Genomic DNA, 45,730 nt, shown 5'->3' on the forward strand with positions numbered 1-45,730 from the left:
AACCGCCCGGTGCGGACCCGCATGCCGGGTGGTGTGGCAGGGGTACGGCCTCATGGCCGTCCCCTATGCCGATTCCGCGCGCCGGCGTCGCGCGTCAGCCTTCCTTCAGCGCGAGCGCACGCGCATACAGCGTGTTGCGCGATGCACCCGTGAGCGCGGCCGCGAGCTTGGCCGCGCTCTTCACCGGCACTTCTTCCAGCAGCAGCCTGAGCAGCGCGTCGTGCGCGGTGTCGTCGGCTTCGCCGCTTGCCGTCGGCGCGCCTTCGACGACCAGCACGAACTCGCCGCGCTGCCGGTTCGCATCGCCCGCGAGCCAGCTCTGTCCTTCGGCCAGGGTGCCCTGGAACAACTGCTCGTGTAGCTTGGTGAGCTCGCGCGCGATCAGCAGCCGGCGCGCGGGGCCGAACGCGTCGGCGAGCGCGGCGACGGTCTCGGCGATCCGGTGCGGCGCTTCGTAGAACACCAGCGCGTACGGGTGCGACGCCAGCGCTTGCAGTGCGGTCGCGCGCTGTTTCGCCTTCGGCGGCAGGAAGCCCGCGAACGTGAATGCGCCGGCCCAGTCGCCGGCCACGCTCAGCGCGGTCACGGCCGCGCTCGGGCCCGGCAGCGGAACCACCGTGAAGCCGGCGGCACGCACGGCGTCGACGAGTCGCGCGCCGGGGTCCGAAATGCCGGGCGTGCCGGCGTCCGACACGTAGGCCACGCGTTCGCCGCCACGCAGCAGTTCGATCACGCGCTGCGCGGCTTCGCGTTCGTTGTGCTCGTGCACGGCGACGAGCGGTTTCGAGATCCCGTAGCGGGCGAGCAGTTGGCCCGTGTTGCGGGTGTCTTCGGCAGCGATGCGGTCGGCGAGGCCGAGCACGTGCAGCGCGCGCAGCGTGATGTCGGCCGTATTGCCGATCGGCGTGGCGACCACGTAGAGCGCGGCGTCCGGGTAGTGCTGCGTAGGCGCGAGTTCGAGGAGGGCAGTCATGGCAGGCAAGGCACGCAATCGCGGCACGAGCGGAACAAGGACGGCATTGTGCCACGCGGCGCCGGCCCGGCCGGATGGCGCGCGCGGTCGGCCGCATTCGGGCGACAACTTTTCCGGCGCGGCGCGATCCAAACCGGTCGGCGCGGCGTTCGAGCAGCGCGCGCGGCAGTTTCTCGAGCGCCGCGGTCTCGGGTTCGTCGCCGCGAACGTGACGATGCGCGGCGGCGAGCTCGATCTCGTGATGCGCGAGCCCGACGGCATGCTCGTGTTCGTCGAAGTGCGTGCGCGGCGCAGCACCCGGCATGGCGGTGCGGCCGCGAGCGTCGGGTGGCGCAAGCGGCGGCGTCTGGTCGCGGCCGCGTTGCAGTTCTGGTCGCGGCACGGCGCCGGCGCCGCATGCCGTTTCGACGTCGTTGCGTTCGAGGCCGGGCGGCTTGCGTGGTTGCGCGACGCATTTCGTACCGACGACGCGTAGCCGCGAGCTGTGACGAGATGTAAAGAGTTCTTGCCGGACCCCCGGAGAGGGCGCCGGAGTACGGTAAACTCGCCGCACCCACGATGTCGCGCGAGTTGTGCCGCGCGCCCAGTTCACCAGGAATCGATGTCAGTCGAACGTATTCAGCAACAATTCCGCGACAGCGCCGCGCTTCATGCCGAAGCGGCCGACACGCTGTCGCTGCCGATCGCAGCCGCGGTCGATGCGATGTTCGCCGCACTGGCGAACGGCAACAAGATCGTCGCATGCGGCGACGGCCCGTCGGCCGCCGCCGCGCAATACCTCGCCGCGTCGCTCGTCGGCGGTTTCGAGCGCGAGCGTCCGGGCTTGCCCGCGATCGCGCTGGCCACCGACGCGTCGCAGGCCGGCCTCGCGGGCGCCGCGGCCGTCGAGCAGTTGTTCGCGCAGCAGGTGCGCGTGCTGGGCCAGACGGGCGACATCCTGCTGGTGCTCGACGCGGGCGGCGCATCGCCGCGCGTGCTCGCGGCGATCGACGAGGCGCACGAGCGCGAGATGACCGTCGTCGCATTGACGGGCGGCAACGACCACACGGTCGCGGCCGCGCTGTCCGACACCGATATTCCGATCAGCGTGCCCGCCGTTCGCGCGGCGCGCATCCACGAAGTCCATCTGCTGACCATCCACTGCCTGTGCGACGGCATCGACGCGATGCTGCTGGGTGAGGATTGAACGAAGGAGAGCCGTCGATGAATCAAAGCCGCGTCAAACAGACGCTCGTCAGAACCACGCTGCTCGCCGCGCTGACGGCGGGCCTCGCCGTGTCGCTGCAGGGTTGTGTGCTCGGAGTCGTGGGCGCTGCGGCGGGCGGCGGCGCGCTGATCGCGACCGATCGCCGTACGCTCGGCGCGCAGACGGAGGATCGCGAGATCCAGGTCAAGTCGCTCACGCAGATCAACAACGGGCTGCCGGACCAGTCGCACGTGAACGTGACGGTGTTCAACCGTCGCGTGCTGCTGACGGGCGAAGTGCCGAACGATGCGTCGAAGCAGCGCGCCGAGGAAATCGTGCGCGGCATCAACAACGTGAACGGCATCGTCAACGAGCTGTCGGTCGAGCCGGCGTCGTCGCTGTCGTCGCGCGCGAACGACTCGTACCTCGAAGGGCGCGTGAAGTCGGAGCTGATCGCGACGAAGGGCATCTCGGCGAACTACTACAAGGTCGTCGCCGAACGCGGCAATCTTTACCTGATGGGCCTCGTGACGGTGGATGAAGGCAATCGCGGTGCGGAAGCCGCGAGCCAGGTGCCGGGCGTCGAGAAGGTCGTGAAGGTGTTCCAGTACGTGAAGCCGCAGGACGCGCAGGCGCTGCAGGACGCGTCGCCGGCGAGCGGCGCATCCGGCGCGCAGGCGGCTGCCGCACCGGCGGACAGCGCGACGGTCGGCGCGGTGCCCGACGCATCGGTGCAGTCCGCGCCGCTGCAGCCGCCCGCGCCGATCTCGAATTCGTCGAGCGTGCATCCGGGCAATCCGAAGGCGAAGGCGCAATGACGGGCATGCGGATGAAGCAGATGAAACGATGGATGGTGCAGGGCGCGGCGGCTGCGGCGCTCGCGGCCGGCACGCTGGGCGTCGCGTATGCGGACGTCGGCGACGGCTTGAAGGTGGCCCGCAGCAACGCGTGCATGGGCTGCCACGCGGTGGACCGCAAGCTCGTCGGCCCGTCGTTCAAGGATATCGCCGCGCGCTACAAGTCCGATCCGCAGGCCGTGGCCAAGCTGTCGAAGAAGGTGAAGGACGGCGGCTCGGGTGTGTGGGGCGCGATTCCGATGCCGGCGCATCCGCGCATGAGCGACGCAGACGCCCGGTCGGTGGTCGAATGGGTGTTGGCTGGAGCACCGTCGAAGTAACGCGTCGGGGTGACGTAACCCCTATTGCCAAGCGCGGAAATGCGTGTGTATGATGATCGACTGTTGGGGCGGTAGCTCAGCTGGGAGAGCGTCGCGTTCGCAATGCGAAGGTCGGGAGTTCGATCCTCCTCCGCTCCACCAACGGAATTCGAAGGGCTCGATCGCAAGATCGAGCCCTTTTTGTTTTTGCGGAACCGCTGATCGACCCGCCAGGTCGCCAACTCGCGGATCGCCCTGAACGCCAACACCGACAACACAGCGAATCCCGCCGTAATAACCGCGAGCACCACGGTTCTTTTCCGCAGCACCACGCGGAAGGCGATCGACAGCCCGCAGAACGTGCAGGTCGAGATGACGATCCACCCCAGCGCCGCATAGCCCGCACCGCCTTCGAAATTCGATACGTTCCGCGTGATCCGGGGCGCGACATAGCCAGCGACGGTCATGCTCCCGGCCAGACACAGCACCGAATACAGCACGAAGACGATGATCTGCCGCAGTGTCGGACCGGATGCCGTCATGGAGAGCGTTCTGTTGCCGATGGATGGAAGCGCCCGACCGCCGACCGCGCGGGCCGATTCGGGCAGCCGGCCGAATGCGGCCGGCTGCCCGAATCGGCAGCCGCCCCCCGTCAGCCCACCCTAAACCCGCCCGAAACTCGGCCGCTTCGGATCGTACGTCCACCCCGGCACCAGATAACGCATCGCGACCGCATCGTCGCGCGCGGTGCCGCCCACCTCGTTGTACAGCGCATGCGCGGCCTCGACCTGCGCCATGTCCAGTTCGATGCCGAGCCCCGGCCGTTCCGGCACGGCCACTTTGCCGCCGACGATCGCGAGCGGCTCGCGGGTGAGCCGCGCGTCGCCTTCCTGCCAGATCCAGTGCGTATCGATCGCGGTGATCGTGCCGGGCGCGGCCGCTGCCGCATGCGTGAACATCGCGAGCGACACGTCGAAGTGGTTGTTCGAGTGCGATCCCCACGTGAGCCCCCAGTCGCGGCACAGTTGCGCGAGCCGCACCGAGCCCTGCATCGTCCAGAAATGCGGATCGGCGAGCGGAATGTCGACCGCCTGCAGCCGCACCGCATGATCCATCTGCCGCCAGTCGGTCGCGATCATGTTGGTGGCGGTTGGAATCCCCGTCGCGCGGCGGAATTCGGCCATCACCTCGCGGCCCGAATAGCCGCCTTCCGGCCCGCAAGGATCTTCCGCATACGCGAGCAGGTGGCCTTGCCCGCGGCACAGCGCGACGGCCTCGTCGAGCGACCACGCGCCGTTCGGGTCGAGCGTCGCGCGCGCGTCGGGAAAGCGTGCCTTGATCGCCGCGATCGCTTCCATCTCGTCGGCGCCGGCCATCACGCCGCCCTTCAGCTTGAAATCGGCGAAACCGTAGCGCTCGACCGCGGCTTCGGCCTGCCGCGCGATCGCGGCCGGCGTGAGCGCCGCTTCGTTGCGCAGCCGGAACCACGGGTCCGACGCCTGTGCTTCGTCGCGATACGGCAGATCGGTGCGGCGCCGGTCGCCAAGGTAGAACAAATACGCGAGCATCGGCACCGCGTCGCGCTGCTGGCCTTCACCGAGCAGCGCCGCGACCGGCACGTCGAGGTGCTGGCCGAGCAGGTCGAGCAGCGCGGCTTCGATCGCGGTGATCACGTTGTCGAGCCGCAGGTTGATCTCGTGCGGCTGACGCAGCACCGCCGCCTCGCCGGCCGACGTCACCTCGTGACGGATCGTGCGCCCGGCGCCGGCGCCCGCACCGGACAGCGCCGCGCGCACCGCGTTGAGCGTTGCCTGGTAGCGTCCGATCGACTGCCCGACCACGAGATCCGTCATGCGCTCGAGCGCGTGGCGGATGCCTTCGCCGCCCGGCACTTCGCCGACGCCCGTATGCCCGCTGCTGTCGTCGAGGATCACGAGGTTGCGCGTGAAGTACGGCGCGTGTGCGCCGCACAGATTGAGCAGCATGCTGTCGCGGCCGGCGACGGGAATCACCTGCATGCGGGTGACGCGCGGGGTGCCGGCACGGCTGGGTTCGGACATCGATTCGCTCCTGGTTCCGGTGGCGTTGCGGGCCGCCGGACGCGCCGGCGCGGCCCGCGCCGTTCATTGAAGCTCGACGCGGCGGATCTCGCCGACGACGAACAGGTAGCAGACCACGGCGACGAGCGCATGCGCGACGACATAGACGAGCGCGCCGTTGAACGAGCCGCTGCGGTCGACGATATAGCCGATCGCGATCGGCGTCGTGATGCTGGAAAGATTGCCGCACGTGTTGAGCAGCGCGCCGCTCAGGCCGGCGATCTGGCGCGGCGCGGTGTCGGCGTTGACGGCCCAGCCGAGCGCGCCAAGCCCCTTGCCGAAGAACGACAGCGCCATGAACACCACGACGAGCACGTGCGAATCGGTGTAATTGCAGACGATCATCGACATCGACAGCAGCATGCCGATCACGATCGGCACCTTGCGCGCGACCGACAGCGACCGGCCCTGCCTGAGCAGCGCATCGGACACGACGCCGCCGAGAATCCCGCCGAGGAACCCGCATACGGCGGGGATCGACGCGACGAGGCCGGCGTTGAGGATCGACATCCCGCGCGCCTGCACGAGATAGACGGGGAACCACGTGATGAAGAAGTAGGTGAGCGCGTTGATGCAGTACTGCGCGACGTACACGCCGACCAGCATCCGGTTTCTCAGCAGCGCCTTCACGTGGCGCATCGACGGGCCGCCGTCGCGCCCGCCCGTCGCCTGGTCGATGTTAACGAGCGCGCCGCCTTCGGCGAGGTAGTCGAGTTCCGCGCGGTTGATGTTCGGGTGATGCTTCGGGTCGTACATCGTGCGGTTCCACACCAGCACGAACACGAAGCCGAGCACGCCCATCACCGCGAACACCGACTGCCAGCCGAACGCATGCACGAGCCAGCCCATCAACGGCGCGAACACGACGGTCGCTGCGTACTGCGCGGCGTTGAAGATCGCCGACGCGGTGCCGCGCTCGGGCGCCGGGAACCACGCGGACACGATCCGGCTGTTGGCGGGGAACGACGGCGCCTCGGCCGCGCCGACCAGAAAACGCAGCCCGAACAGCAGCGCGAACGCGGCCGCCCCGCCGAAGAAGCCGATCCCGCCTTGCAGCAGCGTGAACAGCGACCAGAAGAAGATGCTGAATGCGTAGACGATGCGCGAGCCGTAGCGGTCGAGCAGCCAGCCGCCCGGCAATTGCGCGACCACGTACGACCAGCCGAACGCGGAAAAGATGAAGCCCATCTGCACGTGGCTCAGGTGCATCGAGCGGGCCAGCGCCGGGCCCGCGATCGCGATGGCGGCGCGATCCGCGTAGTTGATCGTCGTGATCGCGAACAGGACGGCCAGCACCAGCCAGCGCACGCGGGTGCGCCGGGCCGTTGCCGACGCGGACGCCGGCAGCGCGTGAAGCGGATTCATGACTCGTCTCCTCCGAAGGGCGGAAGGTGCCGTCGTGCGGCAGGCGCGTCGGGTGCGCGCGTGATGTGTGTGGATGCCGCCGACGGGAGGCCGGGCACCGGACGCCGATGCAGGCAAGGCGTCCCGGCCATTCTGTCATGTCGACATTTGCGCTTTCATGCCAATTGCTGACTTGATCGATTCAGCATTTGAATCGATCGAAGGCGGTGCGCGGTCACACGTGCGCGTCGTCCGGGCCACTGCGGTGGTGGTGCGCCACGTGCTGCGCGAGAAACTCGACGGCGGCGCGCACGCCGGGCAACTGGCCGCGCCGATGCGGCATCAGCAGCGTCGTCGTGACGGTGCCGGCACACCAGCCGGGCAGCACGCGCACGAGCGTACCGGACGCGAGCGCGGCCCCGGCGATCCAGTCGGGCAGGCATGCGAGGCCGAGGCCGGCCGTCGCCGCCTGTAGCAGCAGCGTCGATTCGTCGGCCTGCAGCCGCAAGCGCGGCGTCACGTCGACGGTGTCGCCGGCGTCGCCGCCGCGCTGCAGCCGCCACGGCTGCGGCCCCGGGTGGAGCCCGTCGTGCTGCGCGAGATCGGCCGGCGTGTCGGGCGTGCCGGCCCGTGCGAGATAGGCCGGCGCGGCGACGACGACGATCGGCGACGCCGCGAGCGGCCGTTGCACGAGCGCGGAATCGGGCAGCGGCGCGAAATGGCTGCGCACCGCGATGTCGAAGCCTTCCTGCGCGATGTCGACGAGGCGGTCGCTCGCATGAATCTGCAGCAGCAGCTTCGGGTGCGCGATCGCCAGCGCCGGCAGGCACGGCGCGAGGATGTGCTGCGCGACCGGCACCGAGCTCGTGATCCGCACGACGCCGGCCGGCTCGGCGGCCTGCCGCAGCACCGCGTCGCGCGCGCTTTCGGCCTCGATCACGGCGGCGCGCGCATGCTCGAAGAATTCGGCGCCGACCGGTGTGAGCCGGAAGCTGCGCGACGTGCGATGCACGAGCCGCGCGCCGAGCGTGCGCTCGAGCTCGGCCACGCGCTTGCTGACCGTCGATTTCGGCAGGTCGAGCCGGCGCGCGGCCGCCGACATGCTGCCAGCATCCACCGCCTGCACGAACAGGTAGAGATCGTTCAGATTCACTTCCAGCGTCCACATGGAGAAACGACGGGTTTCGATTTTAGCGGCTACTGCGCCATCGTCCGCCATGGGAGCATGACGGCTCGTTCAACTTTCGCGGAATTCTCCGATGTCTCCGATCCTTCTCTACGGTATTCCCGCCGGCTGCTCGTTCGGCTCGATCGTCGCGCTCGAATGGGTCGCCCGCCCGTACCGGCTGTCGCGCATCACGATGCCGGGCGCGGTGACGAGCGACGCGTTCGTCGCCCTGAACCCCGTCGCGGAAACGCCGGCGTTCGTCACCGCGAACGGCGACGTGCTGACCGAAAGCATCGCGATCCTCGGCCATATCGGCGCGCAGGCGCTCGACAGCGGCCTCGCGTTTCGCCAGGGCAGCGCGGATTTCGACCGGCTGAACCGGATGCTGGCGTGGCTGAACACGACGTTCTTCAACGCGTTCGGTGCGCTCTGGTACGTGTACGAACACGACACCGAAGGCGCCGAGAAAGAGGCGCTGCAGGCATACGGTCGCGGCAAGGTGCTGAAGGCGCACCGGCAACTCGAAGCGCTGCTCGAACGCGGGGAAGGCCCGTGGCTGCTGGGCGCGCGGCGCACGCTGGCCGATGCGTACTTCGCCGGGATCGCGCGCTGGGCCGACTATCACGCGGTGTTCGAGCGCGATGCGTTCCCGCGTGTCGCCGCGCTGCGCGCGCGGCTCGCCGACGATGCCGGCGTGCAGTTCGCGCACGCGATCGAGGAAAACCTGCCGCCGGCGTCGTCGGCGGCGTTCGAAGGGCATGTGTCGCTCGACGACGCGTTGGCCAGCGCGCGCGGCATCGCGGTGCCGGCGCGGGCGGCCTGATCGGCCACGTCTGCCATCCCGGCCACGCGGCGGGGTGGAATCCGCTGGCGTTTTTTTACCCGGATAATATTGACATCCAATTAATACCCGGATAAAAATAGCGTCATTCCGATTCCAGCCCGCAGGCGACCACCATGACGACTTCCACGCTCCTTCCTTCGTATACGGCCTTCGACGGGCACCGGCGGCTCGCGTCGGGCCCGCTCGCGACGGTCGCGCTCGCAGTCCGGCAGGCGGCCGGCGACGCGATGCCCGGTTCGATCCTGATCTTCGACGACGCGACGGGCCGCTCGATCGACCTCGACCTGCGCGGCACGGCGGACGACGTTCGCGCGCGCTATGCGGTGCCGTCGGGCGATGCATCCGGCGGCGCCGGCGAGCCGGCCGGCGCGGGCGAGCAGCGCGGCCGCGGCCGGCCGAAGCTCGGCGTCGTGTCGCGCGAGGTCACGCTGCTGCCGCGTCACTGGGAATGGCTCGGCGCGCAGCCGGGCGGCGCGTCGGTCGCGCTGCGCAAGCTCGTCGAGGACGCGCGGCGCACGCATGCGGCGGCCGACCGGCAGCGCGACGCGCAGGCCCGTGCCTACCACTTCATGTCGGCGATGGCGGGCGACCTGCCCGGTTTCGAGGAAGCCGCGCGGGCGCTGTATGCGAACGATCCGGCGCGGCTGGCCGAGTGCGTCGCCGGCTGGCCCGACGACGTACGCGACCATGCGCTCGCGCTGGCGCGCGGCGACCTGCCGCCGTCCACCGAAGACCACTGACGGAGCGCCGACGCAATGACCGTATTCGACCTGAACCGCGGCGCGATTGCGCCGGTCGCCGACGAAGTCGACCTCGTCGATCTGCGTGTGACGGGCACCATTCCGCGCGAACTCGACGGCACGCTGCTGCGCAACGGCCCGAACCCGCCGGGCGGCCGTTTCGAAGGCAACGACGTGCTGTCGTGGTGGCCGGAGGCCGCGATGCTGCATGCGATCGCGTTCGACGGCGGCCGCGCGGCCAGCTACCGGAACCGCTGGGCGCGCACGCAGCGCTGGGCCGCCGTGCACGCACCCGGGCAAGTGCCGCATCTGCCCGACACCAATCCGAACGTGAGCGTGTTGCAGCATGCGGGCGAACTGCTCGCGCTGGCCGAGGGCGGCGCGCCGCTCGCGATCACCGCCGCGCTCGATTCGCCCGGCCTGCCGGCGCGGCATGCGGGTTTCGACGGCGGGATGACCGCGCATCCGAAGGTCGACCCGGTGACCGGCGAGCTGATCCTGTTTCGCGCGGACTGGCGTGCGCCGTGGCTGCGCTACGGCGTCGTGGATGCGCAGGGCGTGCCGCGCGTCGGTCTCGAGATCGAGCTGAGCGCGCCGTCGATGATGCACGACCTCGCGATCACCGAAACCCGCAGCCTGTTGCTCGACCTGAACGTCGGCTACGACTTCTCGCTGCTGAAGCAAGGCCACCGGATGCCGCTGCGCTGGCACGACGACCGGCCCGCGCGCATCGGCGTGATCCCGCGCCACGGCGGCGACGTGCGCTGGTTCGGCGTCGAGCCGTGCTTCATCCAGCACGTCGTGAACGCGTACGACTGCGACGCGTCGTGCATCGTGCTCGACGCGGTGCGCTATCCGTCGTTCCTGCGGCTCGACGCGCGCACGGGCCGCTTCGCCGACAACCCGGTCGGTGAGCTGTGGCGCTACGTGATCGATACGGCGAACGGATTGGTCGACGAAGGACCGCTCGCCGACGGCGGCATCGAGCTGCCGCGCATCGACGAAAGCCGGACCGGGCGCCGCTACCGCTATCTGTATGCGGCCGAGCAGCCGAACCCCACGGAAATGCGCGGCGTGATGCGTTTCGATCACGTGCGCGGCACGACGATGCATTACGCGGTGCCGCCCGGCGACCAGAACGGCGAACCGGTGTTCGTGCCGCGTCCGGGCCGTCGCGACGAAGACGGCGAGGACGACGGCTGGCTGCTGGTGATGGTCTACCGCGCGGCGACGGATACGAGCGACGTCGTGATCCTCGATGCGCGCGCGATCGACGCGGGGCCGGTGGCGACCGTGCATCTGCCGCGTCGCGTGCCGGCCGGGTTCCACGGCGCGTGGGTGCCGCGCGAACGTCGAACGTAAGCGGCGGCGCGCGTCACTGCGCGCGCAGTGCGTCGACGATCTTCAGCCGCGCGGCGCGCATCGCCGGCAGGAAGCCGCCGACGAGCCCCATCACGAGCGAGAACACGAGCGTCTTCACGACGATCGCCGGCGTCAGCACGAAGCGGAACGACAGGTCCGAGAAGGTCTGGAAGTTGGTCGTCGAGAACGACGCGAACTGCATCAGCGACGCGCACGCGAGCCCCATCACGCCGCCGACGAAGCCGAGCAGCAGCGCCTCCAGCAGGAACGCGACGAGCACGTTGGTGCGCTTGAAGCCGAGCGCGCGCAGCGTGCCGATCTCGGCCACGCGGTTCGCGACCGACGCATACATCGTGATCATCGCGCCGATCATCGCGGCGATCGAGAAGATCGTCGACAGCGTGATGCCGAGGATGTTGATGAACGTCGACAGCGCCTTCGACTGGTCGCCGTAGAAGGTCTGTTCGCGCTTCGCCTCGTCGGTCAGCCGCGGATCGACGTCGATGTCGGCCTTGAAGCGCGCGAAGCCGTCGGCGCTCGGGATGCGCAGCACCATCGACGAATAGCTGGTACGCCGGAACGACTGCATCAACTGGTCGACGTCGCCCCAGATCTCCGAGTCGAAGCCGCTGCCGCCCGCGTCGAACACGCCGACGACGGTCCAGTCGCGCTGCGCGAAATGCAGGCGGTCGCCGAGCTGCGTGCCGCTGAATCCTTTCGCGATCGCACTGCCGACGACGATTTCCGACGAGCCCGGCGCGAACGGGCGGCCGGCCGCGAGCTTCACGTGCGGCCGCAGCGCGAGGCCGGCCGGCGACACGCCGCGGATCACGACGTTCGACGGCTTGCCGGTCGACGTCTTGACGAGCGAGATCAGCACGACGGCTTCCTTCGATACGAGCGGCCGGCCGTCGGGGCCGAGCGCGACGGCCGGGTGCATCTCGAGCGCGTTGGCCTGCTGATGGTCGATCGAACTCTGGATCTCGGTCTCGGCGCCCTTGCGGATCACCACCGCGTTGTCCGCCTCGCCGGTCGACACGAGCGTTTTCGTGAGCCCCGCGTCGAGCATCTGCACCGTCGCGAACACGAAGATCACGAGCGCCATGCCCCCTGCGGTGAGCGCGGTGGTGAGCCGTCGGGTCCACAGATTGCGCGCGATGTAGGTGAGCGGGATCGCCATGCGCGCCTCTATCCGATCGCCCGCAGGCCTTCGACGACGCGCACGCGCGCGGCCTGCCATGCCGGCACGAGCGCGGCCGCGAGGCCGACCGCGACCGAGCACGCGGCCTGCAGCACGACCGTCTCGGTCGACACCTTGAACACCGGGAAGATGCCGCCGGCCGCCTGCTTGAACAGGCTCGCGGCGGGCGGCGTCGCGAGGATGCCGAGCCCGCCGCCGGCCACCGCGATCGCGACCGATTCGCCGAACACGATCAGCGCGAGGAACCCGGGGCCGAAGCCGAGCGCCTTCAGCGTCGCGTATTCGGCCGTGCGCTCGCGCGCGCTCATCGCCATCGCGTTGGCCATCACGGCCATGATGATCAGGATCACCACGTACGACACGAGGCGGATCGCCGCGATGATCTGGTTCGACATCGCGACGAAGCCGAGCTGGAACGCCTGTTCGGTCTCGGTCAGCGTTTCGGCGAGCGAGTTCTTGAACACCGCGTCGACGTTGCGCGCGATCGACGCGCCGTCGTCGGGGTTCGCGATGCCGAGCACGAACACGCCGACCTGGTCGGCCTGCTTCGGCGTGCGCTTGCGCACCGTCTCGTTCAGGTAATCCCAGTGGAACACCAACTGGCGCGTGATCGTCGAATCGTCGCGGCCGTCGAGAATCCCGCGCACGACGAAATCCCACGTGCCCGGATAGATCGTGCCCTTCAGCGGGATCACGTCGCCGATCTTGAAGCCGAATTGCGTCGCGAGCTGGCGGCCCACGAGGCAGCCGCGGCGGTCGCGGTCGTAGTCGGCGCGCTGCTGCGCCGGCAGGATGAATTCGGGATACAGGTCGAGATAGTTGTCCGATACCGCGAAGCTCGCGAAGAAGTTCTTCGGGTCGCGGTAGATGCCGCCGAACCAGTTCGAGCGGACCACGGCCGTCACGCCGTCGACGCCGCGGATCCGGTTCTCGTCGCTCACCGGCAGCGGAAACACCAGCGAGATCGCGTTGCGGGTGACGAGCCGGCCGCTGGACGCGGCCGCCGCGCCCGCGTACCACGCGTCGACCACCGTATGCAGCAGCCCGAACGCGAGCACCGCGATGGTCAGCCCGAGTACGGTCAGGAGCGTGCGCAGCCGGTGCCGCAGCGCGTTGCGCGCGATCAGCTTCACGACCATCTTGCGCGCTCCCGCCGCCGGTCAGCCGGCGTGCCCATCGATCAGCTCCCCTTTTTCCAGATGCACGAGCGAACGCGCGGCGCCGGCCGCATGCGCGTCGTGCGTCACCATGATGATCGTCTTGCCGAGTTCGGCGTTCATCCGCTGCAGCATCGCGAGCACGTCGGTCGCCGACGCGCGGTCGAGGTCGCCGGTCGGCTCGTCGGCGACGATCAGCACGGGATCGGTGATCAGCGCGCGCGCGATCGCGACGCGCTGCTGCTGGCCGCCCGACAGCTCGGACGGGTAATGGCGCGTGCGATCGCCGAGATTCACCATGTCGAGCACGAGCTCGACGCGCTCGCGCCGCTCGCGGCGCGACAGGTGCGTGAGCATCAGCGGCAGCTCGACGTTCTCGAACGCGGTGAGCACGGGCATCAGGTTGTAGAACTGGAAGATGAAGCCGACGTTCGCGGCGCGCCATTCGGCCAGTTGCGCCTCGGCGAGTTGCGAGATGTCGAGGCCGCCGACGCGCAGCTCGCCGCTGTCGGGCCGGTCGATGCCGGCCACGAGGTTCAGCAGCGTGCTCTTGCCGGAGCCGGACGGCCCCATCAGCGCGACGAAGTCGCCTTCGCCGATGTCGAGCGAGATGTCGGTGAGCACGGGCACGATCTGGTTGCCGCGCCGGTACGACTTCGCGACGTGGCTGATCTCGACGAGGGGCGGCGGGGCGTCGTTCACGCGCGCTACTTCTTCGCGACGGTCACTTTCGCGCCGTCCTTCAGCTTCGCGCCCGGCGCGAGCACGACCGTGTCGCCGGGTTTCACGCCACGGATCGCCACCAGCTCGCCGATCCGCATGCCGCGCGTCACGGCCACCGCATGCACGGTGTCGTCCTTCACGACGAACACGACCGGCCGGCCGTCGCGCTCGACCACGGCGCTCGCCTGCACGGCGGTCACCGGCTGCCGGTCCTGCGGCGACGCCGGCTTCGACAGGAATGCGATCTTCGCGCTCATGTCGGGCAGCACGCGCTCGTCGCGGTCGACGAAGCGCACCTTCACGAGCACGGTGGCCTTCGAGCGGTCGACGGTCGGCACGATCCGCGACACGCGGCCGGCGAAGCGCATGTCGGGCAGCGCGTCGAGCTGGATCTCGCACGGCTGCTCGGCGCGGATCTTCGCGATGTTCGATTCGGCGACGTCGGCCTCGACCTCGAGCGTCTCCATGTCGGCGATTGTCACGACCGCGCCCTTGCTGTCCGACGCGGACGAGAACGGCGTGATGTTGTCGCCCACGTTCGCGTGCTTGGCGAGCACGATGCCGTCGAACGGCGCGCGGATCACCGTCTGGTCGACCGCGACCTGCGCGGCCTGCGCGTTCGCTTCGGCGGACGCGATCGCGGCCCGGTCGCTATTGAGCGTCGCGCGCGCCTTGTTCACGCGGGCCGTGTCGGTGTCGAGCTGCGCGGCCGGCACGGCGCCGCGCGGCGCGAGCGCGGCGGTGCGGCGCAGCGCGATCTCCGCATCCTTGAGTTCCGCCTGCGCGACGCCGAGGTTCGCGCGGGAGACCTGCACCTGCGCGCGCGCCTGGGCAAGCGACGCTTGCACGTCGCTGCTTTCGAGCCGCGCGATGATCTCGTCCTGCTTCACGTGCGTGCCTTCGAGCACGCCGAGCCATTCGACGCGCCCCTGGCCCTTCGACGCGACCGCGGCCTTGCGTTGCGGCACGACGTAGCCGGTCGCATTGAGCTGCGTGTCGTTCTGGTACGGGTAGGCGGACGTGACGGACGTAGTGTCGACGGTCGGCCGACCGGTGAGCGCGAGGCCGGCGACGATCGCGATGACGATCAGCACGGCGGCGGCCGCATAGCGGACCCACCGGCGCCGGCGCGGCACCGGTGCGATCGGACGCCGGTCGATTTTCAGTTTGTCCAGATTGTGATCGGGCAATTTGAGCGCCTCGAGACGGCGGCGGTCGTATGACCGGCGCGATCCGGTTTCCGGGGAAAGGGACGGATGGACGCCAGTATAAGCGCCGCCCCGGCGTCGCGCGAGCCGGTTTGCGGCGCCGCGCGGCGGCGGCCTGTCCGGCCTGCCGGCGCCGGCCGACGCGCCTGCCCCCGGGGAAACCCGAGGATGCAAGCAACGTGTCAACTTGCTGCGAACGCGGTGCGTTATGGAACGAGTGCGTCAGGTTTTGTCGCGACGGAAACGGCGAAAGCCGGCCTCGCGGCCTGGGGCTCCGGTGCGAATGCCTCGCATCTTTGATTACCGGTACGTTTGATTTTTTCTCCGCTAAAGGAAGAACAATGAAGAAGACGCTCGCTTCGATCATCGCCGCAGCATTCGCACTCGCATCGGTTTCGGCATTCGCACAGGCGTCCGCGCCGGCAGCCGACACGTCGGCCGCCGCTTCGGCACCGGCCAAGAAGGATCACAGCAAGCCGAAGCACCAGCTGAAGCACCACGGTTCGAAGAAGGGCCAGGCGAAGGCTGCAGCCGCATCGGCTGCCGGCACGAACGACGCAGGCACGCAGAACTAAGCGGTTCGCCGCCACGGCCGGCGTTGCCGGTCACCGGTCTGCCAACCCCGCATGCTCCGGCATGCGGGGTTTCGTTTTTTCAGGCGCCGGGTTCGGCGGGTTCGTCGAGCCGGGCGGGCGGCGGCATGCGCATCGCGTCGACCACCGCGCGCATGCGCCGCCAGTGCGAGCCTTCCCAGAACACGCGCCGGCACACGTCGCACGCGGCGAAGCGCCGGTGCCGCTGCCGGATGCCGGCCGGCACGCGCGGTGCCGCGGCCGCCGCATCGAGCGGATGCAGCGGCGCGTTGCAGCGCAGGCACAGCCGGAACGGCCGCATGTGCGGCGCGAGATCGAGCCGCTCGAACAGTTCGCGCAACTGGTCGGCCGGCTGCAGCGCATGGAGATAGCAGCCGCGCGCGACCGCGCGCCGCTTGAGCAGCTCGCGGTCGCGCGTCAGCACGATCCGGTTCTCCCGCTCGGCGAGCGCCGCGAGTTCATCGTCGCGGTAGTGGTTGTCGTAGCAGGTGTCGAAACCGGCGAGGCGCAGCAGTTGCGCGAGGCCGCCGAGATGCGCGTCGGCAACGAAGCGCCATGACGCCGGTTGCCGCGCGGTCGCGCCGTTGGCCGCCGGCCGTGCGCGCTCGGGAAAGACCTCGACGCGGTCGCCGTCGTCGAGCGGCCGGTCGAGCGCGGCCGGCGCGTCGTTCACGCACAGCCGGCCGATTTCGGTATGCGGGACGCCGAGCGCCTCGATCGCATGCTTCGCCGTCGCATCGCGGGCGTACGCGTGCGCGAACGCCCGGTCGCGCTGCGGGCGCGCGAGAAAGGCGTTCAGTTCGCCGTGAAAGCGGAAGGTCGCGGTCGTCATCCGTGCAGTATCGCACCGCGCCCGGCCGGCGGCAGGCGCTGCAAAGCGCCTGCATCTGTGTTTAACTCGCGGCTTCACGAAGCGAAGGAGCGGGACATGGATCTCGGGTTTATCGGGCTGGGCGAAATGGGGCAGGCGATCGCGACGAACCTGCTGAAGGCGGGCCACACGGTGCGGGTCTGGAACCGGTCGCGCGAGCGGGCCGAGCCGCTGGCGGCAGTCGGCGCGCGTGTCGTCGACACGCCGGCCGACGCGTTTCGCGGCGACGCCGTGTTCTCGATGCTCGGCGACGATACGGCCGCGCGCGCGGTATTCGACGACGCGCTGCTGGCCCAGGCGCCGCGCGGGCTGATCCACGTGAACATGGCGACGGTGTCGGTCGCGCTCGCCGAATCGCTCGCGCACGCGCATGCGTCGCGCGGCATCGATTACGTCGCCGCGCCGGTGATGGGGCGGCCCGACGTTGCGGCCGCCGCGCGCCTGACGATCATGGCGGGCGGCCCGGCCGAGGCGATCGACCGCGTGCAGCCGCTGTTCGACGCGATCGGCCAGAAGACCTGGCGCTTCGGTTCGTTGCCGCAGCACGCGAACGTCGCGAAGATCGCCGCGAATTTCACGCTCGCGTCGGCGATCGAGACGCTCGGCGAGGCGTCCGCGCTGCTGGGCGCGCACGGCGTCGCGATGCGCGATTTCCTCGACGTGATCACCAGCAGCGTGTTCCCGGGGCCCGTCTACGAAGGCTACGGCGCGATGATCGCGGAGCGGCGCTACGAGCCCGCGCGTTTCAAGGCGCGGCTCGGGCTGAAGGACGTGCGGCTCGCGCTGGAGGCCGGCGACGCGACGTCGGTGCCGCTGCCGGTGGCGAGCGTCGTGCGCGACAGCCTGCTCGACGTGCTCGCGCACGGCGGCGGCGACCAGGATTTCGCGGTGCTCGGCGAGGCCGCGCTGCGCCGCGCCGGCCGCTGACACGCGACAGAAGCGCCGTGCGCACGGCATAATCGGCAGTCCGTTTTCCCTTACATCATTCCAGGCAGAGGCAGTTCATGAACTTGCATACGTGGTGGCTTTTCGTGGCGACGGTGTTCGTCGTGTCGGCGATTCCGGGCCCGAACATGCTGCTCGTGATGACGCACGGCGCGCGGCACGGGCTGCGGCGCTCGTCCTCGACGATGGCCGGTTGCCTGAGCGCGCTGGTGCTGATGCTCGCGGTATCCGCGGCGGGGCTCGGCGCGGTGCTCGAGGCATGGCCGGCGATGTTCAACGCGCTGCGCTTCGCGGGCGCGGCCTATCTGATCTATCTCGGCGTGAAGGCGTGGCGCGCACGCGTGGACGACGCGCCGGCGGCCGACGCCGATGCCGTGTCGCAAGGGGCGTCGGCGTCGCGCGTGGCGCTGTTCCGCAATGGCTTCCTGGTCGCGGGCAGCAATCCGAAGGCGATCCTGTTCGCAGCCGCGCTGCTGCCGCAGTTCATCAACGCGGCCGAGCCTACGTTGCCGCAGTTCGGCATCCTCGTCGTCACGTTCGCGGCGATCGAAGTGAGCTGGTATCTCGTCTACGCGGCGTTCGGCACGCGCATCGGCGCCACGCTGAAGAGCCAGAGCGTCGCGAAGGTGTTCAACCGGCTGACGGGCGGGCTATTCGTCGGCTTCGGCGCGATGATGGCGCTGGTTCGTCACTGATTCCCGGCCCGCACCGGCGTACCGAACGCCCCGTCCCTCGCAAGAGGGCGGGGCGTTCAGTTTTCGGGCTCCGCGTCGCACCGCTGTCCGCTTACGCACGCGGGCGATCCAGCGCCACCGCGCCGGCGCCGCGTCCGGCCGTCAGCCCGAACACGGCCGCCGCGCCGGCGAACGCGAACCCGACACCGCACACTGCGCTCCATCCGCCCCATGCCCACGCGCTGCCCGCGAGCGCCGCGCCGAGCGCGCCGCCGACGAAGAACAGCCCGACGAACAGCCCGTTCAGGCGTCCGCGCGCGGCCGGGTTCAGCAGGTTGATCGCGCGACGGCCGATCGTCTGGTCGACGATCACGCCCGCATCGAGCAGCGCCGCGCCGCCGGCCAGCAGCGCGAGCGCGACGCCGCGATGCGCATGCGCGTCGAAGCCGAACCAGCCGGCGCCGGCGATCCCGAGCACGGTGAGCGCCGCGAGCATCGTGCCGTGCGCGAGCCGCTGCGCGGCCGGGCCGTGACCGCGGTCGCCCGCGCGGCCGGCGAGCGGCGTGACGATCGCGCCGCTGGCGCCGGCGAACGCGAACAGCGCGATCCCATGCAGATCGAGCGCGAACGGCGGCTGCGCGAGCCGCAGCCCGACGGCGGTCCAGAACGCGCTGAACGCGGCCATCGCGAGCGCGGCCGACAGCGCATGCCGGCGCAGCACCGGCTCGTCGGCGAGCAGGCGTCCCATCGATGCGAGCAACGCGCGGTAGCCGGCCGTGATCGACGGCGTGCGCGTCGGCAGGCGCAGCGCGAGCACGACGGCGATCGCCGCGTTCGCGAGCGCGGCCAGCAGATAGAACGCGCGCCAGCCGGCCGACCCCGCGATCAGGCTCGCGAGCGGCCGCGACAGCAGGATCCCGAGCATCAGCCCGCTCATCACGTTGCCGACCGCGCGGCCGCGCTGCGCTTCGGGCGCCATCGACGCGGCCATCGGCACGAGCATCTGGATCACGCTCGACGCGGCGCCGGCCGCGAGCGTCGCGAGCAGGAACACGGTGCCCGAGCGCGTGAAGGCGGGCAGCGCGAGCGCCGCCGCGCAGACGGCGAGCGTCGCGACGATCAGGCGGCGGTTCTCGAGCAGGTCGACCAGCGGCACGAGCAATGCGAGGCCGGCCGCGTAGCCGAGTTGCGGCAGCATCGCGACGAGCCCGGCGAGGCCGGGCGGCAGGTGCAGGTCCGCGCTGATCGGGCCGGTCAGCGGTTGCGCGGCGAACAGATCCATCACGATCACGCCGACCGTCGCGGCGAAGAACAGCGTCATGCCGGTGCTCAGCGCGGGCGGCGCGGCGACGGACGAGGAAACGGGGGCGGAGCAACGGTTGGCAGGGCAGTTCATCGGAAGCCTGACGGGAAGGTCGAAGGAATTCCCATCGTAGGTCCCCGGTGTTTATGCGACAATTGAAATATGTCTAACATGATTATGCGAGTTTGTTTTGAATACGCGTGATCTCCAGGCGTTCGTCGCGGTCGTCGACAGCGGGTCGATGGTTGCCGCGGCCGCGAAGCTTCATCTGACGCAGCCGGGCCTGACGCGGCGCGTGCAGAACCTCGAATCGCTGCTCGGCGTGCCGTTGCTCGAGCGGCAGAGCAAGCCGCTGAAGCCGACCGCGGCCGGGCGCGACGTCTACGCGCTCGCGCGCAACGTGCTCGGCGCGGTCGACGAGCTGATGGCGGCGGGCGCGCCGGACGGCGAACCATCGGGCGAGCTGCGCATCGGCGTGCCGCCGTTTCTGTCCGAGCTCGCGCTGGAGCGGCCGATCGATCGGCTGCGCGACGCGTTCCCGCGCCTCACGCTGCGCGTGACGGCCGGCTGGTCGCCTGCGCTGGTGCAGGGCATCGAGCGCGGTGCGCTCGACGTCGCCACCGTGATGGTGCCGGCGAGCGCGGCGCTACCGGACGCGTTGACGGCGACGCTGCTCGCCACGCAGCCGACGGTGCTCGTCGCCGCGCGCGATTTCCCGCTGCCGGCGGGCCCGCTGTCGCTCGACACGCTGTCGGGTTTTCCGTGGGTGCTGAGCCAGGACGGCTGCGGGATGCGTTCGGCGCTGAGCCGGGCGCTCGGCGCGGCCGGGCTGCCGTTCGACGTCGCGGTCGAGGCATTCGGCTCGGAGCTGCAGTTGTCGCTCGTCGCGCGCGGCGCCGGCATCGGGATCGCGCCGCCGAACGCGCTGGCGCGCAGCGCGCATCGCGATGCGCTGAGGGTGGTGGAAACGACGGGGCTGGAAACGCGGATCAACGTGTGGATCGTGCACGGCACGTTACCGGGCCGGCTGGTGCGGCCGGTCGCGCTGCTGCGCGACGCGCTGGGCGAGGTACTCGAACGGGAGAACGGGAAGGGGTCAGGTGCCGTAACGGCGAACTAGAGGCCGCGTTCGAGGGAAAATCCTTATTTTCTCTACGGAAATGTTGCATTGCGGAAACCGATTCGCTATAGTTGTACCTGTCTCCTCCATGTCTCCTCTGATATGGATTCAGCCCGCCGCTTAGGCGGGCTTTTTTTTGCCTGCGATTGTGTCGCGGCGCTCCATTTGCCGGCTCTCGCCGCGCTCAGAACTTGTAGGTCATCCCGACGTAGCTGATGATCGGGTCCGCCTTCAGGTCCGATTTCGACTCGGCGAGCACCGAGCCGTCGGCCGCCTTGATCGTCACCGTCGACGTCGTCTTCAGCGGGATGTAGGTCACCGACGCGACCAGCCCGAAGTGTTCCGTCAGGTTGTACTGCAGGCCTGCGTTGAACACCGGCTGCCACGACGACGACGCCTTCGCTTCCACCGACGTCGTCCCCGGCTTGCCCGCGCCCGCCGCGAGGATCGCACCGAGGTTGTCCTGCGTCTGCTTGATGAAGTTCGTGTTGAGCTGCAGGTCGCTGAACCAGTTGTACGACACGCCGAGGCCGAGGAACGGCCGGAACTTCGCGGTGGCCTGCCCGAAGTAGTACTGCAGGATCACCGCCGGGCTCCACTGCCGCACGCTCTTCACGATCGGGTTGACCGATCCCAGCCCGATGTTCTGCGTGCCGAGCGCGCCGGCGGGGCCGGGCGGCTTGATCGTGCCCCGGCCCGACACCTTGAACACCGGCGGCACGCCTGCCACCGACGTGACCGCGATGTGATCGGTCAGGAAGTGGCTGACCGTCAGGCCGACGGTGTCGGCGCCGCTCGTGTGCAGCCCGGTGCCCGGCGACGTGAACGACGGCGGCAGCCGCAGCGGCGTGTTGATCGGCGTCGGCGCGACGTTGGTCGTCATCGGCGTGCTGCTCTGCTGCGGCATGATGTGGAACCAGCCCAGCGTGACGACGTTGCTGCCGGCGCTCTGCGCGTGTGCCGCGAGCGGCGCGGCGGCGGCCGCCGCCGCGCAGAGAAGGGTTTTCTTCATCACGGCTTTTCCCTCCGCTTACTGGACGAATGCGCCGATCGTGAAATACGGCGTCGATCCCGCGTTGTCGAGGAAACCGAACACGCCACCCGTGAAGATGAACTTGCCGGTCGGCGACGTGCTGCCCGAACCCGTGTGGATCGTCGTGACCGTGCCCGGCACCTTCTGCGTGTAGTCGAGGTCGAGCGCGGTGGCGAGCGACGCCTGCGACGGCTGGAACGGGTCGAGCAGCGTGGCCTGCTTGTCGATCAGCGCGGTGGTCCGGTAATCGAACTGGCTGTCGACGCCGATGTATTCCCCGTTCTGCGAGCCGGCCGCCACGGCCGTCTGCGGCGCGAGGATCGAGATGCTCGATTCGTCGTCGGCGGTCAGGCCCGGCACGCCGTTGCTGTCGGGCGTCGGGTTCGGGTTCGCGACCCCCGTGCGCACGAGGATCGGCACGAGCTGGTTGCGCAGCTTGCCGACGATCATGAAGCCCTTGCCCTGCGGGGTCGCCGACAGCGTCGGCTTCAACTGGCTCGCGTAGTTGTTCGACTGGAATGCGCCGCTGCCGTCGGCCGACTGCACGAAGTTCGTGCCCTGCTGCGCGCATGCGCCGCCGGCGAACTGGCCGGTCGTGTCGCACTTGGTCCATGTGCCGTCCGCGTTGATCGTCACCTTCGCGTCGATCGATGCCGGCGCGAATTTCTGCGACGGCACTTCGCCGAAGCCGATGTGGCTGTACGTGCCCGCGACCTTCGTGATGTCGGTTTCGATCGACGAGAAGCCGATGAACGGGTAGTACGGGAATTTCGTGTCGGGCACCGCGGCCTGGCCGAGCACGCCGTCGAACTGGATCTCCTTGCCGGGAATCGTGCCGCCCGCCACGCCGAAGCCGACGAAGATGCGCGCCGGACGCGACGCGTCGAGGCTCGCGCCGTTCAGGCGGAACGCGCACTGGTTCAGCTTGTTGGTCGGCAACAGCGTTTCCTGCGTGAGCGTGCCGCTGTCGACGGTGCCCGCGCGGGTCGGCACGACGGTGCCGGTCTTTTGCGGCACCGGCGATTCGACATAGGTGACCTGCCAGGTCATCTTGGTCGTGTCGAGCTGGACCTTCGCGAGTTCGCCGCTGCCCGCGCCGCCCGTAAACACGGTGTTGTAGTCGAGCGTGGCGGGGCAAAGCCGCTCTTCGACGAGCGGCGGCGGATTGTCGCTGCCGCCGCCGCATGCGGAAAGAAGGGGGGCGGCAAGGGCCGCCGCCAGAATGAGGTTGCGCTTCATGTTGCTCCTCCAGATTTGTCTTGTGCGGCGGCCAGCTCCCTGTCGGCCGCTTCTGTCGTGTGCTCGTCCTGCCGGCGCCGAGCCGAGCGCCTTCGTGCCTTCCCTGCGCGCGGCGGCGGGCCGGCCGCCGCGCCCTCGATCGCTACTTGCTGATCTGCGCGCCCACGCCGAAGTACGGGGTCGACGATGTCGTCGAATTCGCCGACGTCGACGTGACGCCGCCGTTCACCGTGCCCTGGATCAGCGCCGCGTACAGCCCGCCCGTCGCGATCACGACGCCCGATGCGGACGGGTAGTTCGTGCCGGGCGGCGGCTTCGGTATCGTCGTCGCGTTCAGCAGGCCCGGCATCGTCTGGCCGTAGTCGAGCGTGAAGCCGTCTTCCTCGGCCTGCGTGGACGGGTTGATGAACGATGCGTTGCTGCCGCGGATCAGCGCGGCCGTGTACTTGAAGTTCGAGTCCGCACCCGCGTAGCCGCCGTCGATCGCGCCCGACGTGATCGCCGTCGCCGCGCCGAGCACCGCGATGCCCGATTCGTCGTCGACCTGCGCGTCGAAGTGCAGCGGCGGCGTGCCGAGGTTCACGTTGCCCGTGCGCACGATCACCGGCACCGTCGCGCCGTTGAGCTGGCCGATCACCATGTGCGCGGTCGCCGACTTGCCGGTCGCGCCGACGATCGGCAGTTGCGTCTGCGGCAGCGTCTGCGGCGCCTTCGTGCTGTCGAAGTAGCCGCCCTTCGCGCTCGTCTTCCACGGATCGCCGGTCGTCTGGCAGCCGCCCGAACCGCTCGACGTGCACGCGCCGTTCGCATCGAACGTCTCGCTCGAATTCGAGCCCTTCGTCGCGTAGTTGCCCGACGGCACGAGGTGGTAGAGCAGCGCGTTGTACGTGCCCGGCAGTTTCGAGAGGTCGGTCGTCGTGTTCGCGAAGCCGAGGAACGGATAGAAGTCGAAGTGACGGTTCGGCACCTGGCCGACGTTCTGCACGACGCCCGGGACGATCGTCAGCCCGTCGTACTGGATCGTCGCGCCGGGAATGCCGCCGCCCGCCACGCCCATGCCGACCAGCAGCATCGGCGGGTTCGCCTGGTTGAAGTCGGCGGCCGTCGAATAGGTCGAGCCGTCCGACGCGGGGCCGGTGCCCGGCGTGAGCACGAACGCGCAGCGCGTCTGCTCGGCGGTCGGCAGCGTGCCGGCCGGCGGGTGGACGACCTTGCCCGTGATGGTCGTGCCGACGCGGCTGGGCGTGACGGTGCCCGTCTTCAGCGGAATCGGCGATTCGAGCCACGTGAGCGTGTACGTCATCGCGACCGCGTCGATGTTGACGCTGACGATCTCGCCGCTACCTGCGCCGCCGAGATACGTGCTCTTCGCGATATCGGCGTTGGCCGGGCAGAGTGCGCCGTTGATGGGCTGCGAAGGCGGCGGCCCTTGCGTGCCGCAGCTCGAGCCGGAACATTGGGGCGCATCGATCGGCGCGAGCGCGCCACCGGAGTCCCCCCCACCACATGCAACCAGGAAAGGGGCAATGGCAAAGGCCGTTGCCACCCCCTTCGATAAGGCGTGCGACATGCCGCTGTCTCCAATCGTTTAATTGTGCGAGCTAATGTCGCCGCCTGGATTTTTGCTGTCAATTGATGAACCCGTCTAAAAAAGGCGATTGAAACGGGATCTGCGATTTGAATCCTTGCCCGATAAGGAAATCGGTAAGAATTTAAACGCGGGGCGGGCTGTCGAAAGCTGCCGCGGCAGCGGTTGCGCGGCGTTCGGCGCGCTCTCGCAACGCCTTCCCGCGTATAACGGCAGCGTTTAAATCGACGGTATCCGGTTTATCCCTATTCGGGATTGACTGGATGAGGAAGAGGGCTGGTTTAATTCACTGGTAATCGCGCAATGGAAAGCTTGTAAATATTTGTAAATGCGCGGCCCCGTGTTTTTGTATATTGACTGATACGGGTAAATAAAAAGCCGGCCAATGGCCGGCTTTGCATCGCGTGCGATGTTGAATCAGCGTTTGAGGCCCGCGTCCTCGGCTGCGCCGATGTTGAGGTTCATGCACTGGATCGCGGCGCCCGATGCACCCTTGCCGAGGTTGTCGAGGCGCGCGACCGTGACGAAGCGCTCCGCGTTGCCGAACACGAACAGGTCGACGCGGTTCGTGTCGTTGTTCGCCTGCACGTCGAAGAAGCCGCTGTCGAGGTTCGCCTCCGCGTCGAACGGTGCGACGCGCACGAACGCTTCGTCCGCGTAGTACTCGGCGAACACGCGCTGCACGTCCTGCGGCGTCGCGCGCTTCGCGAGCTGCTCGGGCGTGAAGTAGGTCGTCACCGCGAGGCCCTTCAGGAAGGGGCCGACGATCGGCGTGAAGATCGGCGCGTGCGCGAGGCCGGTATGCGCGGCCATTTCCGGCAGATGCTTGTGGGCAAGGCCGAGCGCGTACGGGCGCGGGCTCGCGAGCTTGCCGCCCGGCGCGGCGCCTTCGTATTCGGCGATCATCGACTTGCCGCCGCCGCTGTAGCCGGTGATCGAGTAGCTGTGCGCGGCGAACGTCGGCGCGACGATGCCCGCATCGACGAGCGGACGCATCGCGAGCACGAACGCCGATGCGTGGCAGCCAGGCACCGCGATGCGCTTCGACGTACGAATCTTCTCGCGCTGCGCGCGGGTCAGCTCGGGCAGGCCGTAGGCCCAGTCGGCGTGGGTGCGGAACGCGGTGCTCGCGTCGATCAGCGTGGTGTCCGGATTCTCGACGAGCGATGCGGATTCGCGCGATGCGACATCCGGCAGGCACAGGAACGTGACGTCCGACGCGTTGATCAGGCGGCGGCGCTCGTCGACGTCCTTGCGCTTCGCTTCATCGATGCGCAGGATCTCGATGTCGCTGCGTGCCGACAGGTATTCGAAGATCTTGAGGCCGGTCGTGCCTTCCTGGCCGTCGACAAAAACTTTGGTGCTCATTTCGCTCTCACTGAATGAAACGGGAGCCGCGGCGCCCTGAAACCGCCATTTTAAGACGTCATCCGGCGGTGCTGCACCGCACGGGGCGAAAAAAGACGGCCGGCGGCCGTCTTGTGTCCCTCCCTTTGACGCCGCCCGCGCCGCGCCGCCGCACGGACGGCGGCGCGGCGCGGGCGGGCGCCCGGGTGCGCTCAGCGGCCGCCGGCTACCCAGCGCGCCGTCGCGTCGGCGACACGCCGGCCGAACGCTTTCGCGGTGTCGAGGTCGCCGGGCAGCGGGCCCTCGTCGGGCGTCGCATCCGCCGGCGATTGCGCGAGCAGGCCCGTGAAGCCGCCGACGTAGTTGATGTCGTTGCGCGTGGCCGCCTTCGAGTTGGCCGGCATCATGCCCGTGCCGACCCACACCATCCCATGTTGCATCGCCAGCGTGACGAAATACTGAATCGTCGAGAACTTGTCGCCGTTCATCGTCGCCGAGTTCGTGAAACCCGCGGCGATCTTGTCCTTCCATTTCTGCGTAAACCACGGTTTCGACGTGGCATCGGCGAACTGCTTGAACTGCGCGGACGGGCCGCCCATGTAGGTCGGCGCGCCGAAGACGATCGCGTCCGCCGCGTCGAGCGCGGCCCAGCCCGCGTCGTCGAGCTCGCCGACGGCGATGAGGCGTGCGGCGGCGCCGGCCTCCTGCGCACCCGCGTGCACGGCCTCGGCCAGTTTCTGCGTGTGACCGTAGCCGCTGTGATAGACGATGACGATGTTCGACATGAAGCGTTCTCCGGAAAGGGATGGGAACGGCCGAGCGCAGGCTCGCCGCGTCGCGCGCCGCACGCGGGCGGCGCGACGGATACGCGGCGGGGCGCCGCGACCGGTGCTGCCGAGTCTAGCAAGCCGAAATGACGGGAAAAAGCGCGCGGGCCGCGCACTGAAATTCGCCGGCGCGGGCAATCGTGCCACGCAACGGGCGGTGGCGCGCGAGTGCCTACTGTCCGTAAGTGACCGTGAGTTGCGCGGCGCCGATCGCGAGCGTGCCGATTTCATGCTCGAACATCGGCGCGGGGCGGCCCTGCGAGATGCGCAGGTCGGTGCCTTTCAGCGCATAGACGGTGATCACGTAGCGATGCGGCTTGCCGGGCGGCGGGCACGGGCCGCCGTAGCCCTCGATCCCGAAATCGTTGCGCGCCTCGCTCGCGCCGATGCGGCGCAGGAAGCCGGATGCGCTCGCGTCGGCCGGCAGGCTCGTGACGGTCGCGGGGATGCCCGCGACGGCCCAGTGCCACCAGCCGTGCCCGGGCGCGTCGGGATCGAACATCGTGACCGCGTAGCCGCGCGTGCCGGGCGGCGGGTTGCGCCACGCGAGTTGCGGCGAGCGGTTCGCGCCCTTGCAGTCGCCGCGGTCGAACACGTTCGCGGCCCGCACGCGGGCACCCGGCGTCAGGTCGTCGCTCGTCACGGTGAACGGGCCTTCCGCATGCGCGGGCAGCACCGCGAAAACGGCGGCGTACAGGAGGGCGGGGAGGCGGAGCGGAGACGGGCGACCCGATGGCGCAGGCGGAGCGATCCGGCGATCCACACGCATATGGCGCTTCTCCCGTCACGTGGGCCGGGCCGAGGCTCCCGGCATTGTTGGCGTTGTGTGTTGCCCGCGCCGCCGACGGCGGCGATGGATCAAGTCTAGCATTAGGGTTCGATGAGCGACGCACACCGGCGAGCGCGATTGCGATCGGTCAGGGCGCCGGTCGGCGGACGAAAAAAAAGCCGCCTGCGATGAAGCAGGCGGCTTTCTCGGCCAGTGCGCCGGCACGCATGCCGGCGTGGCGTCATTCCTTCGGGGCCGTCGCGCCGCCGTGCGCGGCCGACCACTCGGCCGGTGCGTGCAGGAATTTCTCGACTTCGTCGAGCGTCTTCGTCTCGAAGTAGCCCGAGGCCTTCGCGACGCGCAGCACGTCCCACCACGTGGCGAGCGCGTGCAGGTCGACGTCGATGTCCTTCAGGACCGACACGCTTTCCTTGAAGATGTCGTAGTGGAACAGCACGAAGCAGTGGTTCACCTTCGCGCCGGCGGTGCGCAGCGCGTTGACGAAGTTGATCTTGCTGCGGCTGTCGGTCGTCAGGTCTTCCACCAGCAGCACGCGCGAGCCTTCCTCGAGATGGCCTTCGATCTGCGCATTGCGGCCGAAACCCTTCGGCTTTTTGCGCACGTACTGCATCGGCACCATCATCCGGTCCGCGATCCAGGCCGCGAACGGGATGCCGGCCGTCTCGCCGCCCGCCACCGCGTCGATCTGCTCGAAGCCGATGTCGCGCGTGATCGTCGTTTCCGCCATTTCCATCAGCGCACGGCGCACGCGCGGATACGAGATCAGCTTGCGGCAGTCGATATAGACGGGGCTTGCCCAGCCGGACGTGAAGATGAACGGTTTTTCGGCATTGAAGTGCACCGCCTGCACTTCGAGCAGGATTTTGGCGGTCGTATCCGAGATCGACTGACGATCGTAGCCTGTCATGGGCATTCCTTGGGTGATGAGCGAGGAGCGGGCGCGGGCCCGGTGGCGCAGCAAGGGAACCCGCCCGGGGGGCCGGGGCGCGATCGGCGGACCAATCGCATCGCTGCGCGCGTAGCCGGCTATTTTACCCGATCCAGGCCGGTTTTCGGCGGAATTCGCGCGGGTTCGCGATGCCGCTCGCCACCGGCGAAACAAACGGGGCGCGACCAGTTCGATGCTGATGCCGGGGATGCGGCGGTGCACCAACAGAGGTCATTTAGGGGGTGTACACTAGGCGACCCTTGGAAATCGTTCAGTACTTTGTACTTTCCTCTTGCCATCCGCCAAGGTTCGATGGCGTGCCGATCCGGCGCGTCGCGGGCCGTCTCGCAGTCGACCATCCCCTCGATTCAAGCAGACGCGGCCGAAGGTGCTGTGTACTGAGTCGTCACAATTTCGCATGTCTCTCGCAGGTCAATCATGGACGAACAACTGAAGCAGGCCGCTCTCGCTTATCACCTGAACCCGAAACCCGGCAAGATTTCGGTCACCCCGACCAAGCCGCTGTCGAACCAGCTCGATCTGTCGCTCGCGTATTCGCCGGGCGTCGCCGCCGCGTGCGAGGCGATCCACGCCGATCCGCTCGACGCGCAGAAGTACACGTCGCGCGGCAACCTCGTCGGCGTCATCACGAACGGCACGGCCGTGCTCGGTCTGGGCAACATCGGCCCGCTCGCCGCGAAGCCGGTGATGGAAGGCAAGGGCTGCCTCTTCAAGAAATTCGCGGGCATCGACGTGTTCGACATCGAACTGTCGGAATCCGACCCCGACAAGCTCGTCGAGGCGATCGCGATGCTCGAGCCGACGCTCGGCGGCATCAACCTCGAGGACATCAAGGCGCCGGAATGCTTCTACATCGAGCAGAAGCTGCGCGAGCGCATGAAGATCCCCGTCTTCCACGACGATCAGCACGGCACCGCGATCATCGCGTCGGCCGCGATCCTGAACGGCCTGAAGGTCGTCGGCAAGAAGTTGTCGGAAGTGAAGCTCGTGTGCTCGGGCGCGGGCGCCGCAGCGATCGCGTGTCTGGACCTGCTGGTGAACCTCGGCCTCACGAAGTCGAACATCCTCGTCGCCGATTCGAAGGGCGTGATCTACGAAGGGCGCGGCAACCTCGATCCGTCGAAGCAGCGCTATGCGGCGAACACCGACGCGCGCACGCTCGCCGACGCAATCGTCGGCGCGGACGTGTTCCTCGGCTGCTCGAGCGCGGGCGTGCTGAAGCAGGACATGGTCAAGACGATGGGCGATCGCCCGCTGATCCTGGCGCTCGCGAACCCGGAACCGGAAATCCGCCCGGAAGACGCGAAGGCCGTGCGCCCGGACGCGATCGTCGCGACCGGCCGTTCGGACTACCCGAACCAGGTCAACAACGTGCTGTGCTTCCCGTTCATCTTCCGCGGCGCGCTCGACGTCGGCGCGACGACGATCACCGAGGAAATGAAGCTCGCATGCGTGCGCGCGATCGCCGAGCTGGCCGAGGAAACCGACCAGAGCGAGGAAGTCGCGAAGGCGTATGAAGGCCATTCGCTCGAGTTCGGGCCGGAGTACCTGATTCCGAAGCCGTTCGACCCGCGCCTGATCATCAAGATCGCGCCGGCCGTCGCACAGGCCGCGATGGATTCGGGTGTCGCCACGCGTCCGATCCAGGACATGGACGCATACCGCGAGCAGCTCGGTGCGACCGTCTACCGCACCGGCATGGTGATGCGCCCGGTGTTCGCGGCGGCGAAGCAGAAGGAGGCCCGCATCGTGTTCGCCGAAGGCGAGGACGAGCGCGTGCTGCGCGCCGCGCAGTTCGTGCTGCTGGAAAAGATCGCGAAGCCGATCATCGTCGGCCGTCCGTCGGTCGTCGACATGCGCCTCGCGAAGATCGGTTCGAAGCTGAAGGCCGGCGTCGATTTCGAAATCGTCGATCCGGAAGACGATGCGCGCTACCACCGCTACTGGCAGGCGTATCAGGAGATCGGCGCGCGCGACGGCGTGACGCCGGAAGTCGCGAAGGCCGCGATGCGCAAGTTCAACACGCTGATCGGCGCGATGCTGGTGCACCTGGGCGATGCGGACGGGATGATCTGCGGGATGATCGACACGTTCCACAGCCACCTGAAGTTCATCGAGCAGGTGCTGGGCCGTGCGAAGGGCGCCGAGCACTTCGCCGCGATGAACCTGCTGATGCTGCCGGGCCGCAACCTGTTCGTGTGCGACACGTACGTGAACGAACTGCCGAGCGCCGACCAGCTCGCCGACATGACGATCCAGGCCGCGGCCGAGATCGAGCGCTTCGGCATCGCGCCGAAGGCCGCGCTGCTGTCGAACTCGAACTTCGGCAGCGCGCCGTCGGCGTCGTCGCGCCGGATGGCCGAGGCCCGCAAGCTGATCGTCGAACGTGCGCCGAACCTCGAAGTCGACGGCGAAATGCACGGCGACGCGGCGCTGTCGGAAATGATCCGCAAGCAGGCGTTCCCGGGCACGACGCTGTCGGGCGAAGCGAACCTGCTGATCATGCCGAACGTCGAAGCCGCGAACATCGCGTACAACCTGCTGAAGATGGTCGGCGGCGAAGGCGTGACGGTCGGCCCGTTCCTGCTCGGCGCGGCGAAGCCGGTCCACATCCTGACGCCGGCCGCGACCGTGCGCCGGATCATCAACATGACGGCCGTTGCCGCCGCGAACGTGAACACGAAGTAAGTTCACGCCCGCGGGTGCCGCGCATCAGGCGCGGTGCAATGAAAAACGCCACGGAACCTGCGTTCCGTGGCGTTTTTTTCGTGTGAACCGTAAAGGGCGGCGCGGGCGGGGCGTTCCGACCGCGAACGCTTCGCCCGCCGCGTACCGTTACGCGACCTGCTGGTGCGACTCGCCGCCTGCCGGCGAACGCCACTTCGCGAGCAGCGTGTGCCACTTCTGGCGCACCGCGCGCAGGTTGTTCTCCTTCACGTGACCGTAGCCTCGAATGCCGTCCGGCAGCGCGGCGAGCTCGAGCGCGAGCGGGCGGTTGGCCGCGTTCAGCTTGGCCAGCACCTCGCCGATCAGCGCTTCGTACTCGCCGATCAGCGCGCGCTCGGTGCGGCGCTCCGCGGTGCGGCCGAACGGATCGAGCCCCGTGCCGCGCAGGAACTTCGCCTTCGCGAGCAGCCGGAACGCCGACATCATCCACGGGCCGTACGCCTTCTTCACGAGATGGCCGTGCGCATCCGTCTTCGCGAACAGCGGCGGCGCGAGGTGGAATTTCAGCTTCCAGTCTCCCTCGAACTGCGCGGTCAGGCGCGCGAGGAACGCAGGATCGGACTGCAGCCGCGCGACCTCGTATTCGTCCTTGTACGCCATCAGCTTGAACAGGTTGCGCGCGACCGCTTCGGTCAGCGGCTCCTGCACGGTGTCGCCGTCCGCCAGCGCACGCTCGGTGGCGCGCACCTTGTCGACGAATGCCGCATAACGCGACGCGTACGCGGCGTTCTGGTACGCGGTGAGGAATGCCACGCGCTTCGCGATCAGCGCGTCGACCGCCTTCTTCGTGTGCAGCGAGATCACCGTGGCGCCTTGCGCGGGGCGGGCGTCGCCGGCCGCGGCCTGCTTTACGCTGGCGAGATCGTACGCGGCGCGGCGGCCCCAGTCGAACGCCGCGCGGTTCTTCTCGACCGATACCGCGTTCAGCTCGATCGCGCGTTCGAGCGACGCGAGCGTCAGCGGCAGCCAGCCCTTCTGCCATGCGTAGCCGAGCACGAACGGGTTCGTGTAGATCGCATCGCCGAGCAGCGCGACCGCGAAGCGGTTCGCGTCGATGAAGTCGACCGCGTCACCGGCCGCTGCGCGGATGTCGTTCTCGGCGGACACGCCGGGGAAGGCCCAGTTCGGGTTCTTGATGAACTCGGCGGTCGGCGTCTGCGCACTGTTGACGACGACCCGTGTCGCGTCGTGCCGCATCCGCGACGTGCATTCGTCGCCGGCCGTGACGATCGCATCGCAGCCGATCACGAGATCGGCTTCGCCCATCGCGATCCGCGTGGCGTGGATGTCGGTCGGCGCGTGCGAGATCTGCACGTGGCTCATCACGGCGCCGCCTTTCTGCGCGAGGCCGGTGACGTCGAGCACGGTCACGCCCTTGTTCTCCAGGTGCGCGGCCATCCCGAGCAGCGCGCCGATCGTCACGACGCCCGTGCCGCCCACGCCGGTGACGAGCACGCCGTACGCGCGCTCGATGTCCGGCAGCGTCGGTTCGGGGATCGGCGGCAATGCGCTGCCGTCGACCGACACGGCCTTCGGCTTCTTCAACTGGCCGCCTTCGACCGTGACGAAGCTCGGGCAGAAGCCCTTCACGCACGAAAAATCCTTGTTGCAGCTCGACTGGTTGATCTGGCGCTTCGTGCCGAATTCGGTTTCCAGCGGCTCGACCGACAGGCAGTTCGACTGCACCGAGCAGTCGCCGCAGCCTTCGCACACCGCTTCGTTGATCACGACGCGCTTGGCCGGGTCCGGATACGTGCCGCGTTTGCGACGGCGGCGCTTCTCGGTCGCGCAGGTCTGGTCGTAGATCAGGATCGTCGTGCCTTCGATCTCGCGCAGCTCGCGCTGCACGTCGTCGAGCTGGTCGCGGTGATGGATCGTCACGCCCGGTGCGAGCAGCGCCTTCTGGCTGTCGTACTTCTCCGGTTCGTCGGTGACGATCACGATCTTCTTCGCGCCTTCGGACGCGAGCTGATGCGTGATCTGCGGCACCGTCAGCACGCCGTCGACCGGCTGGCCGCCCGTCATCGCCACCGCGTCGTTGTAGAGGATCTTGTAGGTGATGTTCGCCTTCGACGAGATCGCCGCGCGCACGGCGAGCAGGCCCGAATGGAAATAGGTGCCGTCGCCGAGGTTCGCGAACACGTGCTTTTCGTCCGTGAACGGCGCCTGGCCGATCCACGGCACGCCTTCGCCGCCCATCTGGCTGAAGGTGCTCGTGCTGCGGTCCATCCACACGGTCATGTAGTGGCAGCCGATCCCCGCGATCGCGCGCGAGCCTTCCGGCACGTTGGTCGACGTGTTGTGCGGGCAGCCCGAGCAGAACCACGGCTTGCGCTCGGTTTGCACGTGCGGCTTCGCGAGCGCCATTTCCTTCGCGTTGATCACCGCGAGCCGCGCGGCGATGCGCGCTCGCACGTCGGACGGCAATTCGAACTTGTCGAGCCGCGTCGCGATCGCCTTCGCGATGATCGCCGGCGACAGCTCGTAGTGCGCGGGCAGCAGCCAGTTGCCCATCGGCACCGACCATTCGCCGCCGGCGCCGTCCTTCTCGTCGAACTTGCCGAACACGCGCGGGCGTTGCGCATCGGGCCAGTTGTACAGCTCTTCCTTGATCGCGTATTCGAGGATCTGGCGCTTTTCCTCGACGACGAGGATTTCGTCGAGCCCGCGCGCGAACGCCTGCGCGCCCTGCGCTTCGAGCGGCCACACGCAGCCGACCTTGTAGAGCCGGATGCCGATCCGCGCGCAGGTTTCGTCGTCGAGGCCGAGGTCGATCAGCGCCTGGCGCACGTCGAGGTACGCCTTGCCGCCGGTCATGATCCCGAAGCGCGCATTCGGCGAGTCGATCTCGATCCGGTCGAGCTTGTTCGCACGCACGTACGCGAGCGCCGCATACCACTTGTAGTCGAGCAGCCGCGCTTCCTGCACGAGCGGCGGATCGGGCCAGCGGATGTTCAGCCCGCCTTCCGGCAGGATGAAATCGGTCGGCAGCACGATTTCGGTGCGATGCGGGTCGATGTCGACCGACGCCGATGATTCGACGACGTCCGTCACGCACTTGAGCGCGACCCACAGGCCCGAATAGCGGCTCATCGCCCAGCCGTGCAGGCCGAAATCGAGATATTCCTGCACGTTGGACGGGAACAGCACCGGCAGCCCGCAGGCCTTGAAGATGTGTTCGGATTGGTGCGCGAGCGTCGACGATTTCGCCGCGTGATCGTCGCCGGCGAGCACCACCACGCCGCCGTGCTGCGACGAGCCGGCCGAGTTCGCGTGCTTGAAGACGTCGCCGGTGCGATCGACGCCCGGGCCCTTGCCGTACCACATGCCGAACACGCCGTCGTATTTTGCGCCCGGGTACAGGTTCACCTGCTGCGAGCCCCACACGGCGGTGGCGGCGAGGTCTTCGTTGAGGCCGGGCTGGAAGACGATCTGATGGGCGGCCAGATGCTGCTTGGCTTTCCAGAGCGACAGATCGAGGCCGCCGAGCGGCGAGCCGCGGTAGCCGGAGATGAAGCCGGCCGTATTGAGGCCGGCGGCGCGGTCGCGTTCCTGCTGGAGCATCGGCAGGCGCACGAGGGCCTGGATGCCGCTCATGTACGCGCGGCCGCGTTCCAGCGTGTATTTGTCGTCAAGCGTGACGGACTTCAGCGCGGCTTCTAGCGACGCGCGTTGGTCTGCGTCTAGCGGGGCATTCATTAACTGTCTCCTCCACCCGGTCTGGGATCACCAAAACTTCGGTTGCGTCGGCATCTTTTGGACGCGTCAGCAGTGGCCGGCATGTTCGCCGGTTTCAAGGGATGGTAGCACTGGGGCAAACCCGCCGCCCATCGGTCGCAACGCGGGAAACGAGGGCGGCGCACGGCAAAACAGGGCGGGATGATGCGTTACATCATGTAAAAGCATGTAAAGCCGCATTGATCTGCCGGCAAATGCCGTTAATCTTGTCGGCCTGCCGGAGGTGCCCGGCCGCGTCGGTTCGTTCCGACGCAGTCGGGGAGGCGCCGGCAGTTTTACAGGAGGTGCAATGAACACACGTCATATCCAGAGTTTCCTGATCGTGTCCGCCGCGTTTTTCGCGATGACCGGCCCGGTGCACGCGCGCGGCGCGAGCGCACTGGCGGCAGCCGGCGCGCAGATGCGTCAGATCGTGCCGGCCCAGGACACCGCAGCACAGCCGTCGGCCGAACGTGCCGCCGAGTCGAAGGCGAACGTGCGTTGATGCGATCGCGCGGCCCGCGGGCTGCGCCGGTATGCAAAAAGGGCGGGAATCCGAGGGTTCCCGCCCTTTTTCTTTGTGCCGCCGGACCGCGTGGCCATCCCGGTTACTCGGGCGGCCGCCGCGCGGCGGCAGCGTCAGGCCTTGTCCTGCACGACGCCGCGGCGGATCTGGTCGAGCTCGATCGATTCGAACAGCGCCTTGAAGTTGCCTTCGCCGAAGCCCTGGTTGCCCTTGCGCTGGATGATCTCGAAGAAGATCGGTCCGATCTGGTTTTCGGTGAAGATCTGCAGCAGCAGGTCGTCGCGCGCGCCGTCGATCAGGATCTTGCGCTTCTTCAGCTCGTCCAGCGATTCGCCGTGGTTCGGCACGCGGCGGTCGACCAGCTCGTAATACGTGTCGATCGTGTCGAGCAGCTTCACTTCCTTGCTGCGCAGCCCGTCGACCGCCCGGTAGATGTCGCTCGCGCCGAGCGCGATGTGCTGGATGCCTTCGCCGTGATACGCGTCCAGGTATTCCTGGATCTGGCCGGCCGTATCCGAGCCTTCCTCGTTGATCGGGATGCGGATCTTGCCGCACGGCGACGTCATCGCCTTCGACTTCACGCCCGTCACCTTGCCCTCGATGTCGAAATAGCGCACTTCGCGGAAGTTGAACAGGCGTTCGTAGAACTCGGCCCATTCCTGCATGCGGCCGCGATGCACGTTGTGCGTCAGATGGTCGATGTAGGTGAGGCCGTGGCCGACCGGGTTCGGGTTCGCGCCGGGAATCGGTTCGAAGTCGACGTCGTAGATGCTGATGTCGCCGATCGCGCCCGGTTGTGCGCCGTTCTTGCCGCGCCAGCGGTCGACGAAGTAGATCAGCGAATCGCCGATGCCCTTGATCGCGGGGATGTTCAGTTCCATCGGGCCGGTCTTGTTGTCGAAGCCCCATGCGCCGAGCTCCAGCGCGTGCTGGTACGCCTTGGCGGCATCCTGCACGCGGAACGCGATCGCGCAGATCGACGGGCCGTGCAGCCGCGCGAAGCGTTGCGCGAACGAATCGGGTTCGGCGTTGATGATGAAATTGATATCGCCCTGGCGGTACACCGTCACGTCCTTGTGGCGATGGCGCGCGATCGCGGTGAAACCCATCCGTTCGAACAGTTGTCCGAGGGCTTTCGGGTCCGGTGCCGTGTATTCGATGAATTCGAAGCCGTCGGTGCCGACGGGGTTGTCCCAGGTGGGGATCTGCATGTCGTGTCTCCTGTGCGGGGCGATCGGCCGGGGCGGCGTGCGCGTGCCCGGCGTGGTTCGATGTCGACGGCCGTGCCGGCAGCGCGCGTGCGCGGCGAGTCGAAACATGCGACAGAGTGTAGCGGGCGGCCGCGAGCGGAAACTTGCGAACTTAATCGCCCGCGCCTACGATGGCGCAATTTCCAGTCTCAAAATAATCATCGGAGGGCAGAAGATGGCGCAAGCCGAATTGGATGCCATCGATCGGCGAATTCTCGCGATTCTTCAGGAGAACGGGCGCCTGTCGAACCAGGAGATCGCCGAACGCGTGAACCTGTCGCCGAGCCCCTGCCTGCGGCGGATCCGGCGGCTCGAGGAAATCGGCGTGATCACGGGCTACGTCGCGCTGCTGAATCCGCAGAAGCTCGGGCTCGACCTGCTGGCCTACGTGAGCGTGCGGCTCGAAAAGCGCGGCGGCCTCGCGCCGATGCGGGCCGACGAGACGTCGGCGCGCGCGGGCGCGACCCACGCGGAACTGTTTCGCGCGGCCGTGCAGGCCTGGCCGGAAGTGGTCGCGTGCCACGCGATGACGGGCGACATGGATTACCTGCTGCGCGTGCAGGTCGAGGACATGGCGCATTTCTCCCGCTTCGTGCAGGAGCATCTGCTGCACCATCCGTCGGTGATCGACGTGAAAACGAGCTTCTCGCTCGACTGCTTCAAGGAAACGACGGCGTTGCCGATTCGTTCGGTGCGCTAGCGCGGCGGGGAAGGGAGGGCGCCGGGCACGCCCGCAGGCGCGGCCCGGCTGGCTGACGTCGTCGACGTCAGGCCGTCAGTGCGGCGGGCATCAGCGATTCGATGAACTTCGTCGTGCGGCGCGCCTGGCGCTTCATCGCGTAGTCGAACACCGCGGCCTGCTCCTGCAGCATCTCGGCGATGATCGTCGAGTGGTCGGCCGGCGGCAGCGACAGGTACGCATCGGCTTCGCCGTACGCGTACTCGATCCGCATCCCGGACTTCTTCGCGATGTGCATCATCGTCGCGTTACGCGACAGGCAGTGCATGTACAGCATCGTCACGTGCGTGTTGCGGCTGCGGATCGCCGCGCGCTCGAACAGCTTCGAGCCGACGCCGCGGCCGCGCGCGCTTTCGAGCACCGACACGCCGAATTCCGCCGTGCGCGTGTCGCCCTCGGCCGGCAGATAGGCCAGGTGGCCGACGCCGATCAGTTCGAGGTCGTGGTCGAACACGCCGAACACGGTATCGCGACCGAAGTCGATCGTGCGGACATAGTTCTCGATCACGTGGTCGGGAACCATCTGGCCGAAGCGCAGCAGGCGGTCCTCTTCGTCGAGCGAGAGAAAGTGGGTGAGCATTTGCTCACGGTCTTTGGAAGCCAGTTCCCTGACGAGAACCGGCGCAGTACCGACCTTGCCGACAGCATCGGCACGGCCGTTGAATTGCGTGTTCATCGTGGGTTCCTCAGTGTGGGCGCACAAACGGGTTGTGCAATGCAACAGCATTTTACCCGAGCGGGGTTGGGGAAAACCCGTATTTGACAGTGTTTATGCCGAGGAGGAATTCTAAATCCGCTTAGTTCATTCTCTATCTATTTGATTTTTAACGGATATAAAATTCATCATATGAAATGCGTGGCGGGCGGTCGCACTGTGCCCGCCACGCAACGCATGCTGCTGCGCGGCAATCAGGCGGCTGTCGACAGCCCGCGTTCGATCAGGTCGATCACCTGTTCGGCGAAGTCGCGGTAGCCGAGGCGCCCGCCCGGCTTCAGCCACGTGAAGGTCCAGTTGATCATCCCGAACACCATCATCGTCACCGAGGTCTGGTTTTCCTTCGAGATGCGGTCCGGGTACGCGCGCGCGAGCTGCCGCGTGAACGCCGCGACGATGTCGCGCTGGCGGTCGAGCACGATTTCGCGCTGCGCGTCCTCGAGATACTTCACGTCGTTGAGCAGCGCGACGTGGCGGCTGTGCGACGTCTCGTATTCGGCGAGGAACGCGCGCACGAGTTCGGCGAACGCGTCGCGCTCGCTGAGGCCGCGCCGCTGGCTCGCGCCCTCGACCTCGGCGATGATCAGCATCAGCCGTTTCGTGTAGCGGTCGAGCAGGTCGAACAGGATCGCTTCCTTGCTCTCGTAATAGTGATAGAGCCGCGCCTTCGACGTGCCGCTCGCGGTCGCGAGATCGGACATCGACGTGCTCGGGTAGCTCGTCTGCGCGAATTTCTCGGCGGCCAGGTCGAGGATCTGCTCGCGCTGGGATTCGTGGTCGGGCGCTCGGGTTCGGGCCATGGTCGAATACGGAAGATTAGCGGTGCGGGGCGGCGCGGACTGCGCGCACCTGCGTGGAAGAGAGGGCGTCGGGCGCGTCGTCCTGCAGCTCGAGCCGGCCGGCGACCGCCAGCTCGCGGCAACGCCACCAGGCGATCGAGTCGCTGACGAACAGCCCGCCGCGGTCGGCGGCGGCCATGATGCTGCCGACGAGGCGCCGCGCAGGCTGCCAGTCGGTTTCCGCGCGCGCGACGATCAGTGCGTCGAGATCGGCGTAGTGGCCGCTCTTGATCGTGTTGCTGACCCAATAACGCAGTTCGGCGTTCAGGTGCTTCGCTTCCTGCCATTCGAGCGCGAGGCGGCCGATGCGCAGGACCGAGACCGGCGCGGCCGCCGGCCGTTTGCGCGCCAGTTCCGCGGGCGAGAACATCCCGGTCGCGCATGCCTGGTCGGTGCGCGACAGCGACGCGCGCTGCGCGGCGTCGAGATCGGCGGCCGACAGCCGCACCTCGTTCAGGCGCTGCGGCACGTTGCGCAGGTGATAGGCGACGCGGCGCAGCAGCAGCTTGTCGCCGACGCTCGGCGCGTGCCACACGACGACCTGGCCGGTCTCCGTCGCGAGCTGGTCGAGGCGTGCGAATTCGCCTTCGATTTCCGCGTTCCAGTCGGGAATCTGGTTGCCGAGCACGTGCTGCCAGAAGGCGGCGCGCGTGTCGGGCGTCTCGTCGGCGCCCTTCAGCGGCCCGACGCCGAGATCGTCGAGCAAACCGACGACGCGCTCGTCGCGTCCGGCTTGCGCAAGAGCCTCGCGCAGCGACGCGGCGGCGGTGCCGCCCTGAATCACATGAATGGTACTCATCGGCCTGTCGTCAACAAAAGAAAACCGCCGGCCGGGCGGACGTTGCGACGTCCAGCCGGCCGGCGGCCCCTAGTGTAAGCGAGATGTGTGACGGCGAGAAACCGTCGGGCGCCGCGACGCGATGCCGCTCAACGTTCGTCGAAGCTCACGACGACCTTGTCGCTGATCGGGTGGCACTGGCACGTGAGCACGAAGCCGTCCTTCACTTCGTGGTCCTCGAGCGTGTAGTTCTTCTCCATCCGCACTTCGCCTTCGACCACCTTCGCGCGGCACGTGCAGCACACGCCACCCTTGCACGCATACGGCAGCGCGAGGCCGGCGCGCAGGCCCACGTCGAGCAGGCTCACGCCTTCGTACGGCAAACGCAGCTTGCGCTTCTTGCCGTCGAGCACGATTTCGAGGTCGGCGGCCGGCGTCTGGTCGGTGATCTCGACGACCGGTGCGCCGGCCTGCGGCAGCGGCGTGCCGAATCGCTCGACGTGCACCTTCGCCTGCGGCACGCCGGCCGCCTTCAGCGCGGCTTCGGCGGCGTCCATCATCGGCGCCGGGCCGCAGATGAATGCCTCGTCGATCGCGTCGGCCGGCGTCAGCGTCGCGAGGAATTCCGCGCACTTCGCCTGATCGAGCACGCCGTTGAACAGCTCGACGTCCTGCAGGTCGTCCGACAGCACGTGATAGAGGACGAAGCGGTTCATGTAGCGATTCTTCAGGTCCTCGAGCTCCTCCGCGAACATGATCGCGTCGACGCTGCGGTTGCCGTAGATCAGCGTGAACGTGCTGCGCGGCTCGAGTTCGAGCGTCGTCTTCACGATCGCGAGCACCGGCGTGATCCCCGAGCCGCCGGAAAACGCGACGTACTGCTTGCCGTGGTCTGCGTTCAGGTGCGTGAAGAAGCGGCCGTCCGGCGTCATCACGTCGATCGTGTGGCCGGGCTTTAGCGTGTCGAACGCGAAGTTCGAGAAGCGGCCGCCGCGCACGCGTTTGATGCCGATGCGCAGTTCGCCGTCACGGTCGTAGTCCGTCGTGCCGACGCAGATCGAATACGAGCGGCGCGTCTCCTCGCCGTCGATGTGGGTCTTCAGCGTGACGAACTGGCCCTGCGTGAAGCGGTACGCGTCGCGCAGCTCGGGCGGCACGTCGAACGAGACGGTCACGGCGTCGGCGGTCTCGGGCCGCACGTCGCGGATACGCAGCGGATGAAATTGCGGGGTCGCCATATTCAGTAGGGTTTGAAGTAGTCGAAGGGTTCGCGGCAGTCGACGCAGCGATACAGCGCCTTGCAGGCCGTGGACGCGAACTGCGCGAGACGTTCGGTGCGCGCGGAACCGCAGCGCGGGCAGGCGGGTGCCGCGACCGGCCGCGGCACGAAGCGCACGACGTTTTCCCGCGGCGCGGCGCTGCCGCACTGGCCGGCCGGCGGCGCAATGCCGTACGCGCGCAGCTTGTCGCGCGCCTCCTGCGTGATCCAGTCGGTCGTCCATGCGGGCGCGAGCACCGTCTCGATCCGGTGCGGCGGCAGATCGGCGGCCTGCAGCGCGGCGGCAATGTCCTCGGCGATCTGCGACATCGCCGGGCAGCCCGAGTAGGTCGGCGTGATCACGACTTCGAGCCGGCCGTCGTCCGCGCGGCGGACGTCGCGCAGGATGCCGAGCTCGCGGATCGACACGACCGGGATCTCCGGGTCGGGCACGGCTTCCAGCACGTCCCACGCACGGGCGAGCAGCGGATCGTCGCGGTGCGCGGCGGCGTTGCGGGCTGGGGCAGCGGTCTGGGCGGACATCGTCGGGCTCCGTGGCGTGGGCCGATTACCAGCTCGCGCCGGGGTGCTGGCGCGCGAGGCTCTGCATTTCCGCGAGCAGGTAGCCCATGTGTTCCGAATGCTCGCCTCGCTTGCCGGTCGTCACATGCTTCACCGGCGCCGGCAGCGTCAGCGTGGCCTCCGCGAGCGCGTCGTCCACGTCCGCGCGCCACGCGGCTTCGATCGCGGCCGGCGCCGGGCCGATGCCCGCTGCAACGATCGCGTCGTCGATCGCATCGGCGGCGAAGCATTCGCGCGTATACGGCATCAGGTAGTCGAGCGCGGCTTGCGCGCGGCGGTGCGATTCGTCGGTGCCGTCGCCGAGGCGCACGAGCCATTCGCGCGCATGCTGGACGTGATAGCGGGTTTCCTTCACCGATTTCGCGGCGATCGCGGCCAGTTGCGTGTCGGTCGACGTTTCCAGCGCGCTCCATACGTGCAGCATCAGCGTCGCGTACAGGAAGTTGCGCACGATCGTCACCGCGTAGTCCTTGTCGGCGTGCGCGGTGCCGGACACCGGGCCGTAGTGCGGCAGCTCGGCGAGCGTGAAGTTCGCGAACTCGCGCTCGGTGCGGAAGTACGCGTAGTCGTCTTCGGTTTTCGTCGCGCCGGTGAGCTGGCGCTCGAGTTCGGCCGCGTGGGTATACAGCATGCGCGCCTGGCCGATGAGGTCGAGGCTCATGTTGGTGAGCGCGATGTCTTCCTCGAGGATCGGGCCGTGGCCGCACCATTCGGCGTTGCGCTGACCGAGGATCAGCGCGTTGTCCGCGAGGCGCAGCACGTAGGAGAGGTGTTCGGGCGTGATCGTCATGGCGCGCGTTACATGTGGTTGACTTCGTCGGGCAGCGTATAGAACGTCGGGTGACGGTAGATCTTGTCGCCCGCCGGCTCGAACAGTTCGGCCTTTTCGCTCGGATCCGACGCGGTGATCGCCGACGACGGCACCACCCAGATGCTCACGCCTTCCTGGCGACGCGTGTAGACGTCGCGCGCCATGCGCAGCGCCATCGTCGCGTCGGCGGCGTGCAGGCTGCCGCAATGCTTGTGGTCGAGGCCCTGCTTGCTGCGCACGAACACTTCCCAGATCGGCCATTCCTTGTTCATCGCTTTCTCCTGATTCCTGAATTCGAGGGATGCCGCTCAGGCGGCGTGCTGTTCGGCGCGGGCGCGGCGCTTCGCTTCGTGCGCGAGCGCGGCTTCGCGCACCCAGGCGCCGTCTTCGTGTGCTTTCACGCGGGTCGCGAGGCGTTCCTTGTTGCACGGGCCGTCGCCGTTGACCACGCGCCAGAATTCGTCCCAGTCGATCGTGCCGTAGTCGTAGTGGCCGCGCGCCTCGTTCCACTTCAGGTCGGGGTCGGGCAGCGTCACGCCGAGCACCTTCGCCTGGTCGACCGTCGCGTCGACGAATTTCTGCCGCAGATCGTCGTTCGAGATCCGCTTGATGCCCCATTTGGCGGACTGGCTGCTGTGGACCGAATCGGCGTCGCTCGGGCCGAACATCATGAGCACCGGCCACCACCAGCGGTCGACGGCCTGCTGGACCATCGCGCGTTGCGCGTCGCTGCCCTTCATCATCGACAGCAGCGCGTCGAAACCCTGGCGCTGGTGGAACGACTCTTCCTTGCACACGCGGATCATCGCGCGCGCGTACGGGCCGTACGTGCAGCGGCACAGCGGGATCTGATTCATGATCGCGGCGCCGTCGACCAGCCAGCCGATCACGCCCACGTCGGCCCAGGTCGGCGTCGGGTAGTTGAAGATGCTCGAGTATTTCGCCTTGCCGGCGTGCAGCGCGTCGATCAGCGCATCGCGCGATACGCCGAGCGTTTCGGCCGCGCTATAAAGATAGAGGCCGTGGCCGGCTTCGTCCTGCACCTTCGCGAGCAGGATCGCCTTGCGCTTCAGGCTCGGCGCGCGCGAGATCCAGTTGCCTTCCGGCAGCATGCCGACGACTTCCGAATGCGCGTGCTGCGAGATCTGGCGTATCAGCGTCTTGCGATACGCGTCGGGCATCCAGTCCTGCGGTTCGATCTTGCCGTCCGCGGCCATCACCGCATCGAACCGCGCCTGCTCGGGCGACTCGGCTGCGGCGTCGAGCGGCGCGACGTTGCCGGGGATGTCGAGGGATTGCGTGTACATGGCGAAAGCTCTCGTCCGGTTGAATGTGTTGCGAAGTATAAACCAACCGACCGGTCGGTTAATAAATTTCTCGCGAATTTGCGATGGGATTCGGGTAAACGACAGAAGTCGGGGCGCGATCGGGCGGCGCGAGTACGGCCCCGCACGTGGGCCTCGCGTCTTCTGCGGCACAATGCCCGCTTTCCGATGAGGATTTCGCCGATGTCATTTCGAAGCAGTTTCGCCGCGGTAGCGCTGGGCGCGGCCGTTTTCGTGTCGCCGCTTGCGGCGTCGGCCGCGCCGGCCGGTTGGGTCGCCGCGTGGGCGACCGCGCTGCAGCCGATTCCCGATCTCGCCTCGCCGCCGCCGCTCTACCGTGCTCCCGACGTGGCCGGGCGGACCGTGCGCCAGATCGTCTACCCGACCGTGTCGGGGCGGGCCGCGCGGATTCGCGTGAGCAACGCATACGGTCGCGCGCCGCTGGTCGTCGAGGGCGCGAGCCTTGCGCGCGCCGGCGAAGGGGCGGCACTTGCCGGCGGCGCGGCGGTACCGGTGCGGTTCGGCGGTAAGGCGTCGGTGACGCTCGCGCCGGGCCAGGAGCTCGAAAGCGATCCGGTGGCGATCGACGTGATGGCCGCGCAGCCGTATGCGATCGATCTCCGGATGGGGCCGAACCAGCGGATGACGGTCTGGCATCGCGTGTCGAACCAGTTCAACTATGTGTCTGGGCCCGGCGATCATGTGAGCGATCCGGCCGCCGCCGCGTTCCGCACCCGTTTTACCCAATATGCGTGGGTGACCGAGCTGGCCGTCGAAGTCGGTTCCGCGCATGCCAGCGTCGCCGCGATCGGCGACTCGATCACCGATGGGCTGCGCTCCAGCGTGAACCGGAACCGTCGCTGGCCCGACGCGCTCGCGCGCCGGTTGGCGGCGTCGGGCGCCGATTCGATCGGCGTCGTGAATCTCGGCATCAGCGGGAACCGGTTGCTCAGCGATTCAGCGTGCTACGGCACGTCGCTGGCGTCGCGGTTCGAGCGCGATGCGCTGTCGCGCTCGGGCGTGAAGGCGGCGATCGTGCTGATCGGGATCAACGACATCAACTTCGCGGCGATGCCGCCGCGCGCGGGGCTCGACTGCGATCACCCGCATACGCAGGTGACGGCCGCGTCGTTGATCGACGGCTATCGCCGGCTGATCGAGGCGGCGCACCGACAGGGCGTGAAGGTCTTCGGTGCGACGCTCACGCCGGCGGCGTTGCCGGCCGGACGCGAAGCGATTCGGCTCGAGGTGAACCGGTGGATCCGCGGCGGCGGGTTCGACGGCGTGGTGGACTTCGACGCGGTGCTGCGCGATCCGGCGCGCCCGAGCGTGCTGCAGCGCCGATACGATAGCGGCGACGGTATCCATCCGAGCGATGCGGGCTACGCGGCGATGGCCGACGCGGTGCCGGTCGAGCAACTGCGGGCTGCGGTGGGCAGCAAGTGACGCGCTTCTATATATAGGAGGGGGAAAGGTTGTCGGCGGTCTGCGGGCCGACAGCGTGACATCGTGCGTCGCGCCCAAAGCCTCCGTGCGCGGCAGCGCACGGAGGCTTTTTCAAACTTTCTTCACAAAGAGCTTGCACGGAAGGGGGCGGATGCATAGAATCACGCCTCTTTCGCGCTAACGGAAACGCGGCGCGGGAGGAAGGGAAGCGGTGCTGTTGGGGTTCGGGGGTAACGAGCCCGACGGCGCAGGAAGATGACCCCGCAGTCGCAACGATGTCGTGCAGAAAGTTGTTGACGCGCTGCGAAACACGGTTCATAATCTCGTTTCTCTGCTGCTGAAAACGCAGCGCTGCTGAGGGGTTCAAGATCCCTCGCAGAATGCTCTTTAAAAATTAACAGCCGATAAGTGTGGGCGCTTGATGGAAGCGAGCTGATCCTCGGATCAGGTAGCGAAAGTATCAAGAGTCTCACACTAAAGTAAGTCAGGTTTATGAAGTGATTCATATTCCTGTCAGCTTTGAGTGAGCGACCGGTTCGAAAGAACCGAAAACAGTAACAGGTTTGAACTGAAGAGT

Annotated in this window: 42 protein-coding genes and 1 tRNA gene; 16 read left to right on the forward strand and 27 right to left on the reverse strand. The window is 68.1% G+C overall.

Annotated features, from left to right (window positions below; all coding sequences use genetic code 11):
• Nucleotides 1-94 precede the first annotated feature (94 nt).
• Entirely contained in the window at nucleotides 95-973 is an 879-nt protein-coding gene (rsmI, locus tag WT97_RS06960; protein ID WP_060353205.1) for a 16S rRNA (cytidine(1402)-2'-O)-methyltransferase, read from the reverse strand.
• A gap of 46 nt (nucleotides 974-1,019) precedes the next feature.
• Between rsmI and WT97_RS06965 the strand changes: the two genes are divergently transcribed.
• The 5 genes from WT97_RS06965 to WT97_RS06985 all read left to right on the forward strand — a co-directional run bounded on the left by WT97_RS06965 (nucleotide 1,020) and on the right by WT97_RS06985 (nucleotide 3,477).
• Nucleotides 1,020-1,448, forward strand: coding sequence for a YraN family protein (locus WT97_RS06965; RefSeq protein WP_179949298.1), 429 nt, complete (start codon nucleotides 1,020-1,022; stop codon nucleotides 1,446-1,448).
• 126 nt (nucleotides 1,449-1,574) lie between these two features.
• Nucleotides 1,575-2,159 carry an SIS domain-containing protein gene (locus tag WT97_RS06970; RefSeq protein WP_059790377.1) on the forward strand — a complete coding sequence of 195 codons (585 nt, stop codon included), beginning with the start codon at nucleotides 1,575-1,577 and terminating at the stop codon, nucleotides 2,157-2,159.
• A 17-nt stretch (nucleotides 2,160-2,176) separates the two neighbouring features.
• Nucleotides 2,177-2,977, forward strand: coding sequence for a BON domain-containing protein (locus WT97_RS06975; protein ID WP_059503406.1), 801 nt, complete (start codon nucleotides 2,177-2,179; stop codon nucleotides 2,975-2,977).
• Nucleotides 2,974-3,336: a c-type cytochrome gene (locus WT97_RS06980; RefSeq protein ID WP_060353206.1), complete on the forward strand. Its 363-nt coding sequence runs from the start codon at nucleotides 2,974-2,976 to the stop codon at nucleotides 3,334-3,336. The genes WT97_RS06975 and WT97_RS06980 overlap by 4 nt, the downstream gene beginning before the upstream one ends.
• 65 nt (nucleotides 3,337-3,401) lie before the next feature.
• A tRNA-Ala gene (locus WT97_RS06985) sits at nucleotides 3,402-3,477 on the forward strand.
• A gap of 500 nt (nucleotides 3,478-3,977) precedes the next feature.
• Here WT97_RS06985 and WT97_RS06990 read toward each other — a convergent pair.
• The 3 genes from WT97_RS06990 to WT97_RS07000 all read right to left on the reverse strand — a co-directional run bounded on the left by WT97_RS06990 (nucleotide 3,978) and on the right by WT97_RS07000 (nucleotide 7,977).
• A complete protein-coding gene (locus tag WT97_RS06990; RefSeq protein ID WP_059503408.1) occupies nucleotides 3,978-5,375 on the reverse strand; it encodes an enolase C-terminal domain-like protein in 1,398 nt (465 codons plus the stop codon).
• 63 nt (nucleotides 5,376-5,438) lie between these two features.
• Nucleotides 5,439-6,779, reverse strand: coding sequence for an MFS transporter (locus tag WT97_RS06995; protein WP_059503330.1), 1,341 nt, complete (start codon nucleotides 6,777-6,779; stop codon nucleotides 5,439-5,441).
• 214 nt (nucleotides 6,780-6,993) lie between these two features.
• Complete coding sequence (locus WT97_RS07000; protein ID WP_060353207.1) at nucleotides 6,994-7,977, reverse strand: LysR family transcriptional regulator; 984 nt, start codon at nucleotides 7,975-7,977, stop codon at nucleotides 6,994-6,996.
• A gap of 40 nt (nucleotides 7,978-8,017) precedes the next feature.
• On the opposite strand from WT97_RS07000, the gene WT97_RS07005 reads away from it, so the two are divergent.
• From WT97_RS07005 to WT97_RS07015, 3 genes are all read left to right on the forward strand, one after another.
• Nucleotides 8,018-8,749 carry a glutathione S-transferase family protein gene (locus WT97_RS07005; RefSeq protein ID WP_060353208.1) on the forward strand — a complete coding sequence of 244 codons (732 nt, stop codon included), beginning with the start codon at nucleotides 8,018-8,020 and terminating at the stop codon, nucleotides 8,747-8,749.
• Nucleotides 8,750-8,883: 134 nt separating this feature from the next.
• Nucleotides 8,884-9,510: a DUF2239 family protein gene (locus WT97_RS07010; protein WP_060353209.1), complete on the forward strand. Its 627-nt coding sequence runs from the start codon at nucleotides 8,884-8,886 to the stop codon at nucleotides 9,508-9,510.
• Nucleotides 9,511-9,525: 15 nt separating this feature from the next.
• Nucleotides 9,526-10,872, forward strand: a complete 1,347-nt coding sequence (locus tag WT97_RS07015; protein WP_060353210.1) for a carotenoid oxygenase family protein — start codon at nucleotides 9,526-9,528, stop codon at nucleotides 10,870-10,872.
• 13 nt (nucleotides 10,873-10,885) lie between these two features.
• Here WT97_RS07015 and WT97_RS07020 read toward each other — a convergent pair whose 3' ends face one another.
• Genes WT97_RS07020 through WT97_RS07035 form a run of 4 tightly spaced genes read right to left on the reverse strand, consistent with a single transcriptional unit; the run spans nucleotide 10,886 to nucleotide 15,143 of the window.
• Nucleotides 10,886-12,052 (reverse strand): ABC transporter permease, encoded by a 1,167-nt coding sequence (locus tag WT97_RS07020; RefSeq protein WP_059503340.1) that lies wholly within the window; start codon nucleotides 12,050-12,052, stop codon nucleotides 10,886-10,888.
• A gap of 8 nt (nucleotides 12,053-12,060) precedes the next feature.
• Nucleotides 12,061-13,212 carry an ABC transporter permease gene (locus tag WT97_RS07025; RefSeq protein WP_060353211.1) on the reverse strand — a complete coding sequence of 384 codons (1,152 nt, stop codon included), beginning with the start codon at nucleotides 13,210-13,212 and terminating at the stop codon, nucleotides 12,061-12,063.
• 21 nt (nucleotides 13,213-13,233) lie between these two features.
• Nucleotides 13,234-13,932 (reverse strand): ABC transporter ATP-binding protein, encoded by a 699-nt coding sequence (locus WT97_RS07030; RefSeq protein WP_034209543.1) that lies wholly within the window; start codon nucleotides 13,930-13,932, stop codon nucleotides 13,234-13,236.
• Nucleotides 13,933-13,937: 5 nt separating this feature from the next.
• A complete protein-coding gene (locus WT97_RS07035) occupies nucleotides 13,938-15,143 on the reverse strand; it encodes an efflux RND transporter periplasmic adaptor subunit (protein WP_060353212.1) in 1,206 nt (401 codons plus the stop codon).
• Between the two features lie 359 nt (nucleotides 15,144-15,502).
• Here WT97_RS07035 and WT97_RS07040 point away from each other — a divergent pair, with 359 nt between their 5' ends.
• Nucleotides 15,503-15,736, forward strand: coding sequence for a hypothetical protein (locus tag WT97_RS07040; protein WP_012327737.1), 234 nt, complete (start codon nucleotides 15,503-15,505; stop codon nucleotides 15,734-15,736).
• A gap of 79 nt (nucleotides 15,737-15,815) precedes the next feature.
• Here WT97_RS07040 and WT97_RS07045 read toward each other — a convergent pair whose 3' ends face one another.
• The gene (locus WT97_RS07045) at nucleotides 15,816-16,586 is read right to left on the reverse strand and encodes a Mut7-C RNAse domain-containing protein (protein WP_060353213.1); all 771 of its coding nucleotides are present in this window, start codon (nucleotides 16,584-16,586) and stop codon (nucleotides 15,816-15,818) included.
• Between the two features lie 96 nt (nucleotides 16,587-16,682).
• Between WT97_RS07045 and WT97_RS07050 the strand changes: the two genes are divergently transcribed.
• Together WT97_RS07050 and WT97_RS07055 are read left to right on the forward strand one after the other, a co-directional pair.
• Nucleotides 16,683-17,552, forward strand: coding sequence for an NAD(P)-dependent oxidoreductase (locus WT97_RS07050; protein WP_059503349.1), 870 nt, complete (start codon nucleotides 16,683-16,685; stop codon nucleotides 17,550-17,552).
• A gap of 77 nt (nucleotides 17,553-17,629) precedes the next feature.
• Nucleotides 17,630-18,265, forward strand: a complete 636-nt coding sequence (locus WT97_RS07055) for a LysE family translocator (protein WP_060353214.1) — start codon at nucleotides 17,630-17,632, stop codon at nucleotides 18,263-18,265.
• A gap of 91 nt (nucleotides 18,266-18,356) precedes the next feature.
• Here WT97_RS07055 and WT97_RS07060 read toward each other — a convergent pair whose 3' ends face one another.
• Complete coding sequence (locus tag WT97_RS07060) at nucleotides 18,357-19,640, reverse strand: MFS transporter (RefSeq protein WP_059503353.1); 1,284 nt, start codon at nucleotides 19,638-19,640, stop codon at nucleotides 18,357-18,359.
• 97 nt (nucleotides 19,641-19,737) lie between these two features.
• On the opposite strand from WT97_RS07060, the gene WT97_RS07065 reads away from it, so the two are divergent.
• Nucleotides 19,738-20,667, forward strand: a complete 930-nt coding sequence (locus WT97_RS07065) for a LysR family transcriptional regulator (protein ID WP_060353215.1) — start codon at nucleotides 19,738-19,740, stop codon at nucleotides 20,665-20,667.
• Nucleotides 20,668-20,851: 184 nt separating this feature from the next.
• Here WT97_RS07065 and WT97_RS07070 read toward each other — a convergent pair whose 3' ends face one another.
• The 7 genes from WT97_RS07070 to WT97_RS07100 all read right to left on the reverse strand — a co-directional run bounded on the left by WT97_RS07070 (nucleotide 20,852) and on the right by WT97_RS07100 (nucleotide 28,398).
• Nucleotides 20,852-21,679, reverse strand: a complete 828-nt coding sequence (locus WT97_RS07070) for an OmpW family protein (protein WP_060353216.1) — start codon at nucleotides 21,677-21,679, stop codon at nucleotides 20,852-20,854.
• Nucleotides 21,680-21,697: 18 nt separating this feature from the next.
• Entirely contained in the window at nucleotides 21,698-22,939 is a 1,242-nt protein-coding gene (locus WT97_RS07075) for a DUF2957 domain-containing protein (RefSeq protein WP_059503359.1), read from the reverse strand.
• 142 nt (nucleotides 22,940-23,081) lie between these two features.
• On the reverse strand, nucleotides 23,082-24,509 hold the full coding sequence (locus WT97_RS07080; RefSeq protein ID WP_060353217.1) for a DUF2957 domain-containing protein: 1,428 nt from the start codon (nucleotides 24,507-24,509) through the stop codon (nucleotides 23,082-23,084).
• 435 nt (nucleotides 24,510-24,944) lie between these two features.
• Nucleotides 24,945-25,895, reverse strand: a complete 951-nt coding sequence (argC, locus tag WT97_RS07085) for an N-acetyl-gamma-glutamyl-phosphate reductase (protein WP_059503363.1) — start codon at nucleotides 25,893-25,895, stop codon at nucleotides 24,945-24,947.
• A 191-nt stretch (nucleotides 25,896-26,086) separates the two neighbouring features.
• Nucleotides 26,087-26,659 carry a flavodoxin family protein gene (locus WT97_RS07090; protein WP_060353218.1) on the reverse strand — a complete coding sequence of 191 codons (573 nt, stop codon included), beginning with the start codon at nucleotides 26,657-26,659 and terminating at the stop codon, nucleotides 26,087-26,089.
• A 214-nt stretch (nucleotides 26,660-26,873) separates the two neighbouring features.
• Nucleotides 26,874-27,470, reverse strand: a complete 597-nt coding sequence (locus tag WT97_RS07095) for a YbhB/YbcL family Raf kinase inhibitor-like protein (RefSeq protein ID WP_060353219.1) — start codon at nucleotides 27,468-27,470, stop codon at nucleotides 26,874-26,876.
• A gap of 241 nt (nucleotides 27,471-27,711) precedes the next feature.
• A complete protein-coding gene (locus WT97_RS07100; RefSeq protein ID WP_059503367.1) occupies nucleotides 27,712-28,398 on the reverse strand; it encodes an orotate phosphoribosyltransferase in 687 nt (228 codons plus the stop codon).
• Between the two features lie 459 nt (nucleotides 28,399-28,857).
• On the opposite strand from WT97_RS07100, the gene WT97_RS07105 reads away from it, so the two are divergent.
• Nucleotides 28,858-31,128, forward strand: coding sequence for an NADP-dependent malic enzyme (locus WT97_RS07105; protein ID WP_059790394.1), 2,271 nt, complete (start codon nucleotides 28,858-28,860; stop codon nucleotides 31,126-31,128).
• 147 nt (nucleotides 31,129-31,275) lie between these two features.
• Here the strand turns inward: WT97_RS07105 and WT97_RS07110 are convergent, their stop codons facing one another.
• On the reverse strand, nucleotides 31,276-34,866 hold the full coding sequence (locus tag WT97_RS07110) for an indolepyruvate ferredoxin oxidoreductase family protein (protein ID WP_060353220.1): 3,591 nt from the start codon (nucleotides 34,864-34,866) through the stop codon (nucleotides 31,276-31,278).
• Nucleotides 34,867-35,194: 328 nt separating this feature from the next.
• Between WT97_RS07110 and WT97_RS07115 the strand changes: the two genes are divergently transcribed.
• On the forward strand, nucleotides 35,195-35,389 hold the full coding sequence (locus WT97_RS07115; RefSeq protein WP_034209530.1) for a hypothetical protein: 195 nt from the start codon (nucleotides 35,195-35,197) through the stop codon (nucleotides 35,387-35,389).
• A gap of 134 nt (nucleotides 35,390-35,523) precedes the next feature.
• Here WT97_RS07115 and hppD read toward each other — a convergent pair whose 3' ends face one another.
• Nucleotides 35,524-36,621, reverse strand: a complete 1,098-nt coding sequence (gene hppD / locus WT97_RS07120; protein ID WP_059503372.1) for a 4-hydroxyphenylpyruvate dioxygenase — start codon at nucleotides 36,619-36,621, stop codon at nucleotides 35,524-35,526.
• Nucleotides 36,622-36,835: 214 nt separating this feature from the next.
• Here hppD and WT97_RS07125 point away from each other — a divergent pair, with 214 nt between their 5' ends.
• Entirely contained in the window at nucleotides 36,836-37,360 is a 525-nt protein-coding gene (locus tag WT97_RS07125) for an Lrp/AsnC family transcriptional regulator (protein WP_059500083.1), read from the forward strand.
• 67 nt (nucleotides 37,361-37,427) lie between these two features.
• On the opposite strand, the gene WT97_RS07130 is transcribed toward WT97_RS07125, so the two are convergent.
• The 8 genes from WT97_RS07130 to paaA all read right to left on the reverse strand — a co-directional run bounded on the left by WT97_RS07130 (nucleotide 37,428) and on the right by paaA (nucleotide 43,689).
• The gene (locus WT97_RS07130) at nucleotides 37,428-38,075 is read right to left on the reverse strand and encodes a GNAT family N-acetyltransferase (RefSeq protein ID WP_059790402.1); all 648 of its coding nucleotides are present in this window, start codon (nucleotides 38,073-38,075) and stop codon (nucleotides 37,428-37,430) included.
• A 233-nt stretch (nucleotides 38,076-38,308) separates the two neighbouring features.
• Nucleotides 38,309-38,914 carry a TetR/AcrR family transcriptional regulator gene (locus WT97_RS07135; RefSeq protein ID WP_006482923.1) on the reverse strand — a complete coding sequence of 202 codons (606 nt, stop codon included), beginning with the start codon at nucleotides 38,912-38,914 and terminating at the stop codon, nucleotides 38,309-38,311.
• A gap of 16 nt (nucleotides 38,915-38,930) precedes the next feature.
• Nucleotides 38,931-39,752, reverse strand: coding sequence for a DUF1835 domain-containing protein (locus WT97_RS07140; RefSeq protein WP_059500085.1), 822 nt, complete (start codon nucleotides 39,750-39,752; stop codon nucleotides 38,931-38,933).
• 128 nt (nucleotides 39,753-39,880) lie between these two features.
• On the reverse strand, nucleotides 39,881-40,969 hold the full coding sequence (gene paaE, locus WT97_RS07145; protein ID WP_034209525.1) for a 1,2-phenylacetyl-CoA epoxidase subunit PaaE: 1,089 nt from the start codon (nucleotides 40,967-40,969) through the stop codon (nucleotides 39,881-39,883).
• A gap of 2 nt (nucleotides 40,970-40,971) precedes the next feature.
• A complete protein-coding gene (gene paaD, locus WT97_RS07150) occupies nucleotides 40,972-41,532 on the reverse strand; it encodes a 1,2-phenylacetyl-CoA epoxidase subunit PaaD (protein WP_060030552.1) in 561 nt (186 codons plus the stop codon).
• Nucleotides 41,533-41,557: 25 nt separating this feature from the next.
• A complete protein-coding gene (gene paaC / locus WT97_RS07155; RefSeq protein WP_059500088.1) occupies nucleotides 41,558-42,361 on the reverse strand; it encodes a 1,2-phenylacetyl-CoA epoxidase subunit PaaC in 804 nt (267 codons plus the stop codon).
• An 8-nt stretch (nucleotides 42,362-42,369) separates the two neighbouring features.
• Complete coding sequence (gene paaB, locus WT97_RS07160; protein WP_006482881.1) at nucleotides 42,370-42,654, reverse strand: 1,2-phenylacetyl-CoA epoxidase subunit PaaB; 285 nt, start codon at nucleotides 42,652-42,654, stop codon at nucleotides 42,370-42,372.
• 36 nt (nucleotides 42,655-42,690) lie between these two features.
• On the reverse strand, nucleotides 42,691-43,689 hold the full coding sequence (gene paaA / locus WT97_RS07165; RefSeq protein ID WP_059500090.1) for a 1,2-phenylacetyl-CoA epoxidase subunit PaaA: 999 nt from the start codon (nucleotides 43,687-43,689) through the stop codon (nucleotides 42,691-42,693).
• Nucleotides 43,690-43,890: 201 nt separating this feature from the next.
• Here paaA and WT97_RS07170 point away from each other — a divergent pair, with 201 nt between their 5' ends.
• Nucleotides 43,891-45,153, forward strand: coding sequence for an SGNH/GDSL hydrolase family protein (locus WT97_RS07170; protein ID WP_060353221.1), 1,263 nt, complete (start codon nucleotides 43,891-43,893; stop codon nucleotides 45,151-45,153).
• The last annotated feature ends 577 nt before the right edge of the window (nucleotides 45,154-45,730 follow it).

Origin of the sequence: Burkholderia sp. MSMB1459WGS (genome assembly GCF_001534535.1) — a bacterium.
Lineage (GTDB): Bacteria > Pseudomonadota > Gammaproteobacteria > Burkholderiales > Burkholderiaceae > Burkholderia.

Coding starts and splice junctions, on each gene's coding strand:
- rsmI (WP_060353205.1), bottom strand. CDS start 973: ATGACTGCCCTCCTCGAACTCGCGCCTACGCAGCACTACCCGGACGCC.
- WT97_RS06970 (WP_059790377.1), top strand. CDS start 1,575: ATGTCAGTCGAACGTATTCAGCAACAATTCCGCGACAGCGCCGCGCTT.
- WT97_RS06975 (WP_059503406.1), top strand. CDS start 2,177: ATGAATCAAAGCCGCGTCAAACAGACGCTCGTCAGAACCACGCTGCTC.
- WT97_RS06980 (WP_060353206.1), top strand. CDS start 2,974: ATGACGGGCATGCGGATGAAGCAGATGAAACGATGGATGGTGCAGGGC.
- WT97_RS06990 (WP_059503408.1), bottom strand. CDS start 5,375: ATGTCCGAACCCAGCCGTGCCGGCACCCCGCGCGTCACCCGCATGCAG.
- WT97_RS06995 (WP_059503330.1), bottom strand. CDS start 6,779: ATGAATCCGCTTCACGCGCTGCCGGCGTCCGCGTCGGCAACGGCCCGG.
- WT97_RS07000 (WP_060353207.1), bottom strand. CDS start 7,977: ATGGCGGACGATGGCGCAGTAGCCGCTAAAATCGAAACCCGTCGTTTC.
- WT97_RS07005 (WP_060353208.1), top strand. CDS start 8,018: ATGTCTCCGATCCTTCTCTACGGTATTCCCGCCGGCTGCTCGTTCGGC.
- WT97_RS07010 (WP_060353209.1), top strand. CDS start 8,884: ATGACGACTTCCACGCTCCTTCCTTCGTATACGGCCTTCGACGGGCAC.
- WT97_RS07015 (WP_060353210.1), top strand. CDS start 9,526: ATGACCGTATTCGACCTGAACCGCGGCGCGATTGCGCCGGTCGCCGAC.
- WT97_RS07020 (WP_059503340.1), bottom strand. CDS start 12,052: ATGGCGATCCCGCTCACCTACATCGCGCGCAATCTGTGGACCCGACGG.
- WT97_RS07025 (WP_060353211.1), bottom strand. CDS start 13,212: ATGGTCGTGAAGCTGATCGCGCGCAACGCGCTGCGGCACCGGCTGCGC.
- WT97_RS07040 (WP_012327737.1), top strand. CDS start 15,503: ATGAAGAAGACGCTCGCTTCGATCATCGCCGCAGCATTCGCACTCGCA.
- WT97_RS07045 (WP_060353213.1), bottom strand. CDS start 16,586: ATGACGACCGCGACCTTCCGCTTTCACGGCGAACTGAACGCCTTTCTC.
- WT97_RS07050 (WP_059503349.1), top strand. CDS start 16,683: ATGGATCTCGGGTTTATCGGGCTGGGCGAAATGGGGCAGGCGATCGCG.
- WT97_RS07055 (WP_060353214.1), top strand. CDS start 17,630: ATGAACTTGCATACGTGGTGGCTTTTCGTGGCGACGGTGTTCGTCGTG.
- WT97_RS07060 (WP_059503353.1), bottom strand. CDS start 19,640: ATGAACTGCCCTGCCAACCGTTGCTCCGCCCCCGTTTCCTCGTCCGTC.
- WT97_RS07070 (WP_060353216.1), bottom strand. CDS start 21,679: ATGAAGAAAACCCTTCTCTGCGCGGCGGCGGCCGCCGCCGCGCCGCTC.
- WT97_RS07075 (WP_059503359.1), bottom strand. CDS start 22,939: ATGAAGCGCAACCTCATTCTGGCGGCGGCCCTTGCCGCCCCCCTTCTT.
- WT97_RS07080 (WP_060353217.1), bottom strand. CDS start 24,509: ATGTCGCACGCCTTATCGAAGGGGGTGGCAACGGCCTTTGCCATTGCC.
- argC (WP_059503363.1), bottom strand. CDS start 25,895: ATGAGCACCAAAGTTTTTGTCGACGGCCAGGAAGGCACGACCGGCCTC.
- WT97_RS07090 (WP_060353218.1), bottom strand. CDS start 26,659: ATGTCGAACATCGTCATCGTCTATCACAGCGGCTACGGTCACACGCAG.
- WT97_RS07095 (WP_060353219.1), bottom strand. CDS start 27,470: ATGCGTGTGGATCGCCGGATCGCTCCGCCTGCGCCATCGGGTCGCCCG.
- WT97_RS07100 (WP_059503367.1), bottom strand. CDS start 28,398: ATGACAGGCTACGATCGTCAGTCGATCTCGGATACGACCGCCAAAATC.
- WT97_RS07105 (WP_059790394.1), top strand. CDS start 28,858: ATGGACGAACAACTGAAGCAGGCCGCTCTCGCTTATCACCTGAACCCG.
- WT97_RS07110 (WP_060353220.1), bottom strand. CDS start 34,866: ATGAATGCCCCGCTAGACGCAGACCAACGCGCGTCGCTAGAAGCCGCG.
- WT97_RS07115 (WP_034209530.1), top strand. CDS start 35,195: ATGAACACACGTCATATCCAGAGTTTCCTGATCGTGTCCGCCGCGTTT.
- hppD (WP_059503372.1), bottom strand. CDS start 36,621: ATGCAGATCCCCACCTGGGACAACCCCGTCGGCACCGACGGCTTCGAA.
- WT97_RS07125 (WP_059500083.1), top strand. CDS start 36,836: ATGGCGCAAGCCGAATTGGATGCCATCGATCGGCGAATTCTCGCGATT.
- WT97_RS07130 (WP_059790402.1), bottom strand. CDS start 38,075: ATGAACACGCAATTCAACGGCCGTGCCGATGCTGTCGGCAAGGTCGGT.
- WT97_RS07135 (WP_006482923.1), bottom strand. CDS start 38,914: ATGGCCCGAACCCGAGCGCCCGACCACGAATCCCAGCGCGAGCAGATC.
- WT97_RS07140 (WP_059500085.1), bottom strand. CDS start 39,752: ATGAGTACCATTCATGTGATTCAGGGCGGCACCGCCGCCGCGTCGCTG.
- paaE (WP_034209525.1), bottom strand. CDS start 40,969: ATGGCGACCCCGCAATTTCATCCGCTGCGTATCCGCGACGTGCGGCCC.
- paaD (WP_060030552.1), bottom strand. CDS start 41,532: ATGTCCGCCCAGACCGCTGCCCCAGCCCGCAACGCCGCCGCGCACCGC.
- paaC (WP_059500088.1), bottom strand. CDS start 42,361: ATGACGATCACGCCCGAACACCTCTCCTACGTGCTGCGCCTCGCGGAC.
- paaB (WP_006482881.1), bottom strand. CDS start 42,654: ATGAACAAGGAATGGCCGATCTGGGAAGTGTTCGTGCGCAGCAAGCAG.
- paaA (WP_059500090.1), bottom strand. CDS start 43,689: ATGTACACGCAATCCCTCGACATCCCCGGCAACGTCGCGCCGCTCGAC.
- WT97_RS07170 (WP_060353221.1), top strand. CDS start 43,891: ATGTCATTTCGAAGCAGTTTCGCCGCGGTAGCGCTGGGCGCGGCCGTT.